Here is a 56,244-nt window from a genome sequence, read left to right on the forward strand (position 1 = left end):
AGCGCGTTCGCGCACGCGGCCGCCAGGCCGGCCGCCGCCCGCAGCATCCGGCCGCCGCCGGTGCCGCGCCCTGGGCCTGCTGCTCCTGCCGGTCACCGCGGCCTGGACCGCGGCCTGCGCCGGCCCCGCCCCGGCGCCGGCCCCGGAACCCGACCGCTCCCGGCCGCTGATCGTCGCCAGCGACGCCGACCTCACCGCCGGCGGGCAACCCGGCGTCCGCCGCGCCCTGATCGCCGAGTGGAACCGGCGCCACCCGGACCGGCCCGCCCGGCTGGTCGAGCTCCCCTCCGCCTCGGACGAGCAGCGCAGCGAACTGATCGGCGCCTTCCAGTCCGGCACCGCCGCGTACGACGTGGTCAACCTCGACATCAGCTGGATCCCCGAGTTCGCCGACAGCGGGCTGCTGCGTCCGCTCGACCCCGCCCTCGTCGACGGCGACTTCCTGCGCCAGGCCGCGGACGCCGGCCGCTGGAAGGGCCGCACCTACGCGGTGCCCTTCAACACCGATGTCGGCCTGCTCTACTACCGCACCGACGACCTCGCCAAGGCCGGCCGCCGTCCCGCCGACCTGCGCGGCTACGCCAAGATCGGCGACCTGCTCGCCGACGTCCGCCCGCTCGGCCACCCCGCCTACACCACCCAGTTGCGCGCGTACGAGGGCCTGACGGTCAACACCCTGGAGACCTTCTGGACCGCCGGCGTCGAACTCGTCGACGGCGACGGCCGCTACACCGGCACCGAGGACGGGCTGCGCGAGGGGCTGGACGAGCTCGGCCGGCTGGGCGCGGCCAACAACCTCAACCCGGAGTCCCTGGAGGCCGACGAGTCCGTCACCCTCGCCCAGTTCACCGAGGGGCAGAGCGTGCTGATGCGCAACTGGCCGTACGCCTACAACCGGCTCGACGCCGCCCTCGCCCCCGGCGTCCGCTTCGGCGTGGCCCGGCTCCCCGGCGTCGCCGCCCTCGGGGGGCAGAGCCTGGGCGTCGCGGCCACCAGTGACCGCCCCGGTGACGCCGCGGACCTGATCCGCTTCCTGACCGGACCCGACGCCCAACATGCCCTGCTCAGAGCGGGTTTCGCCCCGGCGCGGCAATCAGCATACGGAGCCGGGGATGTCAACTGTGACGATCCTCACGACCCCCGCGCCTGGTTCTACGACCGCCCCGCGGGCCGCGGCTCGGAGCCCTCGCCCTCGCCGTCCGCCGCGACCCCCGGTTACACGACCCTGCTGTGGTGCGCGCTGCAGGCCGCCAGGGCCCGTCCGGCGACCGCGCACTACGTCACCTTCACCCGGGTCCTGCAGCGTGAGGTGCACGGAATGCTCGCGGCGCACCGCTCCGCCGACGCCTCGGCGGAGCGGCTCGACGCCCGTCTGGGACGCGCGCTCGGCGGCCGCGGTCCGGGGTGACCATCACTCCTCGTGAGCGCGGCACTCCCTTCCGCATAACGACTGATGCACACTCACATTTCCCGTAGGTCACGGCAGTCACGGCCCAATGTCCCGTTCTGTCCTGTCCATCCCCATAGATTCCCGTCATGAACTCGCTTGAGTGGCTTGGAATTGGCGGGCGCCTCTATTAACGTTCGATAACGCAGCGCGGTCGTCCCTCCGCCGACAGGGCGGCGCCGTGCGCTTGCCGAATCCCGTGCGCGGGAACCGGGGAACCACTTCCTGGGGTGAATCGGGGGCCCTCCGCGGTCCTCGTAGGAGACCTTCCTGCTCCGAACCCGTCAGCTAACCCGGTAGGCGAGAAGGAAGGAAAGGAGTGCGCCCGCGTGGCGTCGAACGAGCCTGCCCTGATACCCGGACAGCAACAGGGGTCCGTATCCGCGTACCCCGAGTGGGACACCGCCGAGTGGAACATGGCCGCCGGGTGGAATCCCCCGGCTGCCGAGCAGGCACCGCCGACGAAGAACGCGATCGACGGCTGGGACACCGGCCAGTGGAACATGGCCGCCGGCTGGCTCGACGCGGCCGCCGCCGCGCAGACCACTCCCCAGGACACCGCCGCCGCGGAGCACGAGGCCGCCGGGCACGAGGCGTACGAGGCCGCTGACACCGCCCCCGCCCCCACCAGCCCGCGCCACGAGGACATCCAGGCCTTCGACGCCTTCGGTGCCTTCGGGAGCACCACGGACGCCGAGGACGTCGCAGACGTCGAGGCCGCGCCCTACGAGGGTCCGCAGGCCGAGCCCTGGAACCCCACCGAGGAGTCCACCGGCCCCGTGCGCGGCCGGCACCGCGTCGCCAAGCAGCGCTCCCTGGGCCGCGGTTCCGCGGTCTTCGGGGTCGCGGCCGTGGCCGTGCTGGGCGTCGGAGGGGTCGCCACCGCCGAGGGCAAGAACCCGCTCCCGGTCTCCCTCCCGCACCTGCCCGACGCGTCCCAACTGCCCGGCATCGGCGCCCTCGTCGACGGCGACAGCGCCCCCGAGGCCAAGCCCGTCGCCGAGGCCCTGAGCCCGGGCGCCGGCGAGGCGCTGCGCAACCGCATCCTCGACCAGGCCCAGCAGCAGCGGAACGCCGCCGACCGGGCCGCCAAGACCGCCGCACAGCAGGAGGCCGCGGCCAAGGCCGCCAAGTCCGCCGCGCAGGAACGGGTCCGCGCCGAGGCCGCCGCCAAGAAGAAGGCCGCGGCGGAGGCGGCGAAGAAGCTGGAGGCCGAGCGCCTGGCCGAGCTCGCCAAGAGCTTCGTCAAGCCGGTCTCCTCGTACACGCTGACCGCCGGCTTCGGCGAGTCCAGCTCGCTGTGGGCCAACACCCACACCGGCCAGGACTTCGCCGCCCCGACCGGCACCCCGGTCAAGGCCATCCACAGCGGCACCATCACCGAGGCGGGCTGGGCCGGTTCGTACGGCTACCGGATCATCCTGACCCTCGACGACGGCACCGAGCTCTGGTACTGCCACCTCTCCTCGATGATCGTCACCTCCGGCAAGGTCAACACCGGTGACACCATCGGCCGCGTCGGCGCCACCGGCAACGTCACCGGCCCGCACCTGCACCTCGAGGTGCGCCCCGGCGGCGGCGACCCGATCGGCCCGATGGGCTGGCTGCGCAGCAAGGGCCTCTCCGTCTGAGGCGGAGGGACGTCCGGCCGCGACCGGCGACGACCGGCCCCACGAACTCCGGCGGTCCTGGTGACACCCCCCGTCACCCAGGGCCGCCGGTCCGTTTCCGCGGGGTGTGACGGGACGCGGCGGGGCGCCGCGCGGCGCTACGGGACGACGAAGTTGTAGAGCTCCGAGATCCTCGGCGGTCCGCTCGGCTCCGGGAAACCGGACTCCTTGGCGGCCGGCATCATGATCTCCATGAAGGCCTCGAGGGCCTGCGCGGACTGCCAGACGTTCACCAGCCGCAGACCCTCGTTGGTGATCACGGCGGCATGGGAGAGCAGCCCGGAGGGAGGATGCTCGGGCCCGAACCCCGCGCGGTGGTTCGCCTCCTCGTACTGCAGGGCCGTCACACCGGGGAACTCGACCTCCGCCAGGACCGGCATGGGAACCTCCCGCCTCCCACCGACACGCCTACGCCCCAATTTCCTCCGGCTGCACCCCGGCCGCAATCCGGAACGCGGCCGGGGGCACGGTCAGAACAGCGCGATCCCGCGGTGAACGCGAGGTGAGCGCGTGGTCAGAGCGCCTCCAGCCGGACGTCCGCGGAGTCGCAGGCCGCCGTCTCGTCGGCGTAGACCTCGCACACAGGCCGTCCGTCGGGGGTCATCGTGTGCTCGACCTCCCAGAGGCTGATCTCCTCGCCGGTCTCCAGCAGGAAGGCGTGCTCGTACAGCGTCCAGCCGGCGACCCGGCCGGTGCCGATCCGGGTGTGCCGGCCGGTGACGTACGCGATGTCATGGCCCACCGCCGAACCCAGCCGGCTGCGCAGTTCCTCCCCCGGCACGTCCGTGTTCTCGGCACGCCGCAGCACCCGCCACGCGTGCTCGGCGGAATGGTCCTCCGTGTACTGCCGGGGCCCGGGCGTCAGGTCCATCGCCAGCTGCGGCAGCCGGGCCAGCCAGTCCGCCGCCTCCGCCTCCAGCTCCTCCGGGGAGGGCTCGCCGAAGCGCGCGTCGATCGTGTGCTGGGCGACGGCCAGCGCGTCCGGGTCGGAGTACACCTCGTACAGCGGTTCGCCGCTGCCGGGGCCGGTGTTGTGCTCGATCTCCCACAGCAGCTGCGTACTGCCGTCGGCCAGCAGGAACGTGTGCCGCAGCGTCCTGCGGCTCAGCCTGCGCGGCGGGCCCTTGCGCTGGCGGAAGGACGCCAGCTCCGTGCAGCCCATCAGCGCGGTCGCCAGCCGTCCCAGCACGCGGTCGTCGACGTCGAAGGCGTTCTGCGCCCTGGCCAGCACCACCTCGACGTCCGCCGGCCCCGCCCCACCTGGTCGCGCGTTCCCCATGCGGTCCTCCTGCTCACGGCATTCCCCGCGCACCATTGCGAGCACTCAGCGTAGTGGCATCGACGCGCTGCGCGTCGGGTCTCCCGGAAAAATGGTGCACCCCCACCCGTAGGAGGCGCGTAAGACGGGAAACGCACGCCCCCTGCTGCCACCATGCGCCCATGCGCGCACTCTTCGTAGGCCTCTGCACCCTCGATGTCATCACGCTCGTCGACCACGTCCCGGCCCCGAACGAGAAACTCACCGCCCGCACCCAGACCGTCGCCGCCGGCGGCCCCGCCACGGGCGCCGCCGCCACCTTCGCCCACCTCGGCGGTGAAGCCGTCCTGCTCACGGCCTTCGGCGGCCACCCCCTCGCCGGCGCGATCGAGGCCGACCTCGCGGCGCTCGGCGTCGACGTCATCAACCTCACCGCGGATTCCCCCGAACCCCCCGCGGTCTCCACGGTCCTGGTCACCGCGGCCACCGGCGACCGGGCCGTCGCCTCCACCAACGCGGCCTCGGGGAGCTCCGTCTCCCCGCCCGGAGACCTCTCCGTCCTCGTCGGCGACGCCGACGTCGTCCTCGTCGACGCCCACCACCCCGCGCTCGCCGTCCCTGCGGTCCGCCTCGCGCGCGCCGCCGGGGTCCCCGTCCTCCTGGACGCGGGCAGCTGGCGCCCCGCCACGCCCGCCCTGCTCCCCTACGTCGACGTCGCCGTGTGCTCCGCCGACTTCCACCCCCCGGGCACCTCCACCCCGGCCGAGGTCCTCGCCTTCCTCCGCGACGCCGGAGTCCGCTGGACCGCCGTCACCCGGGGCCCGTCCCCCATCCTCCGGCCCGACGGGCAGATCCCCGTCCCCGCGATCACCCCCGTCGTCGACACCCTCGGCGCCGGTGACGTCCTCCACGGCGCCCTCGCCCACCACCTCGCCGCCCACATCACGACCCGCCTCACCCCACCCGCCTTCGACGCGGCCCTCGCCTTCGCGGCGGACGTCGCCTCGCGCTCCTGCGGTTCGTTCGGCACCCGGGAGTGGATGCAGGCGTGAGCCATCCGTGCCAGGGGCTCAGGACCGCCCGCGGCTTCGTCCCGCGAACAGCGTGAACAGCACGACGCTCACCCCGAGCACGGCCCACCCCACGGCGGTCTCCGACAGCGAGGTCTGCGTCCGCTTCGGCAGCAGCGACAGGCACCCGAGCACGACGAACATCGCCCCCAGGTAGCTGAGCCCCGCCGTCAGCACCCACCGCATCAACCGGCCCGACCGCACGTTCGGCGACTTGTTGCCCATGGGGATCCCGCCCTGTTCCTCGACGATGCCGCGACACCCGGGGCCGCTCACGCCCGGCCCCTCCGCAGTGCTTCAACGCCCGCCCACCGTCCCCGACACGGGCGTACGAAGTCACGAATTCACGGGTGTTGCACACGGGGCTGGTGTGAATGGGCTAGCGGCAGCGGGTGCCCTGCCGCGGCCTCACCGCTCGCGCGACCTTGTTACCCAGAAGACGAGCGCGCTGATCGCCGTGCCGATCGCGAACACCAGCCAGCCGACCTCGGCATCGGAGAATGAGGCCTGCGTGGCGTCCGGGAGTAGAGCCAGGGCGACTGGTACGAAGATGGCCGCGACCATGTAACTCCCGACGAGTGTCAGCACGCTGCGAAGAATCCTGCTGCGCATCGCTGGCTGCATGCCATTGCTCATTCTGGCGCTCCGGTCTTGCTATTTGATGATGTTGTGACACTGCGTCCCGCGCTTGGCTCCGGCGGCGAAGAAGTCGGCGCACGCCTTTCCGTAGTGCTTCAACGTCCGTCGCGTCGTGTCGATGCGGCCCATCGAGCTCAGATCTGCGCAGCTCTGATGCACGGGGCCCTTGCTGACGAGGTACGTGCGGCCGTCGGTGTCCGAATACCGCCAGTCGATGTGCCAGTTGCACCAGCGACCGCCGGCTGTGTCACCGCCGAGGGTGTCCTGAATGGATGCCTCCTCCCGGGTGATGGTGCGTCCCGAACCTTGGATGAAATGGCCGATGGAGGTTGTCGGCAGGCACAGTTCGACGCCCTTGGCGTCGAAGCAGAAGCCGGTGACCTTCCCGTACCCCACGGCGCTCGCCGATGCGGGCGTCGAGAAGCTGATCACCGTGGCGACTGCCGTGGACGTCGCCAGGGCGACCTGCGACACGTAGCGCGTGACTGCGTTGGCTCGACCCATGGGATCCCTCCGATGCTCTTGATGTCGTGACGCACCAGGAACGGCGGATCCGATTCGGGCGATACGTGGTGTTGCGTGCCGGTGACACAAGGTCGCTCGGGGGAGTGGTGCAGGAACCTTTAAGCCACAGTTCTGCAACCGAGCACCGGTGGATGTGCCTGGTCGGCGGCCCGCTACCTGACCGGTCGGCCGGATACTCGTTCCGGCCGACCGGCCCAAGAGGCAGGGGAATTACTCGGCTGGTGCTGCCACAATCGGTTCGTCGGCGTGACGTGAGTTCCGTGCCCGGAATCGCACCAGGCGGCGGGTCGAGTCGGTCGCCGACCGGGGCGGAATCAGGGTGAAGGCCATGACCAGCTTCGCGGGGTCAGCGTGGCCGTCAGAGATGGCCGCGCGCACGTCACCATCTGTCGTGCCCTCGACGACGGGATAGACCAGCGCGACACCCGTGTCCGGTCCGACATGCGCATCCCCGATGACGATGGGAGCAGTGTCCGCATTCCCTGCCGCATCGATCAGCCGTTGTGCGGCCGTGCGATGTTCCACGCTCGCGATGCGACCAAAAGACGGCTTTCCTGGCTGTCGGCTGCGTCGGACCAGCGACAAGGGTGTGGAGCCAAGAACCGAGGCTTCCATGCGATTGGCCTGGGTGAGCTGGGGGGCGATCAGCAGCCAGTCGTCGACCTTGGCGAGCGTCCCGTCGAGCTGTGCCAGGTACTGCAGGTGCGGCTGGAAGATTCCCGGGCGCTCCCACTCCAGCGAACTGAGCACGGAGATGAGTTCCGAGTGCGTGACGCACGCCGTCAGAGCCGAGAACGTCCGGGTGAGCCCGCTGCTGCCGTCCGGCGGATTGGTGAAATCCGCGGCTTGTCCGGAGAACGTGCTGAGCAGAGGCTGCCACCGCTCCGTGTTGCGCCGCAGCGCAGCCGCATCCACGGGATACGCCGCGGGCTCGACCGGCTTGCCGGGCGAGCGCACTTCGACCAGTTCGGCGTTGAACATCTTGTTGCGCGCGGAAGGCTTGACCCACGAGAGGTGCTGGGCGACCAAAGGCGGCACCTGGGCAGGCGTGACCTGGGGTTTCCCGTCCACGAGGACGGAGTACTGCGTGAGCTGCTGCCGGAAGAGCTCCTCGTCGCGGCAGATTGCCTCAAAGGCCTCGTACAGATCCGCGGACGAGGTCTTCGTCAGAGCCTCCTCGCGCCCGATGTAGAGACGCACAAGATCCCGGTAGCCGGGCCGGAACCCGAACCACCGCCCCATCTGCATGAGGGTGTCCGCCTGTCGTGTGGTGCGGCGGTAGTACGTGATGGTCAGCCCTTCCACGGTGAAACCGCGGGACAGCTTGGTGCCGCCGACGAGGATCTTCCAGACGTTCGGCGTCCGGTCGAAATCGAGGTCGATCTGCTCGAAGTCCCGGTCGGAGTCTCCGTTGACGACGACGACGGGATTCCCACCCTTTGCTATGAGCTGCCGGGCACGGCTGATGAAGGGCCGGAGTTCGTCGTACGACGCCGGGTTCGGCAGACCGTCGGCCCTGGCGGCCGAAACAGGGGCGAAATCGCGCGCCCACAGGTCAGCGATACGTGCGTGACCCTCACTCGAGGAGTAGCCGGCCGCGTGCCACATCGAGTTGATGCGCTGCGCGAGGGCTGCGTGCTCGGCCATCCTGACCGATTCGTGGACCAGCATCGTGTGATGCCGGAAGGGCTTCTCAGCCACTCCCTGCGCGATCCGGAAGAGCTTGAGAGCGCCAGTGAGGACGAAGGCGTCCATGGCTTCCTGCAGGCGGTCGTCGGTGCCGTCATAGATACTGCGGACGTGCGCCTTCTCCTGGGAGTTGGCCACGGTGCGCTCATCGGGCCCAAGCGGGGAGTCCAGGTCGTGGAAGTCCTGGACTCCCATGTAGCCGTCGGGCCGGGGCAGCGAAATCAGGAAGTCGCTGGGGAAGACGTCCTCCGCGTCGCCCGGGTCGACGAAGACGTTCGCGAACGGCGTGGCGGTGTAGCCGATGTACTGGCCGCGCGGGAGGAGGCTCAGCAGCTGAGAGATCAGGCCGTTGATGGCCGTGCGCTCGGTCGCACCCTGCTCCCACTGCTTCGGGTTCGACGTGTTCACGGAAGCCTGGTCGGATTCGTCGTCGATGATGAGAGCAGGCAGCTCACCAAGGATGCCGTGGATCTGTTTGAGGTCCTTCACCAGCTTCGTCAGGACGCTCTTGTTCTTCTTGACGACCATCACGCGCGCTGCCGCACGGTGCAGGTTGACGGGGTCGCAGAGCGGCAGTGTTGGCTCGCGCTTCTCGAATTCCAGGGCCCGGATCCCCTGCGCGAGGCTCTTGTAATCGTTGTCACGGGTGGTGAGGCGTTCGATGTCGAAAGCCCGGAGGGCGGACGGCCGGTCACCGTGGCGGACGAAGTCGGGCCAGTCGTCGTCGTCGCCGGCGTAATCGATGCCTACGAGCGAGTCAGGGTCTTCGGGGTCAGCTCCGCGGAGGATGTTCTCCTGGCCTATCAGCTCCATGTCGAGACGGCGCTGGGTCTGGGCGCGCAGGAGGTTGAGCGTGCCGCCTAGCACGATGACGAGACGGTAACCAGCGTCGATGGCCTTTGCCGTGACCCCGGTGAAGTTGGCCGTCTTGCCTGACTGGACGTATCCCACCACAAGACCCTTGGCCTGGCGCACGGCGGTCTGCTCAGGGTCGGAGAGCCTCTCCACGACCGCCCGGCTCGCCTCGTCGAGGCTTGCGATCGCCGTCTCGGACCAGCCCTTTTCGCGGAGTTTCCGTTCGTAGGCCTTCCAGTAGAAGGAACGCGCCGCTGCCCGCTCGGAGCCGTACCAGGGGGTGTGCTCGCGGGCGATGACGGTCACCGGTGCGACGTGCGCCACGGGTACGGCTGCGCTGAGCGCCTCGCGCAGATCGTCACCGAGGTGCAGGCGGTCGTACACAGCGCTGCGGCGTTCATCCGTACGGGCTTCGGTGCCGGGGGACCATCGCGGCTGTTCCTCGAAGTCCCAGTTGGTCAGAGCGCGGGCCCACAGTGCTGTCAGAGCCCCGCCTTCGGCTTCATCGACCGCGAGGCGTGCGCAGAAGGCAGCCTCGCTGAGGTCGGCGTCGGGGAAGTCCTCATCGGCGGCGAGTGCCGCCCATTTCTCGAAATGCCGTGGACTGGCTGTCATCCCTGCGAGTGCCGAGGTATGGACTTCAAGCAGTGCGTCGCTCAATGGGGTTCCTCAGGTGTGCGCGGCCGACGGGGCCGCTGGTGGCGTGGTCAGGAGATCGTGCGGGCGCGGCGCTCACGCTGTGCGAGTACGGAGGCCAGCAGGATGCTGTTCCAGTACTCGATACGGTCGGCGCGCTTCTTCTCCCAGCGGCCCAGCCCGAAGGAGTCCTGGAGGAGCAGGTAGATCAGCGTCTTGGTGACCGGTGCGTCGTTCGACCCGCCGCGCTTGCCGTCGTTGAAGTCATCCCTGAAAGCCTTGTTGAGGAGGATCGCGTGACCGTCGCGGTCCAGGTCGAAGAAGCGGTCGTCGGGGAGCGTGACCCACTCGATGCGGATCGGTTCTTCACCGCCCTTCACAGGCAGCTCCTCAGCCACCGCGCGCTTTACCTTCGGGTCGACGCCCTTGCCTGGGGGTATCACGGAGGGACGTTCGATGACCGCTCGTGACGCGCCTTCGCGATAGGCGTCCTCCGCGTCGGCGAGATAAGCGGAAAAGGAAGCTCCATCGTCGTCGGTGGCCTTTTCGACGCCCCGGGTGAAGGCGGGGGTGACCTCGACCCCCTCCTTCTTCACGGTCAGGCTGAACACCTCGTTCGCAGTGGCCGGCAGGTCTACCGCGATCCTGGCGAGGACGAGATGGCCCTCGGGGCTGCGAAGGTTGCTCCACCCGCCGGCCTGCACGAGCCGGTCGTTCCGGTAGAAGTAGAAGCCTTGCCGTTCGAGGAGCGAGCCGATCTGGCGGAACCCCGCCTGCTTCGACTTGGCGGGCCAGATGTGTGCCTGCAGCCCGACCTCACCCACGCCTTCGACTTCGGCTGTGAACGTCCTGGGATAGCCGGCCTTGCCGGGCACCTTGTACGCGAACGGGTCGAGGGGGTCGACACTGATGTGATCCGTCTCCTCCCCGGTTTCCACGTCCCAGACGGCTATGTCGAGGTTGAGTCCGTTGGTCAGGAAACGGTGCAGGTGGAGTCCGAGGTGCGTCTCCAGGCGGGATATGGCCTCCGACAGGAACTGGTCGCTCTGTCCGCGGGCTACGGTCTCGAAGGCACGTACCCGGTCCCAGCGCACGATAGTTCCGTGCCACTCGATGAGCCCGTCGTACACGTCGATCTGCTGCTGTGCGAACTGCGGATCAACGGTGTCGCAGCGGAAGCCGTCCTCGATGCCCTCGGCGGTGAGCTTCCGGCCAGCTGCGCGGCTGCGCTTGGTGCGGCTGATCACCGTGAGGGAGCGGGCGTGCGAGAGTGAAGCAGCCTTGAGCCCGGTGCCGTACATGCCGAGCGCCTGTCCGCCGTATTCACGGCGGCGGCCTACGGTCATGGCGTCGTCGAGCTCCTGGTCGCCCATGCCGTGGCCGTTGTCGAGGACGAGCAGCGACACGATGCGTTCACTGTCACGCAGGAAGTGCACGACGACCGACTCCGCGCCTGAATCGATGGAGTTGTCGACCAGGTCCGCGACGGCCGCTTCGAAGCCGTAGCCCTGATTGGTCAGGGCCTTCGCGTACCCCGCGTCCGGTGGAAGACGGGTGCTGCCGTTTGTAGGGACGTCGTACTGCCAGCTGGCGGACAGTGCGGGAGAAGATGACATGTGCTCGTGGTTCCTCAAACAGAGCAGGCGGCATGGCGGGCCGGGATGCCCAGCCCGATGACTTCGGTAGTCAATGATGAAGATATTGCGAAGACCGCGCACAGGGGGTCTTCTGTACCGAACCCGGCGCTCCTGTCCTGTCGACTGGGCTTTCAGGGCATGCCTGGACGCCTGAAGTGGGCCCCTGCCTTACGGCGCTGGCTGTCCGTGCGCTCCGCTGACCTTCTTGATTTCGTCGCGCAAGGCTTCCGGGGAGCGCCATGATTCACCGGGACGGCTCCTGTGGCACATGCGGTGGCAGTTGGCGCAGAGCAGGGCCAGGTCGCCGAGTGACGTCTCTCGCGTGCCGGACGCGTGGAGCGGCACGACGTGGTGGACTTCGATGTAGCCCTCACCCAGAGTCCCGTAGAAGCTCGCGAAGTGAAACGAACACACTTCGCATGCCAAGAGGTGTCCGCGGCGCAGGGTTTGCTCGATCTTGAGTCGCCGGAGCTTAGGATCCCGCTCCCGGGCCAGGTGCCGGCGGACCAGGAGTCTTCCTTCCGCTGCGGTGACGCCGTCGTCCTCGGTCTCGCCGGTCTGCGGCGGGAGGCGGTGCAGCTCACCGGAGGCGATGCCGGATTTGAGGGCGGCGGCGGCGGCAAGCATGATGTCCGGGCGCTCGGTGAATGCTGCGATCACTGCCTTGTCGAGCTGTCCGCCGCGAGTCGGTTTTCCTCTGTATGACTTGTGGTGAGTTGCCAGATCTGTCGACTTACGGCTGATGCTTCCAGTTGACCGGAACTCGGGGAGATGCCGTGCCGCAGCACCGTGAAGCGGCAGCGAACGAAGCAGGTCCGAGAGTTCGGAGGTGCGTAGGTCCCGTTCCCTCAGTTCCCGCCAGCCGTTCTCCACGACGGCGGCGCAGGTGAGCATCAGTTCATCCCAGACCCATGCCGGACTTCGCATGGGTCATATCGTATGGGTGCCCGGTGGGACTCAGGGGTGGTCAGAGCACTCTGGTGTGTGCCGCACACTTAGTGGGTCGGCATTGTCAGTGGGGTCTGTCACCCTCAGTGATGGCGGATTGCTGGGAAGGTCCGCCGCAGCCAGTCTGGAAGGAGGGTGCATGACCCGCACCATGTCCAATCTCACCTCGGTGGAGATCTGTGCCGGAGCCGGCGGACAGGCCGTCGGCCTCCACTACGCGGGGTTCCAGCATCTGGCGCTCATCGAGATCGATGACAACGCGTGCAAGACGCTTGAGCTCAACGTGAAGAGGATGGGCTGGGAGGGCTGCCAGGTCCTCCAGCAAGATGTCACGAAGTTTGACCCGCAGACCCTTGGCCTCGGGAAGGGGCAGCTCGACCTGCTGGCCGGGGGAGTGCCGTGCCCTCCCTTCTCTCTGGCCGGCAAGCAGTTGGGGCCCGATGATGAGCGCGATCTCTTCCCCACGATGCTCGATCTTGTGGACTTCCTGGAACCGAAGGCCGTAATGATCGAAAATGTCCGGGGTCTTCTGGAGCCACCGGCCAAGTTCCAGGATTACCGCGAGAACGTCATCATGAAGCGCCTCCAGGAGGCGGGGTACGAGATCTGCATGTGGGACGTCCTCGACTCCTGTGATTACGGCGTACCGCAACTGCGCCCACGGGCCATCCTCGTTGCCATGCGCCCGGGTTACGCAGAGCACTTCGTGCGCCCTGACCCGGAACAGATCGAGATGGTCACGGTGGGCAAGGCGCTGAAGGATTCCATGCGCGAGCGCTTCAAGGGCGAAGGGCGGCCGGGCTGGGAGGAGGCCTACGGCAGTTGGTACGACAGCGCCAGCAAGGGCATCGCACCAACCCTGGTCGGGGGTTCCAAGAAGCACGGGGGCGCCGACCTCGGCCCGAGCCGGGCGAAGGAGGCATGGAAGCAGCTCGGTGTGAATGGCCTGGGTGTGGCCAATGATCCGGAGAATTGTGTGGCCGAACGAGATCTCTACACCGATCGCGGCCCTATGCTCACCGTACGGCAGGCGGCGGTGATCCAGGGATTCCCTGAAGACTGGCAGTTCTTCGGCCGCAAGACTGCCGCCTATCGTCAGGTGGGCAACGCGTTTCCACCGCCTGTTGCCAAGGCTGTGGGTGAACAGATCAGGAAGGCACTCATCGAAGGAGTTCGGCGGGCGGCCCAGCCTCTAGGCGGTGCTCTGATTGATCCGGTGGATGCTGCCTCCGATTCCGGCTCACCGGAGCTTGCTGACAGTAGCAGCGATCTTGAGGGCGCACTCCTCGGGTGACTCGTGTTCCCAGAAGCGGAGCACGGTCCATCCGGCATTCGCGAGCTGCTCGTCGGTGTCTCTGTCACGAGCAACGTTCCTTGCCACCTTGTCCGACCAGTAGCCCGGGTTGGTTCGTGGGGGAACGTAATGTTCGGGGCAGCCGTGCCAGTAGCATCCGTCGATGAAGACGGCCACCTTCGCCGGGCGGAAGACCATGTCTGCCGTCCGGCGAAGCTGCGGCAGAGGCTTTGCCGCGACCCGGTACCTGAGCCCCAGCCCGTGGACGAGCCGGCGGACGAGCCACTCAGGTTTGGTGTCCCGGTTGCGGATGGCCTGCATGTTGCGGCGCCTCGCTGCCGAAGACGCCCAGGACCCGGCAGGAGGGGTCCACTCCTCGTCGTCTGGCACTGCAGATCTGCTCCCAACGCAACTTCTCGTCACGACTGCTGCCGACGGGACGGAGTCCCGGAGGGGAGGATACGGCGCTTGCGTCTGTCGCTTTCCCCCCAGTCTCCTGCCGCTCGGGGCTGGCTACTGCGTCATGCCCGCCCGGGGTTTCTGGATTGCCGCGCCCGCGGGATCACTGATGCGATTCGGACTGTCGGGTGTGTGCGGGGAGTGAGGGTGCTGGCTCTGCCGGGTCATCGCTGTCAGCGCAGACCCACTCCTTGCCATCGAGCATGGCGCGCGGGCGGTCTCCGTGGTGCTCGTGAGCCTGAGCCACCCGGACGCTGACGAACTCACCGTCCCGGGGAACTGGTATGCCCAGCTGAGTGGCGATCGCCTGGTGGTTTGCGTAGTCCCCGATGATCAGGATGCCGTCCTCGCGAAGTGCGGATCGCGAGCCGCCATTACCCCGGACTCGTTTCATATAGTCCTTCTGCTGTGCCACTGTGCGCACGACATTGCGGCTGATGCGCTGCTTCTGGGCGCGGCGGAAAAGCTCGTTGAGCCGCGACTGCCCTGACGCCGGGGTGAAAATGGCCTCACAGTCATGTTTGTCGAGGTGCAGCAAGACGTTGACGGGGAGCTGGGCGTTGTGCCACAGCCACGCAATCCTGGAGCGGTGCTCGGCCCGCAGCTGAAGTTTCAGGTCCCGGTTACCGCCGCGGGTCAGAATATCGGGATCTACTCGCAGGAGTCCGGCACTCCAGGTGCTCTTGTAGTCGTCTGCCCAGACGAGCAGGCACAGATGGCCGAGACATTCAGGCGGAAGCATCCAGCCGCCGAAGGTCTGAGAGTACTTGCAGTCCACTTCGACGCCGCTGATGGAGTAATCCATGAGATCGCCATCGACGAATTTGAATTCCCTCTGCAAATTTATTTCGACGAGAGTTCCTGCGTGGGTTTTCTCCGTCTTGAAGAGCTGCCGCCAGGCGAATCGTCCGGTATGTTCGCCGTCGAGCAGCTGGTCGATGGTGTCGCGGAGCACCCCGGCGAAACGCGCACCGTCCGGGTCCTGCGAGGCCAGGTAGTCGTAGACGGCCATGAGGGCGGCATCGTCAAGGGCTGCTCGCGGGAGCGGCGGGCGAAAGAGCATCGATGCCACCTATGGGTGCTGAAGGCTTATCAGCCACGGGTCTCGTGCGGGCGATCACTCTACTCATCTCCCCGTTGCGAAGCAGTCGAGAGAGTGGCTGGAAGCGAAACGGAAGCCATCGAGCGTCGGGCTGCCGTCCCCACCTGCTGGGCGCAGCATGGCCCCATGAGACAGAGCGAGACGCCGGTCACGGACGGGTTCGAGCAGGCGATGGAGGCGTTGCGGAGGGCGCCGTACGGGGAGGTGGACGAGGCGCTGTGGGAGGTGGAGGGGAGCGTGTTGCGGGAGGCGCGGGGGCATCTGGAGGCGTGGGAGCGGGTGGTGCGGGGGCTGGAGGCGGGGCGGGGGACCGCGCGGGGGGAACTGGTGTGCCGGGACGGGGTGGCGGGGCTGGTGCGGGGGCTGCCGGGGCCGGTGGCGGAGCTGTTCGGGGAGTCGCTGGGGGAGGTGGACGGCCGGTACATCGAGCTGACCGTGGAGGACACGGCCGCGCCGGGTGGCGGGGGCGGCTGGTGGTGGTGCCGGCGGCCGCGTGCCGGGTGGGCCTGACAGTGGGCGCGGGCACACTGGAGCCATGTGCCGAAGCATCAAGACCCTGCGCCCGCCGATGACGCCCGAGGTCGGCGAAGAGGACATCCGGGCCGCGGCCCTGCAGTACGTGCGGAAGATCTCCGGGTTCCGTGCGCCGGCGGCGCACAACCGGGAGGCGTTCGAGGAGGCGGTGGACGCCGTGGCGGCGGCCACGCGCGAGTTGCTCGCCGGGATCCAGGTGCGGGGTCAGCGGACTTCGTAGCCCTGGCGGGTGGTTCCCCGCAGCGCCGTGACGCCGGGTGGCGATTCGGTGACGGTAGGTTATGGCCTGCTCGAACCAGTCCGCCGCTGCACTGAGGTGTGCCATGTCCGTTGTCCGTAGGGCCCTCGTCGTGACCGCTCTGACCGCCGTGCTGCTGGCCGGCGCCGTCCTGTGCCAGTCAGCGGAGTGACGCCGACGCCGTCTGGTGCAGACCGGGGATCGTCAGCCGGTGCGCGGTCAGCAGCTGGTTGTACGTCACGACCTGCGTGAAGAAGAGCGGGATGGGGATCGTCAGCCCGGGCGGCAGCGGGGGCGGCATGTCCGGGGTGAAGGTGACCGGGAGCAGGCCGAGGAGGTTGCCGCTGAGGACGCGGGTGAGCAGGACGACCGGGCGGCCGGTGGCGGTCGTGGTGCTCCAGGGCCGGGCGTCCGATTCGAGTTCGCCCTGGCAGGGGGCCCACGGCGGTGGCTCGGGGGAGACGTGCCCGACGCCGGGCAGCCCGATGTCCAGCAGCGGCAGGCCGAGCCCGGGAAGGCCGTGGAAGGGCGGGGTCCAGTCGCGGGCGTGCCGGCCGGCGCAGGCGGGGGAGAGCAGTCCCGCGGTCTGGCGCAGGCTCGCGATGTCGGCACGCCAGGCGGTGAAGACCAGGACGCGTTCGGCGCCGGCGCGGGTGGGGACGGCGGTGATGCCGTGGTACGTCAGCCCGGTCAGCACCAGCAGCGGGGTGCGCACGCGGAAGGGCTGCGCGGCGGTGATCACGCGGTCGCGGTAGCCGGCAGCGCCGATCGAGAGTTCCAGGGACACCTTCGGCAGGCACCAGGGGGACTCGGGGGTGCCCAGGCGGATGCGGGCGGGGAGCAGCGAGAGCGGTTCGTCCATGCCGCCGTCGGAGGGGCGGCGGGGGGCGATCAGGTCCAGCAGCGAGTCGGGGCCGATCCTGTTGCCGGACAGCAGGCCGGTGGGCGGCGTGCCCGCGGACGGCGCGGGGACCTCGGGCCGGGTACGGCGGACGGACCCGCCCGCGCGGGGTGCGGTCGGCGCGTACGGGGTGGCGCCCGGCCGCCGCGGCCCCGGTGCCTGCGACGACGGCCGCGACGAGGGCTGCTTGCCCCGCAGCCCCAGCAGGTCGCCCACCGCGCCGAGCAGTCCGCCCGACGGCTTCCCGTCCGACGGCTGCCGGGGGGCCGCGCGCTGGGCCGGCACGGAGCCCGGGCCGCCGCCCTTGGGGGTGCCGCCGGGCGACATGTCGAGCGAGCCGCGGACCGGGAGCGGGGCCTGCGCCTCGACGCCGACGTGGAGTCCGCCCGAAGCCCGGTTCCTGGTCTTGCCCGTGGCGGCACCGGTGCCGTGCACGGTGGGGTTGCGGGCGTGGTAGAGGCCGTCCAGTACGTCGCACACGGCCTCGCCCGCGCTGCGGTAGCCCTCGGCGGACTTCGCGGTGCCGTCGCCCTTGGAGGCGCCGGCGTCGTGCGCCATTGCCATCGGCGCCATCGGCTGCAGTCCGCCGGCCAGCAGTGCCCCGCCGACCGGGAGGACGCCGATGGCCCGCAGCCGCACGGCCCGGGAGCGGACGGCCTGGCGGACCGCCGTGCTGCAGGCGGTGCCGCCGCTCGGTCCCGAGGCCGTGGGCGGCGCCGGCTCCGTACCGCCCGCGGGGGCGGCCGGCGGGGCCACCGGGGCCGGGGCGCCGTCGGGCGTGCCGCCCTGCGGTGTGCCCGTGCCGGGCCCGGTGGTGCCGCCGCGTCCGCCGCCGCCCCAGTCGGGAACGGGCCGGGGGCGTCTGCCGCGTCCGCCGTCGCCGTCCCCGTCCGGCACCCAGCTGACGGCCATGGCCCCGCCGATGACACCCAGCAGGAAACCGATCAGGAACCCGCCGAAGTTGGACAGCACCAGCGAGGCGACGGAGAAGACCAGGGTCGCGATGCCGGCGAAGGCGCGGTGGTGCGGGGCGAGCCACAGGGTGAGGCCCAGCACGACCAGGAAGACGCCCATGAGCAGGCCGGAGACACCGGCGATGCCCTCGTGGATCAGGAGTGAGAGCGGGGCCAGCGGGATGGAGAGGATCTCCACCCCGGCGAGCAGGGTCCAGACGCCGGCCCAGAAGGGACGGCTGCGGCGCCAGGCGCGGAAGCGGGACCGGAGGGCTCCGGCGCGGCTCAGCATGCGGGTCACGGTGGCCCCTCCTAGAAGCAGGAGTGGTCGCCGCGCAGCACCTGCACGTGCAGGTCCGGCAGCCGGAACGTGGCCGCGCTGACCGACCGGTTCGTCTGCCGCAGGTCGCGGACGCGGATGGTCGTGGCCTGCTGCGCGAAGGCCCCGGCCGGGCCCCGGACGCCGGGGACCTGGTCCACCGTCGAGGCGTCCTGGCCGATGTGGATGTTCTCGAAGACGGCGTCGCCCTTGATGTCGTGGGCGTCCGCGATGAGGCGGTCGGCGCTCGCCGGGTCCGCGGTCAGCCGCAGCGTGACCGGGCCGATGACCGGCACCGGCTGGACGACGGACTGGCACAGGTCGTGCAGGGTGGCCCGGCGGATGGCGGACAGCGCCTCCGGGTAGACCGCGTCACGGCCCCGGTCGAGGACGCCGAACTGCACGAAGCCGTCGCCCTCCAGGAGGGAGGAGGAGATCTGGAAGCTCTCTCCGGCGACGGTGAAGGAGTTGGCGGACACCCCGAAGGACGCGGCCAGCGCGCCCGTGGCCAGGCTCGCGACGACGGCGCCCGCGGCGGCGAAGGTCGGCACCATGACAAGGGCGAGCCGCTTCCAGCTGGTGCGGCCGGAGGCGGCGACGGCGGCCTGGGACGTGGCGGGCCGGGACCCGGTGGGCTCGGTGGTCAGCACATCCCGTCAACCGTGGGAAAGTCTGATCGGTCGCTCGGGGGCGGTACGCAATCACCCCGATGGTCGTACGCACTCGCCCATTCGGGTCAGAAGCAGGGGTCGGCGCCCTTCTTGACCGTCATGTGCAGGCCGTTGAGCCGGAACGTCGCGGCGCTCACGGACTTGGCGGACTGCCGCAGCCCGTCGATGGTGAGGCTCTCGGCCTGCTGCCCCAGGGCGCCGGCCGGGCCCTTGGCCCTGCCCTCGGTGTCCGTCTTCGAGGCGTCCACACCGATCCGGATGTCGTGGAACTCCGCGTCGCCCGACAGGTAGTCGGTGTCGACGATCAGCTGGTCGGCATGGACGGGCCGGTCGCCGCCGCCCGCGTTGATCAGCAGGGTGACCTGGCCGAGGCCGGGGACGGAGCCGACCACGGACTGGCACATGTCGTACAGCTCCGCCGAGGCGATGGCGGAGACCGCCTGGGGGAAGTCGCCCTCGGCGGTGCGGTCGACGGTCACGTACTGGGTGAAGCCGGTGCCGGTCAGACGGTCGGCGGAGATCTTGATGTTCCGGCCGGACAGGGCGGTCGTGGTCGGTGAGATCGCGAGGGAGACGGGCACCACGCCGGCGCCCGCGCCGACCGCCACGGCGGTGGCGACGGCGAGGGTCGGTATGAGGACGACGGCCATCCGCGTCCAGCTGGTGCGGCCGGACGCACGGCGGCCGGATGGGCTCGTACGTCGTATCAGCGGGCTCACACGGCCATTGCAAGCCCGGCCGGGTGCCCCGGCAACCGGAGTCAGCGGTGGCGGCCGCCCCGTGGGTCCCGGTGGGGGGAGGGGTCCTGCGGATGCCACCACCCCGTTTGCGGCGGCACCTGGGGCGAGCGCGGGCCCCACCGCTGCGGGTGCGCCTCCGGCTGCGGGGGCGTCCCCGGCTGCGGGGGCTGCTGCGGCCACGCGTGGGGCGGGGGCCAGCCCTGAGGGTGCGGCCCGGCCTGGGGCTGCGGCCAGGCTTGAGCGGCCGGCCATGGCTGCCCGTAGGGCTGGACCTGCGGATACGGCCCGTACGGCGCTCCCGGCGGGGGCGCCGCCCAGGGGTACACGGGCGGGAAGGCGGGCCGGATGGCGTGGGCCGCATGGGTGAGTGCGGGCTGTGCGACGGCCTTGCGTTCCCACAGGTGGTGGAGGAGTTCCTGCTCCCGGGCCTGGAAGTCGGCGCCGGCGGCTCCGCGGTTCGCACGGGCGCGCAGGAAGGCGAGTGAGGTCGCGAAGGACACGTACTCGCGGACGGTGCGGGCGGCCTCCTTGCCCTGCGCGGCGTGGGCGACGGAGCGGGCGAGGCCACGGCCCTTCATGGAGCCGATCGCGGCGGGCTCGGGCAGGCTCAGCCAGCCGGCCATGGCGTAGAGCGGCAGCTGGGTGCGGATCGTCTTCAGCTCGTTCGAGCGGGACCAGATCGCGAGCCAGACCAGCAGGCCGAACAGCGGGATCATCACCGTCGCGTAGACGGCGAGGAAGCCGAGCGGGCTGAACGAGGCGGAGCCGTTCCAGGTGCCGTGCAGCACCATCGCGAGCAGCCAGCCGCCCAGCGGGGCCAGCCAGCGGCGGGCCTGGCCGGGGCGGGAGGTGGCGGCGATGGCGAAGCCGATGCCGGTGAGCGAGGTGAACAGCGGGTGCGCGAAGGGCGTCATCACGATCCGGACGACGAACACCGCCGCGGTCGTGCCCAGGCCGCCGCCGGTCCCGTACGCCTGGTCCTCGGCGAAACCGGAGCCCAGGTAGAGGATGTTCTCGGTGAACGCGAAGCCGGTGGCGGTGAGTCCGGCTATGACGACGCCGTCGACGATCCCGGTGAAGTCGCGGCGGCGGAAGAGGAAGAGCAGCAGGACGGCGGCGCCCTTGGCGCTCTCCTCCACGACGGGGGCGACGAAGGTGGCGCCCCAGGTGTCGCTCTGCGAGTCGCTGGCCGTGAAGGTCGTCACGAGCAGCTCGGTCGCGTACTCGTTGGCGAGGATGGCGACCAGCGTGGCGGCGCACGCGCCCCAGGCGAAGGCGAAGACCGCGTCGCGCAGCGGGGTCGGTTCCACCCGGTCCAGCCACAGGAAGGCCCCGCCGAGGATCGGGACGGGCAGGACCGCGAGGAGGAGACCGACGAGGAAGCCCTCCGTGCCGGTCTGCCGGCGCACCAGCGCCAGGATGATCACCCCGCACAGCGCCAGCACGGAGAAGAGTGCGACCAGCCGGAACGTCCGGTTCTCCCAGAAGTGCCGGCGCGGCTTGTAGTGCCACTGCCCGGGCGCGGGCAGCGCGAACTGCGGTTGCTGGTGTTCCGGATACTCGGGTACGGCGGGCCGGGCCGCCGGGCTCGGGAGCGGCGAGTCGGGCGAATGCGAGTACGAGGACACCCGACGACCTTACGGGGCGGTGACCGCGCGGCGCGATGGTGTTGTCGATTACCGCACCGCCGGCACGTTCACCGGCGTTCGAAGACCAGGTCGTGGACGACGTGGCCCTTCGCGATCCCCTGGCGCTCGAACTTGGTCATCGGGCGGAACGCCGGGCGCGGCTCGGCGTAGCCGCCGGGGGTGGCGTAGGCGTTCACCAGGCCGGGCTCCGCCGTCAGCACCTCCAGCATCTGCTCGGCGTACGGCTCCCAGTCGGTCGCGCAGTGCACGGTGGCGCCGGGCCGTAGCCGCGACACGGCGAGCGCGACGAACTCCGGCTGGATCATGCGGCGCTTGTGGTGCCGGGCCTTGGGCCACGGGTCGGGGAAGTAGACCCGCAGGCCGGCCAGCGAGCCCGGGGCGAGCATGTCGCGCAGCAGGACGACGGCGTCGCCGTTGGCGACCCGGACGTTGCGCAGGCCCTCGCGCTCGGCGAGGTGGATCAGATTGCCCTGGCCGGGGGTGTGCACGTCCGCGGCGAGGATGCCGGTGCCGGGGTCGGCGGCGGCCATCGCGGCGGTGGCGTCGCCCATGCCGAAGCCGATCTCCAGGACCACCGGGCGGTCCGGGGCGAGGTCCGCGTCGGCGAAGAGCTTGTCCAGGTCCAGGGGTGTGCCGTCGATGTCGACGCCCCAGTCCGCCCAGTGCCGCTCCAGCGCCGCCCGCTGGCCGTGGGTGACGCGGCCGCGCCGCGGGTGGAAGGTGCGGATGCGCTGCTCGGTGTGCGCGTTCGGATGCGGGTGGGAGGCGGGGCCGCCCGGGAAGTGGGGGGTGCGGGGCTTCGACATGATGCGTCGATTTTACGTACGCTCCAGCACCGCCAGTGCCCTGCGGGCGATCTCCCGGCCGATCGGCAGCGAGGCCGTCGCGGCGGGCGAGGGGGCGTTGAGCACGTGGACGAAGGGCCCGTCGCCCGTGATCAGGAAGTCGTCGACGAGCGTCCCGTCGCGCAGCACGGCCTGCGCCCGCACCCCGGCCGCCGCGGGCACCAGGTCGTCGGCGGTCACCTCGGGCAGCAGCCGCCGCACGGACTCCACGAAGGCCCGCTTCGACAGCGACCGGCGGATCTCACCTGCCTCGTAACGCCAGTGGCGGCGGGCGATCCGCCAGGTGCCGGGGAACGCGGCCGTCTCGACGAGGTCGCGCGGGCGCACGGTGCGCCGCCGGTAGCCCTCGCGGGCGAGCGCGGGGACGGCGTTCGGGCCGACGTGGACATTGCCGTCGACGCCGCGGGTCAGGTGCACGCCGAGGAAGGGGAACGCGGGGTCCGGGACGGGGTAGACCAGGCCGCGGACGAGGCCGGCCCGGGCGGGCCGCAGCCCGTAGTACTCACCGCGGAACGGCACGATGCGTACGCCCGCGGCGCCGTCCGGGGAGCTCGTGTCCGCGGCGCCGGCCATGCGGGCGACGCGGTCGCAGTGCAGGCCCGCGCAGTTCACGAGCGCCCGGGCCCGGACCGGCGGGCCGTCGTGGGGCTCGACGATCACGGTCCGCCCGTCGCGGTGGAGCGCCCGGACCTCCGTGCCGTACGCGACGCGGGCCTCGCCGCGGCCGCCTTCGGTGGTGAGGCGGGCCATGGCCGCGGCGACCGCGGTGAAGTCGCAGACCCCGGTTGTGCCCACGTGGATCGCCGCCAGCCCGCGTACGTGCGGCTCACGCTCGGCGATCTGGGCCGGGCCCAGCTCCCGTACCGGGATGTCGTTCTGCCGGCCCCGCTGGACGAGGGCGTGCAGCCGGGGCAGCTCCTCCCGGTCCGTGGCGACGATCAGCTTGCCCGTCACGTCGTGCGGGATGTCGTTGCCGGCGCAGAACTTCACCATCTCGGCGGCGCCCTGTGTCGCGTACCGCGCCTTGAGGGAGCCGGGGCGGTAGTAGATGCCGCTGTGGATCACGCCGCTGTTGTGGCCGGTCTGGTGGTGCGCGGGGCCGTCCTCCTTGTCCAGGACCAGGACGGACGTGCCGGGTGAGGTGCGGGTGATCGCGTACGCGGTCGCCAGGCCGACGATGCCGGCGCCGATGACGACGATGTCCGCGGTGTCCATGCGCGCGGTCACCTCCCGCGTAAGGCTTGGCCCGTCCGCGCGCGCGGCAAACCTGTGAAAGCGCTGTTGGTTCGGCTGTCCCGCCGTCTCGCTCCCTTCGGTCGCAAGGCGGCGGGCTGCGGATGGGAGGGTGCCGGTCCGGGGCGGGTCGGCGGTGTGCGGGTGGCGGGTGGCTGGGGTTCGGGCTCCGGAGCGGGTCGCCTCTCCCTTGGCGGGGGTCTCGTTGCCGTCCGCGGGTGCAGACGGCCGCTTCCACGCCTTCGCTGTGTGGTGGGCGCGCCCGCCGTTACCTGCGTCTGCGGCTGCTTCGGGGTGCTGTCGAGCGCTCCACGGGACATCGGGCTCTGTTTCGCCCGAAATGCACAGCGAAAGCGGGCCCGATCTTTGGGCTGGGGAGGATCGGGCTCTGTTCCGCCGAGTATGTCGGCGGAACAGGGCCCGATGTAGGGGAAGTACCCGCAGGCGCGGGTTACGGCGGGCGCGCCCACCACGGACGGTGGGCGTGGTCACCGGCCATCTGCACGCGCGGACGGCGACGAGACCGGAACCGTACGGGCAACCGGCCCCGCTCCGGCGCCTGGACCCCCGCCGAAGATCAACCCGCACACCGCCGCGAAGGCTCGCCCCCACCCTCCCCATCCGCAGCCCGCCGCTTTGCGCCCGCAGGGCGCGAGACGGCGGGAGAGCCGGACACCGGCAGGGCGCTGTCCGCCCCGGAGTGCTACGCGGGGGCCGCGAGCAGGGGCCGCGCCCGCTCCCGCAGCTCCGCGACGCGCGGCTCGTTCCCGTACGGCTCCAGCCGGTGCAGAAGGTCCCGCACGTACTCCGTCGTCCGGGCCGACGAGATCCGCCCGGCGACCTCGACCGCCTTGACCCCGGCCGCGCAAGCCGCGTCCAGGTTGCCGGACTCGAGCTCCGCGACCGCCGAGACGACCAGCCGCAGCCCGTGCGAGCGCACGAACTCCTCCGTGGGCCGGGCGAGCGCCGTCTCCGTGAAGCGGCGCACCTGCCCGGGCACGCGCAGGTCGCGGTAGCACTCGGCGGCGTCGGCGGCGAGCCGGTCGTAGGAGTAGAAGCCGAGCCAGGGCGGGTCGGCGTCGCCGTCGCGGGCGCGGTCGAGCCAGGACTCGGCGGCGGCCAGGGCCGTGGCGCAGGCGGCGCTCTCGCCGGCCTTGGCGTGGGCCCGGGCCTCGACGAGGTGGAAGAAGGACATCGTGCGGGCCGTGGCGAGGCCGCGGTTGCGTTCGAGGGCGGCCTGGGCCAGGTCCACGCCCTCGTCCGCGAAGCCGCGGTACGTGGCCTGGAGGGACATCGACGCCAGGACGTAGCCGCCGAGGGGGACGTCGGCCGCGGCACGCGCGAGGCGCAGGGCCTGGATGTAGTACCGCTGGGCGGCCTCCTGCTGACCGGTGTCGAAGGCCATCCACCCGGCGAGCCGGGTGAGTTCGGCGGTGGCGCCGAAGAGGGAGCGGCCGACCTCGTCGCTGTACGAGCCGAGCAGCAGCGGGGCCGCCTCGACCCGCAGGCACTCGGGGACCATGCCGGAACGCCAGTCGCCGCCGCCGTACTTGGAGTCCCAGCGCCGGGCGTCCTCCGCGGCCTCGCGGAGCTTGGCGACGTCGGAGTGGCCGACGTGGTGCGTGCCCGGGGCGGGGTCCTCGCGGGCGACGCGTGCGTCGGCCGGGGTTATCAGCCAGCGGGAGGCGGGCGTGACGTACGCGCTGACCGCGAAGGAGCCCGCGAGGCTCTGCCAGATGCCGCCGCCGCCCGGGCCGCGGCGCCCGGGGTCCAGCTTCCACAGGTCGGTGGCGGACTTGACGGCCTCCCCCACGTCGCGGGGGAAGGCGAGGCCCACCTCGGGCGCGGGGTCGGCGTCGGCGAGGCCGATCTCGTGCAGCGGCACGGGTCGGCCGAGCTTGCTGCCGATCGCCGCCGCGATGAGGTGCGGGGCGGCGCCCTGCGGCACCATGCCCTTGGTGACCCAGCGGGCGACGGAGGTCTTGTCGTACCGCAGGGTCAGACCGCGCTGGGCGCCGAGGTCGTTGACCCTGCGGGCGAGTCCCGCGTTGCTGATGCCGGCCAGGGCGAGAAGGGTGCCCAGTTTCTCGTTGGGCCCTCGGGGTTCTTTGGTCATGACCACTACCACCTCTCGCCGTAAGCGCGAGGGCCGCGTACGCCTGCCACGCCTGTCACACCCTCTCGACGCACAACAACGGCTGGCCCGGCGCCTCTTGTGGAGGCGTGCCGGGGCCGCCGCTGCCCGCCAACGGGCATGCGCCGAGCCCCGAGCTGCCGGGACCATCGCTTCTCGGGTGAACCCAGCGTAGTTCGCCGTATCCCGCCCGTTAAGAGCTGTTGTCCCGGATGGCGAGATTCCTGCCCTGAATGCGGCCTGGCGACTCCTGCTGGTGGCGCGTGCTACCGGCGTATGCGGCCGTGCGCCCATCCGCGCGCTCTGTGCCGTTTCGGGCGGTAGGGGTTCCATGGTGACGTGGGTTGGCCCGCGGCTCTCATGTGCGGCTATGGGGGGTAGTGGCGGGTCAGGGGGCTCCGCCACCACAATCCCCGCGGGTGGCGGACCGGTCCGGGAGGTGCGCCACGCCTCCCGGACCGTGACCCCCGCACGTCGCACAAGGGACGAATGCGGGCTCCCCGGACATTGACCGGAAAATGACGTTTGAAATCCGGCATCCCGTTCCAAGTGACTTTGATCAGGGGGGAGTTGGGCCGAACCGGCCCGCGCCGGACCGCGCGTGACGCGCGGTCCGGCGCTCAACCATGTCCTCATGCGCCTCTTTGTGCGCCGCTCCGTGGCAGCATGTTCTCCGGACGGGGCGGCAGTTCGGCCTGCCGCGGGGCCGGTTGGCCACGGTGGCCCACGTTGTCCACAACCTGTGGAGGCGGCGATGCGGTGGTTGGTGGGGTGGAGCAGCGCTGCCGTGGGACAGGTTCCCGGCGAGCGCGCCGACCGCACCCTGCAGCCCGTCGGCGCCCAACTCCTGTGGGGCGACCCCGATCCGCTGTGGATGGTGGGCGACTGGCGCTCCGACGAGGTGCGGATCGTCCACGCCGAGAACGGCTCCGTGGCCCGGCTGGCCGTGCTGGGCCGCTGCGCCGCCTCCGACGCCGACCTGCGCGTGGGGCTGTTCGCGGCGCGCGGCGGCGCGCTGCGCCATCTGACGGCCTGGGCCGGGAGCTACACCTGCGTCCTGCAGATCGGCCGCCGCATCACGGTGCTGGGCGATCTCGCGGGCGCACGGCCGGTGTTCCACACCCAGTGGGCGCGGGGCACGGCGTACGGCACGGCAGCGCTGCCGCTGGCCGACCTCACCGAGGCCGCGCTCGACGTGACCTACCTGGCGGCGCTGCTGGCCTGCCCGGACTCGCCCGAGGCGCTCGGCGAGGGCACCCCGTACGCCGGGGTGCGCCGGGTGCCGCCCGGGCACGCGCTCATCATGCGCGACGGGGTGCCCGAGGTGAGCGGCTACGAGCCCACCGCCTCGCTCGCCGTCGCCGGCACCCCGGCCGCCTCCGCCGACCCGGACCGCGCCATCGCCGGCATACGCGACGCGCTGGTGGACGCCGTCCGGACCCGGCTCGCCCAGCCCCGCTTCGTACCGGACCCGGGCGAGGACCCGGCGCCGGGCATCGGGGCCGACCTGTCCGGGGGCAGCGCCTCCTCCACGCTCGCCCTGCTCGCCGCCGGCCTGCCGGGGATGCCCGGCACACCGCTCGGGCACGGCTCCGCCGCGGGACAGCGCCTGCTCGCGGTGACCTTCAACGACCTCGCCACGGGCAGCGTCCAGGCGCGCGAGGCGGAGCTGGAGCGCGCCCGCAGCATGGCCGCCGATCCCCGGCTGCACCACGTCGTCGTGCCTGGCGGTCCGGAGTCCCTGCCGTACGCCGACCTCGACAGCGGGCCGCTCACCGACGAGCCGGGCCCCTCGCTGATCACCGCGGAGCGGCACCGGCGTCGCCTGGCGGCGGGCGGCGCCGACCACTTCGTGGGGCACGGTGCCCGGCAGGTGCTGGACGCCCACCCGGCCCGGCTGGCGGACCTGCTGATGGACCGGCGGCGGCGCGGCCTGCTGCGTCCCGTCACCGCCCTGGCGCGGGCGGACGGGCCCTCCGGGCGCTCGGTGTTCGTGCCCTTCACCGTGTACCGGGCGGCGCGGCGGCTGGCCCGCACCGGCTACCGGCAGGGTGTGGAGGACGCCGCGGCACGGCTGCTGACCCGGCGTTTCGAGGAGCACGGGGGCGCGCTGGCCGCGTCGCTGGCCGCCCTCGCGTGGTGCCGGCCGGGCCCCGCGGCGCGCTGGCTGACCGGTGAGGCGCTCGCCGAAGTATCGGTTCGCCTGCAAGATGCGGCGGCCCGGCCCGGCACGACGGTGGAGCGCCCCGGCGAGCGCCGTGCGCGCGCCGCGCTCGCCCGGCACGCCGCCGACCACCGGGTCTTCGAGCAGGCCGCGGAGGTGCGCAGCCAGCGGCTCCACGCGCCCTTCCTGGACAACCAGGTGGTGCGGGCCTGCCGGGCGCTGCCCGAGACGCTGCGCGTCCAGCCGGGGGCCCGCGCCACGATCCTGCGCTCCGTCCTGGCGGGCGCGGGCATCCGCGAACTGCCGCCCGGCTGGGGCGCCAACTCCCACGTCTCCACGGCCGTCGCCGTCCGCGCGGGCCTGCGGTCGGCCGTCGACGACCTGCTCGACCTCTTCGAGGCCCCGCTGCTCGCCGACGCCGGACTCGTCGAGGCCCGGGTCGTACGGGCCGCCCTGCGCGCGGCGGCGGACGGCGAACCGGTGCCCGTCGACGGCCTCACCGACCTGGTCGCCACGGAGGTCTGGCTGCGCCGCCTGCTGGCGCGGCGCGGCTCCTGCTGGACGGGCACGGAGGTGCCGGAACAGCGCGCGGTCTCGAGCGGCGTGCAGCGGCTGTCGCTGTAGACCGGCAGCGGTCACCCGCGCAACTGCCCCGTGCATAAGCCAATTTGGGCGGGCGTGCGCCCCATGTGTGCGCTGCCCGGGGGGATATGGACGCCGTTGCTCCACATATGTCGGCGGCCGGAAATGGACCCCGGCGCAGCCCTCCACGCGGGTCTCCGGGACACTCTGAACATGCGCATCCGTACCACGGCGGCGGCCCTCGCCGCCGCTGCCGCCGCCGCGGCCCTCCTGGGACTGGCCGCGAACGCCTCCGGCGCGCCCGCCGACCGGTCCGGGGTCCGCCTCTACGACGAGGCGCTGGGCCGGACGCGCGAGGACGGCGCCACGGTGTGCACCTTCTACTTCAGGGCCGAGGGCTTCGGCCCCGGCCAGCCGGTCAACTGGACGGTCTCGTACGCCAATGGCGAGGACGCGGTCGTCGGCACGCTGGTCACCGGCGACGGGGGCACCGGGAGCAGCGACCGCGTCGTCCTCGCTGACGGGGCCTACCGGTTCCGCTGGGCCGGTTCCGACGCGAAGCCGCAGCGGTTCAGCGTGGCCTGCCCGGACGGGACGGCGACGCCGTCTCCGGGGGGCGCGTCCGCGGCCCCGTCAGCGGGTGCGGGTGCGGGGGCCGTGCCCGGCGTGACGGCCGCGGCGTCCACCGGCCCGGGGACGGGCCTGCCGGCCGCGGGGCTCACGTCCGTGTCGACCTCCACCGGCCCCTCCGACGTCACCGCGGGGGTGGCTTCCGCCCTGGCCGCGCTGGGCATCGCGTCGATCGCGGCCCTCGTCATGCTCCGCCGCAAGCCGGTTTCCCGGCGGCACCGCCGCGTCTCCGGCTGACGCCGCGTACCGGGGTCGCTTCTGCGGGCCGGTTGTCGTGTGCGGGTCGTTTGCGCCTGCGGCGGGCTGTTTCCCCGCCGCCCTCCCGTGGCCCCGGTCGGTCAGTGCGGGTCTGCGCTCCGTTGGCGTGGGGTCGGTGGCGCGCCGGCGCACGTCCTCAGCGCTCGCGGATTTGCCGGGTCATTCCGTCCCGGGTCCGCCGCTCGTCGCTTCCGGGCGCACCCCTGCACACCCCCTCCTGTCGTATGGGCGACTGACGCCGGTGGGGGGTGAGGAGGCGGTCCGGGGTGACCCCGGACCGGCTCATCGCCCACCCTCCGGCCGTCTCCCGCCCGCCTGCCCTCCCCCGTCCTTGGGCCGGGTCGGCCAGTGGGGGTGATGAGGGCGCTCGCGGCAACCCCGGTTTGCCTCATCACCCCCCACCGGGCGTTGGTCGCTCGCGATAGGGAGGGGGTGGGGTCGTAGGGGTGGGCGTTCTGGACGCTGACGTGTATTTGTTGTGCGGCAGAGCGGTGCCGAACCCGGATTGCCCGCCATGCACATAAATATGCGGTACAGAATGCCCGCCCCGGAGGCCCCGCCCCCGGCCCACCCAACGGACCGGGCGAGACCCGCACCAACCGTCCCGGGGCAATCGGGCGGGCGGGCGGGAAAAGAACCCCAACCGCAACCACAAACGACCCGCACACGGACAAACGGCCCGCCCCGCAGGGCCCCGTGTCGGTGGCGTGCCCGACAATGGTGGAGCCGGAGGACGCAAGGGCAGACGGGCACCACAGGAACGGCGGGCGCGATGGCGGTATGGGACGACGTGGTCGGCCAGGACCGGGTGACGGAGCAGCTGGCCGCCGCCGCGCGGGACGCGGACGCCTTCGTCACGGCGGCGGCCGCCGGCACCGCGCTGCCGACCGCCTCGAAGATGACGCACGCCTGGCTGTTCACGGGCCCGCCCGGCGCGGGCCGTGACACCGCCGCCCGTGCCTTCGCCGCCGCGCTGCAGTGCGTGAGCCCGGACCGGGCCCTGGGCGGCGCGCCGGGCTGCGGCTTCTGCGACGGCTGCCACACGACCCTGGTCGGTACGCACGCCGACGTCGAGGTGGTCCGCACCGATCTGCTCTCCATCGGCGTCAAGGACACCCGCGACCTGGTCCGCCGCTCCTCGCTCTCGCCGGCCTCCGGCCGCTGGCAGGTGATCGTGATGGAGGACGCCGACCGCCTCACCGAGGGCGCCGGAAACGTGCTGCTGAAGGCCGTGGAGGAGCCCGCGCCCAGGACGGTGTGGCTGCTGTGCGCGCCGTCCATCGAGGACGTGCTGCCGACGATCCGCTCGCGCTGCCGGCACCTGGTGCTGCGCACCCCGCCGGTGGAGGCCGTCGCCGACGTGCTGGTACGGCGCGACGGCATCGACCCGGTGGTCGCCGAGGCCGCCGCGCGCGCCACCCAGGGTCACATCGACCGTGCCCGCAGGCTCGCCACCGACGAGGCGGCGCGCTCCCGCCGCGCGGCCGTGCTGAGGCTGCCGCTGCACGTGGACGACGTCGGGGGCTGCCTCAAGGCCGCGCAGGAGCTGGTGGACGCGGCGACGGAGGACGCCAAGCAGGTCTCGGAGGAGATGGACGCCAAGGAGACCGAGGAACTGCGGGCGGCGCTCGGCGCGGCCGCGGGGGCGGGCAGCCGCATGCCGCGCGGCACGGCGGGCGTGATGAAGGAGCTCGCCGACCGGCAGAAGCGCCGGTCCACCCGTACCCAGCGCGACACCCTCGACCTGGCCCTCACCGACCTGGCGGGCTTCTACCGGGACGTGCTGGCCGTGCAGGTCGGCACCTCGGTCGCGATCGCGAACGTGGAGGCACGGGACGCCGTCGAGCGGATCGCGGGGGGCTCGCGGCCGGAGAACACCCTGCGCCGCATCGAGGCGGTGCTCGCCTGCCGTGGGGCCCTGGACAGGAACGTCGCGCCGCTGCTGGCGGTCGAGGCGATGACGCTGGCCCTGCGCGCGGGCTGACCGCCGGCGCGCGGGACGGGTCGCGCGGAGCACCCCCGAGCCCTTGATCATCCGGCGGATGGGTGATCGTTTGCGGTGCCCGCGCGTCGCCGCTCACCGGTGTGCCCGGCCTTGCCGCAGGCTGCTGTGCGGTGCCCCCGGCCGCTGTCCCCGCGGGGGTGATCCCAGCGCACGGGACGCGCTTCCCCCTGCCTCCGGCGCGGGTGCCACACCCGTGCCCGAAGCACCGTCGGGGACGTCCCGAGGTGGTGCCGCACGTGCCCGAGGTGGCCGAGGTCGTCGTTCTGTACGCGCTGCTGACTGTGGCCGGGGCCGTGGCGGTGGCGCTCGCCCGCTCGGCACTGCGGCACTGGTGGGAGCAGCGTGCGGGCCGCGCGTACGAACTGCCCGTGGAGCGCGCCGGGACGGTGCTGCGCGGGGCCGGGTCCGCGCTGGCCGCCGCGGTGGCGATCACGCTGGCGGTCTGCTTGCCGTCCGGTTCCGGGGACCCGTCCCTCTCGCCGCCCCGCCAGGTCGTCGCCGCCGGGCCGCCGCCGTCCCGTCCGTCGGCACCGCCACGGCCGCGGCCGGTGCCGTCCGACCCGGCGGAGGCCGGGCTGGTGCCGCCGCGCACCCTCGGTCACCCGGCCGGAGGCACGCTCCAGGAATTGTCCGACGGCACGCGGGTCTGGCTGCCCCCGCAGTACGACTACCCGGACTCCGCGGGGCTCTACTTCCCCCTGGTCGTGGCCCACATCGACCCCGCCGACCCGGATCTGTTCGCCGGTTTCGCCGCCCAGTCGCTGCGGGGCGTCGCCGACCCCTTCGTGGTCGTGCTGCCCGCCCGCTGCGACGCCGGTCCGGGTGCCCGTCCGGCGTCCGTCCCGGCCGCGGTCGCCCGGCTCTACCGCGTGCTGCCCGGCCGCCCCGCGCGGGCGCTGCTGGGCGCTGACGGGGACGCGGCCTGCGTCGTGCGGCAGCAGCTGACCGATCCCCGGGGCTTCGCGACGGCGATCGGCGTCTCGGGCGGCTACGAGGGGATCGACCGGGCCGGTCCGCCGCCGTACTCCTACGCCGCCGGCGGCTACGCCGGGCGGGACATGCCGCGCCCCGCGCTGCTGCTCGCCGTACCCTCCGGAGAGGAGGACGCGCGGCGCTCGGCGCTCGCCCTGCGCGGGCGGGTGCGCGGCGTGTCCGCCGAGGTCCGGGTGCTGGACGGCATCGCCCCGCGGCGGCGGCTCTTCGCGCTCGTCGCCGGGTACGCGACCGAGAAGCTCGACGGCCCGGACCGTCCCTGACGGCGCGGGCCGGAATCACCCGTACGAGGACTGTGGACGACGGTTCGCCACCGGTCCTGCGGATACGCTCCAGATCACCACCACGAGGGAACCGAGGCTCCGATGCACACCCCGCGCCTGCTCCGTACCTCCGGCACCGTCCTCGCCGTCGCCGGGCTGATGCTGTCCGCGTGCACGACCGGTGGCAGCACCCACAGTGCCGCCGCCTCGTCCCCTGCGGGCTCGCTCGGCGGGCCGCCGCCCTCGGGTGCCGCCGCGGACGACCAGGGCAACCTCCGGCCGTACTACGAGCAGCGCCTGTCCTGGCGGGACTGCAAGGACATGCCCGGCATGCAGTGCGCCACCATGCGGGTCCCCCTGGACTACGCGCACCCGTCGGCCGCGACCGACCTCAAGCTCGCCGTCACCCGGAAGCGGGCCGAGGACGGCGGCAAGCGGCTCGGCACCCTCCTGGTCAACCCGGGCGGCCCCGGCGGCTCCGCGATCGACTACCTGCAGTACGCGGCCTTCGGCTATCCGACGGCTGTCACCTCCCGCTACGACATGGCCGCCATCGACCCGCGCGGAGTGGCCCGCAGCGAGCCCGTCGAGTGCCTCAGCGACAGCCAGATGGACGCCTTCGCGGCGACCGACGTGACGCCGGACGACGGCGCCGAGGTCAACGCCCTCGTCGCCGCCGACAAGAAGTTCGCCGACGGCTGCGAGCAGCGCTCCGCCAAGCTGCTCAAGCACGTCAGCACGGTGGAATCGGCCCGTGACATGGACGTCTTCCGCGCTCTGGTCGGCGACCGCAAGCTCAACTACGTCGGCAAGTCCTACGGCACCTTCCTGGGCGCCACCTACGCCGAGCTCTTCCCCGACAAGGCCGGCCGGCTCGTCCTCGACGGCGCAGTCGACCCGTCGATCTCGGCCCTCGACGCGAGCCGCGGCCAGGCCTCCGGCTTCGAGACCGCCTTCGACGCCTTCGCCGCGGACTGCATCACCCACCGCGACTGCGCGCTCGGCACCAAGAGCACCGCCGACGCCGGGCACCGCCTCGACACCCTCTTCAAGCAGCTGGACGGCAAGCCGCTGAACACCGGCGGCTCCCGCAAGCTGACCGAGGCGCTCGGCACCACCGGCGTGATCGCCGCGATGTACGACGAGTCGATGTGGCCGACCCTGCGCACCGCGCTCACCAAGGCGAACAAGGGCGACGGGAGCGGCCTGCTCGCGCTCTCCGACACGTACTACGAGCGCGACGACCGCGGCCACTACGACAACCTGATGTACGCCAACGCCGCCGTGAACTGCCTCGACCTGCCGCCGGCCCTGTCCGGTCCGCAGGCCGCCGAGCAGTCCGTGTCCGCGTTCACCGCCGAGTCTCCGCACTTCGGCAAGAACCTCGCGTGGTCCAGCCTGATCTGCGCCTACTGGGCCGTCCCGCCGGTCGGCAAGCCCCACCGCATCGAGGCCACCGGCGCCGACCCCATCCTCGTCGTCGGCACCACCCGCGACCCCGCCACCCCGTACGTCTGGGCCAAGTCCCTCGCCGGCCAGCTCGACTCGGGCGTCCTCCTCACGTACAACGGCGACGGCCACACGGCGTACGCCCGCGGCAGCAACTGCATCGACTCCGCCGTCAACCGCTACCTCCTCGAGGGCACGCCCCCGGCGGACGGCAAGACCTGCTGAGCCCCCAGGGGCCCCGGCCCGACGCTGGTCGCACCCTGGTCAGGGGCCCCTCAAGAACTGTGTAGACTTGTGCCCGCTGCCGATGCCAAGCTGTCTCCGCAGCTTGCCGCCTTAGCTCAGTTGGCCAGAGCGACGCACTCGTAATGCGTAGGTCAAGGGTTCGATTCCCTTAGGCGGCTCCATGACGAAGGGCCCAGATCACTCCGGTGATCTGGGCCCTTCGGCTTGTGGCGCCCGGTTTCCGGACGCCGAGCGTCATGCGGCCGTGCGGCGGGGTGCCGAGCCTGCGTTCCGCCGCCCCCCGGAGCCCGATGACCGTCCGCCGCGGTGCCGTCGCGGCGGACGGTGACCTCACCGGTCCGGGCTCACTTCACGTCGACGAAGTCGGCCGAGCCGATCGTGGCCGTGGTGAGGCTCGTGCCCGCGAAGTTGTAGCGGTACGCGCCGTCCGCCGTCGCCTTCACGGTGGCCGTGGCCCAGCCATTGCGGTCGGTCTTGATCTTCTTCAGCGTGACGAACGGGCCGCTCGTGCCCTTGCGGTACTGGAGCAGAACCTGGTGCCCGATGAGGGGCACGTTCTTGCGCGTCTGCCAGCCGGCGACGGTCATCTGGGCCTTGACCGTGAGGTTCTTGCCCTTCTTGACCGGCTGCGGGGTGGCGATGGTCTGGGACATGTAGGTGTTGCGCTTGATGCGCGCGAAGTAGGCGCCGTCCCCGCGGGTCACGTTGCCGTCGCCGTCGGTGGCCACGGGGGTGATGACCCAGAGGCCGGCGAGGGCGTTGCTGCGGAGGTTGACGTTCGGGTCGGCGGTCATGAGGGCCTCGCAGTAGGAGGCGGTCTCATTGAGCGGTACGCAGTGGGCGGGTGCGGCCATGAGTCCGTCGGCGTGCGCCCGGTCGGTTCCGTGCCACAGCTCGTACGACACGCTCCGGACTCCGGACGGGTCGGTGACCGTCGCGCCGATCGTGAAGACCCTCTTCCGCGCGGCCTCGATGCCCACGGTGTAGTCGCGGTTGTGGTTGACGTCGATGTTCCAGAACCTCGTGCCCGAGTCGTCCTGGGCGGCCCCGGCAGCCGGTGCGGCGAGGGCTGCCACGGCCAGGACGGCGCTGAAGGCGGCGGCGGAGGCGATGGCGGCAGTGGCGCGTCTGCGCATGGTGTGGTTTCCCCACGCTCGGTGAATTCGGTGGTTGCTTCACCCGCGTCAGACAAGGGGCTCATCCGGGGAGTTGCGCATCCCGGCCGGACTCGCCCGGCTCTTCATCCCGCCGTTGCCCTGGGTTGGCGGAATCGCGGGTTGCCGGCCAACTCTCCTGTTGGCGGGCCGAATTCGAGCAGACCGCGGAGGTGCTTCAGTCCTGCTCGGGGGGCCGGTTCGCGTCGCGGCGGTAGGTGTAGAGGACGAACCCCTGGTGGAAGGTGCCGACCTTGTCGTACAGCGTGCGGGCCGGGGCGTCCTCCAGGGTGTTCCAGTAGAGGCCCGGCGAGTCGTGCTGCTCGGCGTCCCGCGCGACCCACTCGATCAGCGCCGTTGCGACGCCGCGCCGCCGGGCTCCCGCGTCCACGAACAGGTCCGCCAGGTAGCACTTCCCGGCGTACCAGACGCTGGCGTGGAACAGGTAGTGCGCGATGCCGACCATCTCGCGGTCCAGCCGGGCCGCGACGCCGCGTATCCGCTCGTCGTCGAGCAGGCGACGCCAGGTCCGTTCGTAGCTGTCGTCGCCGCGTTCGACGCCGAAGTGCGCGTCCTTGCCGCGGGCCAGCACTTCCCAGCGGTCGCGGTCCGATGCGGTCAGGAAGCCGATCTCCACCATGGCGCCCATCCTGCCCGGCGGCCGCCCCGGTGACTCCGCCCGTGCTCGCGGGAGTGCCGGGCGGCCTCCGTGACGTACGTCCCTTTGACCGGACCCGAGGGTCCGGTTACGGTTTCCGGTAAGTGGACCTGTGGGTCCGGTTAGTCTCGTGCGCAGGAGAACTCGATGATCGACAACCCGACGGCCCTGGTCACCGGTGCCAACAAGGGGCTGGGTCGTGAGACCGCCCGTCAGCTCGCGGCCGCGGGGGTGACCGTGCTGCTCGGCAGCCGCGACCTCCGGCGGGGCGAGGCCGCCGCCGCCGAACTCGCCGCCGCAGGTCACCGGGTCGTCCCGGTACCGCTCGACGTCACCGACGCGGACGGCGTCCGGCGGGTCGCCGAGCGGATACGGGAGGAGTTCGGGCGCCTCGACATCCTGGTCAACAACGCCGGCGCGATCGTCGAGTCCCCCGCCCTGAGCACCACGGCGGCGGACGTCCGGGCCACCTTCGAGACCAATGTCTTCGGCGTGGTCACGGTCACGCACGCGATGCTGCCGCTGCTGGCCGCCTCGGCCGCGGCCCGCATCGTCAACGTCTCCAGCACCACCGCGTCGCTGGCGGTGACCAGCGAGCCGGGCACCCTCTACGCCGACGCCGACCACATCCTCCCCTACGCGTCCTCGAAGGCCGCGCTGAACATGCTCACCGTCCAGTACGCCCAGGCGTTCCGCCGGGAGCCCGGGTACGCGCACGTGAAGATCAACTCGGCCTCGCCCGGGCTGACCGCCACCGACCTCACCCACCACGCCGGCTCCCGGACGGTCGAGGAGGGGGCGCGGATCATCGTGAAGCTGGCCATGCTCCCCGACGACGGCCCCAGCGGCGGCTACTTCAGCGAGGACGGCCCCGCCCCCTGGTAGGGGCGCCGGGCCGCCCGTACGGCCGCCGTGCGCAGTAGGTTCGTCCCATGGGCAACCCGATCGTGAACCTGGACCAGTCCGACGCGTGGAACGGGTACGAGGGACGCCACTGGGCCGCGTACCCCGAGCGGTACGACGCGCTCAACGACGCGGTGAACGACTTTCTGCTCGACGACCTTCCGGTCGCCGCGGGCAGCAGGGTGCTGGACGTGGGCTGCGGGACCGGCCGCGTGGCGTGCCTCGCCGGCCGTCGTGGCGCCACGGTGCTCGGTGTGGACCTGTCGGAGCCGATGCTGCGGGAGGCGGTCGCCGCCGCGGAGCGGGAGGGCCTCGGCGGGGTCGCCTTCGAGCGCGGCGACGCGCAGGTGCACCCGTTCCCCCAGGAGGGATTCGACGCGGTGGTGAGCCGCTTCGGGGTGATGTTCTTCGCCGACCCCGTCGCCGCGTTCGCCAACCTCCGCCGCGCGCTGCGTCCCGGCGGCCGGCTGGCGTTCGTGTGCTCGCGCGGCCACGAGGGCATGGACCAGACGAGGATCTACCGGGCGATCGGGACGGTGGTGTCCGTGCCCGACTTCGCCGGGAACACCGGGCCGGCCTCCTTCGGCGACCCCGGGTACACCGGGGGGATCCTGACCGGGGCGGGCTTCGCCGGGGTGACCTCGACCGCGGTGGACGTTCCGCAGGTCTGGGGGAGGGACGCCGAGGACGCGGCCGACTTCATGATGGGCTGGGGGCCCGTGCAGCACTGGCTGCGCGAGGACGGGGCGGACGAGGCCGCCCGCTCCCGTGCCCGGGACGCCGCGCTGGGGGCGTTCCGCGGCTTCACGACCGCGGACGGGAGCGTGGTGCTGACCGCCCGCCTCTGGCTCGTGACCGCCGAGCGCCCCTGAACGCTCCCCGGACCACCTCGTCATGCGCAGGCCGCGGGTGATCCCCTCGCGGGCCCCGGAGCCCGGCCTGTAATCGTCGGCGCCCGGCCGGACATTCCCCAGTGACAGCCTGTTCTGGGAGGGAAGGGTGCGCATGACGGCACGTGAGGGTCCGCGAGGGCACGAGTTGGTGGAAGAGTGGTTCGAGGCCCACGCCGACAGGGTGATGGGCTACCTGCTGCACCGGACGGATCGCGAGACCGCGCAGGACGTGCTCTCGGAGACCTTCCTGCTGGCGTGGCGCAAGCAGCGGTCCGTACCGGACGACGCGTTGCCCTGGCTGCTGGCGGCGGCGCGCCGGCTGCTCGCCAACCGGGTGCGGTCGGACCAGCGGCGGCAGGCGCTCGCGGAGCGGATGGCCGCGGTGATGGAGCGTGCTCCGCAGGAGGTCTTCGAGGACCGCATAGGCGACCGTGAGCGCGTGTTCCGGGTGCTGATGTCGCTGTCCGAGGCCGATCGCGAAGTGCTGCTGCTCACCGGCTGGTACGACCTGAGCGCGCAGCAGGCGGCCAAGGCCCTGGGCTGCTCCAGGGCGGCCTACACGCTGCGGCTCCACCGGGCCCGCAAGAGGTTCCGCGCCGCCCTGGAGCGACGACCCGCATCCTTCACCCCGCTCGATTCGGAGGTACACGCATGACGAACGACCCTGTCCTGGACGCCGTCCGGGAGTTGCGCCCGCAGGGGGCCGAGGGCTGGGCGCGGTCGGACAGCGGGCGGGAGACGCTGCGGTCCGTGCTGGGTCAGGCGGCGCCGCGTGGCACGGGGCGGCGGTCGCTGCGGGTCGTGGTGGCCGGCGGCGCGGCCGTCGTCGCGCTGGCCGGGGGCGGAGTCGTGGCCGTCGCAGGGGGGATGCCGTGGGGTGAGGACGCCGGGTCGCAGGTGATGTGCGCCCGGACGCTGTCGCGCGGCGCGGACCTCTCCGGTCTGCCGTCCGACGCGGTCAAGGAGTTCGACCCCAAGGACCCCGGCAAGGCCTGCGCCCGGCGCTGGAAGGAGATGTGGGGCCCATCCGAGCCCGTCCCCACGTCCTTCGCGGCCTGCTACTACCCGGGTGCCGCCGGCAAGGTCGTCTGGCCCGCCGACGGCCTCGGCCAGGACCGGGCCTGCGCCCGCATCGGGGCCCGGCCGATTCCCGCGGGGTAGCCCGCACACGGCGGGCCGGGGGCCCGTGACGCCCGAGGGGGCTCCGCGGCGACGGCCGCGGAGCCCCCTCGGGCCTTGGGGCGGCCGGGCTCAGCCCGCCAGGGCCGTCTTGACGGTGGGCTCGATGAAGGGCACCAGGGACTTCGCGTAGCCGGCCGTGATGTGGCTCGAGTCGAAGTAGACGATCTGGTCGGAGATCACCGTCGGGCAGACGCCGCTCGCGCAGAACGCGGGCAGCACGTCGATGATCACCGCGCCGTGGCGTACGGCCACCTTCTGTTCCATGGCCCGGAAGTCGGGGAACTCGATGGCGGCCTGCTGCTGCGGGTTGCAGGCGGAGATGTCGTGGGTGTGCGTGGCGAGGCAGTCCGGGACGTTCTTGCCGGGCTGCGGGGTGTCGGTCATGTAGATGAGCGCGGCGCCGGAGTCCTCCAGGGCCTGGAAGGCCTCCTCGGCGCCGTCCTCGGTCGCCTCCTGGCGGCTGCGGTTGGTGACCACGACGACGTCGGGGCGGAGCTTCTCGATCTCCTCGAACGCCGACTGCCGCCAGCTGTCGCACTCGGCGTACTCGCGGTTCAGCTCCGGGTTCTTGATGGCGTAGACCTCGGGCGAACAGCCGCCCTTCGCCATGGTCACGACCCTGACGTGGAGCGACTTGCCGATCTCGTGGAAGGCGTCGCCCCACTGCCAGGCGTGCGAGTCGCCCATGACGACGATCGTGGACTTCCCCTGGCGGTCGCCGACGACGCAGTTGTCGCGCATGACGAACTTCTTGACGTCGGTGTTGTCGATGCAGCCGAAGTGCGTGCGGTCCTCGGGGGAGTTCGGGAGGGCGCCCGCCGTCACCCCGGAGAGCTGCTTCTGCAGTACGGCGCTGCGCACCGAGGCCGCTCCGCTGTACCCGGCGGCGGAACCGTTCGAGGCGACGGCGGACGCGGAGATGTTCAGGGGGACGACGAGGGCGACGGCCATGGCCGCCGCGGCTCCCGCGGTGGCGGTGCCGCCGGCGAAGATCCCCTTCCAGGGCTTCGCCACCAGCTGCTTGTTGTTCCTGAACCGCAGTTCGACGTTGTAGTACATGACGGCCGCCAGGATCAGCGACAGCGACGCCACCCGGTAGCGGTCCGAGTAGGCCAGCTCGTGCCCGGTGATGTCCGGCCACAGGATGAGGAGCGGCCAGTGCCACAGGTACCAGCCGAAGCTGACGTTGCCGATGAAGTTGGTCACCGGGTTGATCAGGATGACCTCCGCGCCGTAGCGGGGGGCGGCGCAGCCGCCGGCGATCACCATGACGGCGCCGAGCACGGGACCGCCCACCGCGTACCCCGGCAGCGGCGTCTCCTTGGTGATCAGGAGCGCGGTGCCGATCGCGGTGGCGAGCCCCGCCCAGGAGAGGACGGCGGCCAGCGCCAGGTTCATGCGGGAGAGGAAGGGGGCGGCGAGGGCGAGCAGGATGCCGGAGGCGAGCTCCCAGATGCGGGCCTGGGTGCCGAAGTAGGCCAGCGGCTGGTTCGACGCGGTCTGCGTGACGGACAGGTACAGGGAGCCGCCCGCCACGGCCAGCAGGAACAGCGCCACCAGCGCGCGGTTGCGGAAGAGGGAGCGGCTGAGCCAGGCCGTGGCCATGAGCGCCAGCGGGGCGGCCACGTAGAACTGCTCCTCGATGCCGAGCGACCAGAAGTGCTGGTACGGCGACTGGGTCCCGTCGTTGGCGAAGTAGTCGGTGCCGGTCTCGACGAGCCGCCAGTTCATGAAGCTCAGCGCCGAGCTGAGGCCGTCCGTCATGTGGTCGCGGAACCTGAGCGGGCTGGCGTAGACCCACGACAGGACCGCGGTGGCGATGATGACCAGGGCCATGCCCGGGGCGAGCCGGCGCATGCGGCGCGCCCAGAACTTGCTCAGCGACACCCTGCCGGTCTTCTCGATCTCGGCGAGGAGCTGGCTGCCGATGAGGAACCCGCTCAGCACGAAGCTGACGTCGACGCCGCCGTGGATGTCGAGCACGCCGACGTGCATGCTGACCACCATCATGATGGCGACGGCACGCAGGCCCTGGATGTCCGGCCGGTACTTCCGGAGGCGGTCCGCCTTCGGGGCCGTTGCGCGGTGGTGGGTCATGGTTCTCCCGTGGCCGGGCGTCGAGCCGGCCGGTAGACGCGGGTTCAGTGGATCGTCGGGCAGGCGGCGGCCGTGCCGCTGAGGCGCACTCCGCGGGCGGGGATGTCGATGCCGCAGGCCAGCCGCAGCTGGGCGGGCAGTTCGTTCTCCGCGCCGACGCGGGCGTGGCAGCCGACCACGACCTCGCGCAGGACGCACCCGCTGCCGATGGCCGAGTCGTGGTCCACCACGGACTCGTGGATCACGGCGCCCTCGGCCAGGGTCACGCCCGCGCCGATGATGGAGCGGTCGACGACCACGCGCGGACCGATGACGGCGCGGGGACCCACCGTCGAGCCCCCCGTGACGCGGGCGGTCGGATGGACCTCGGCCGTGGGGTGGATCAGCGCCTCGGCGGGCGGTCCCACCAGGGGCGAGGCCGCCTCGCCGGTGACGAGGTCGGCGGAGCCGTGGACGAAGGCCAGCGGTGTGCCGAGGTCGCGCCAGTAGTCGTCGGTGGTGTGGCCGAAGACGCGGCCGCCGCGGGCGACGAGCTGCGGGAAGGTCTCCTGTTCCACGGAGACCTCGCGGCCGGCCGGGATGGCGTCCAGGACGGACCGGCGGAAGACGTAGCAGCCGGCGTTGATCTGGTCGGTGACGCACTCCTGCGGGGTCTTGGGCTTCTCGAGGAAGGACAGCACCCTTCCGGACCCGTCGGTGGGGACGAGGCCGAAGGCGCGCGGGTCGGGGACCCGCGTGAGGTGCAGTGTCACGTCCGCCTCCCGGTCCTCGTGCCGCGCGAGGATCGCGCGCAGGTCGACGCCGGAGAGGATGTCGCCGTTGAGGACGAGGACCGGGGCGTCCGCGCCGCCGCGCAGCAGGCGTCCGGCGTTGCGGATCGCACCGCCCGTGCCGAGCGGCACCTCCTCGACGGCGTAGGAGATCCGAAGGTCCCGGGTGAAGTCCCGGAACTCCTCCTCGAACAGGGCCGCGAGGTACGAGGTGGCGAACACCACGTGCTCCACTCCCGCGTCCATCAGCTTGGCCACCTGGTGCCGGATGAAGGAGGTGCCCGCGACCTCGAGGAGCGGTTTGGGGGTGTGGTTCGTCAGCGGGCGCAAGCGGGTTCCCTTGCCGCCCACCAGGATGATGGCTTCTTGCACGATCGCCTCGCTCGCTCAGTTCGCCGGGTCGGTGCCGGGGCCCGCGTACCCGGAGGTGAAGCAGGACTTGATGGCCTTCTCGGTGAGGGGGCGGCCGGCGAAGTCGAGCCGGGAGGCGACCTTGTCGTCCGGCGCGGTCCTGGGGTCGTCGTCGAAGTAGATCGACCACCAGTAGACGCCCCTCATGTGGCGTTCCCGGACGACCTTGCAGACCGCGGTGTACCAGTTGGCCTGCACCTCGGGGTTGACCGCGCGCTTGGTGTAGAAGTCGCCGGGGGCCCGGTAGCCGCCGTCCATGGCGCCGATGCCGGCCTCGGCGACGGTGATCTTCGGCAGGGGTCCGGTGGCCTTCTTGTCCAGCCAGTCGTCCCAGCCGGCGACGAGCGTGTCGACCGACGCGTCGTCCGGGACCTTGACGGGGAAGTAGGCGTCGATGCCCAGGTTGTTGACGGGCATGTGGACCGGGCCGTTGACGTAGGCGTCCCAGTTGGAGTCGTAGGCGACCTCGCCGGAGAAACGTTTCTCCGCGTCATCCACCAGCGCGTCCCAGTGGGAGTCGCCCTCCATGGAGTTCAGCTCGGTGGCGATGACGAACGTCGCCGCGTGCGTCTCGTCCGCCGCCTCCAGGTAGGGCGTGAGGAACTTCTCGTAGGAGGCGAACCAGGCGTCGCGGTCGGCGGGGGCGATGTTGCCGCGCCAGCCGCCGGCCTTCACGTCGAGGGACTTCTCGTCCATGATCGGCCGGACGGTCGTGCGCAGACCGGCCTCGTGGAAGATCCGCAGGACGCGGGCGATCCGCTCGGGGGTGGGCGTCTTGCCGCCCCTGCTGATGCTCGTCGACGAGCGGCCGCCGGTGTAGAAGGGGAAGCTCACGCTCACGGAGTTGGCGTGCAGGCCGACGAGGTAGTCGGCCTGGACCCGGGCCTGCTTGTCGATGTACTCGAGGGCGTGGTCGGGGTGGTCCTCCCAGTAGAGCTGGATGCCCCACTGGGGCATGCCCTTCTTCCACTCCTTGTCCACCTTGGCGGTCTCCGCCGTGGGGGAGGGCGGTGCGCTCGGTGCGGTGGTGCCGTCACCGCCGGTGGGGGCCTTCGACGGCCCGGTGTCCTCGTCCCCGAGCACCAGGGTCGGCAGGAGGGAGCCGGACTCCCAGCGCAGCGGCTGGTCACCGGCGACGAAGGGCACGGCGACCACGAAGGCGATGACGGTGACGGGCAGCACGGCGAGCAGGGGCAGACGGGTGTGCTTCATGGGAGGCCGGTCTCTTCCGGGTCAGGCGGGCTTGGCGATGACGACGAACTTGTTCTCCTCGCGGCGGATGAACTTCAGGAGCCCCCTGAAGCCGCCGAGCCCTTCGATGAAGGAGAACAGGGGCAGCAGGAGGATGACCGCGAAGGGCTCCCACCACCTGCGCCTGCCGTTCGCCGAGGCGATCGCGTTGAGCCGCAAGCCCTCCCAGTACGCCCAGATCACGTAGGCGAAGCTGATCGACCACAGCAGGACGACCGACTGGGTCACCGGCGAGGTGTTCATGTCACCGATGAACCAGGCCACGAAGACGATCGTGCCGACGTGCTGCAGCGGACCCAGGATCCAGCTGCCCACGCAGATGGTCAGGAACCAGCGGTAGCGGAGCGGCACCTTGCGGTTGAAGCAGAGGGCGACCAGGCCCCAGGACCAGCGTTCGCGCTGCTTGACGAAGTCCTTCACGTTGGCCGGCGACGCCCCGTAGCAGCGTCCGTTGAACCAGTCGCTGCGGCCCGGGTAGAGGCGGCAGAAGGTCAGGGCCAGCCGGGCGTCCTCGACGATCTCCTTGGGGCCGAAGTCCCAGCCGATCTCGGCCTCGACGGACGCGCGGATGACCAGCAGTTCGCCGTGCACGCCGGCGGCCGGGGTGCCGAGGCCGGTGAAGGCGCGGAACCGGGCGATGTCGTCGGCGGGGCGGATGGCGTCGGCGAACCAGGTGAGCATGCTCACCGCGTTCTCGCGCGGGTAGGTCAGGATGCCCTGCGCCATGTGCTTGACCTCGTCCGGGGTCGCGCGCCGCTGGCGGTTGATGAACTGGGCGAGGGAGACCGCGGTGTCCGGGCCGACGCCCGTGTCGTCGTCCATGTGCAGGACCCAGACGTGGTCGAGGGCCTCGCCCTCGGCGATGCGCAGCTCGTGGGCGTAGTTGTTGGCGCGGGCCTTGAAACGGGTGCCGTTCGCGGTCTCGTAGGCCTTCGGCACCGTGACCACGCGGATCAGCGGGCTGACCGCCGCCAGCCGGTCGATCCGCTCGGCGGCCTCGCAGCCCTCCTCCGTGAGGACGTCGACGCGCATGTACGGGAACCACTCCGGGAGGTGTTCCACGTAGGACAGGACGGAGCGCTCCAGGGCCGGGTAGGTGTCGTGCCGTCCGATGGTCGGCACGAGCACGATGAGGAAGTCCTGCTCGACGGGGGCCGGCGGGGTCATCAGATGGGCCTTGCGGGCCCGGCGGCGGATGAGCAGGAAGCCCTGGATCGAGACGAGGACGCCCGGGACGGGCAGTGCCCAGCAGATGGTTATCAGCCACGCCAGTGGCGAGTCGCTGGGTGTGTACGACCAGAGGCTGAAGGCGAGCAGCGCCACCAGAGGGAGGAGGAACGGCATGATGCCGGGCCTCCATGCGGCGGTACGTTTTGCCAGCTTGGCGTTGTGCCGGGAATGCGGCACACCCCCGTCGACCTGTGTCGTAGCCATCACGACTGTGGAACTCCCCTGCGTGTGGTGGTGCGTTGAGGCAGCGAGAAACCCCGGTCGTGGCACGCCAGGGCACCACGAACGTGTTCGTCTTCCGGGCTTCGTCCCCCTCAACGCCTTCTGTGGCGCGGGCCGGTGGCCGCTCAGTAGCCCCCCCGGGCGCCTAAACCACTGGCCGAAAACAGAAGCACGATACTCGTATGCATGTGCGATGCAAGGGTATTGTTCGGTGAACTTGTGTTTAAAAGTAAAGGTGACCGCTTTCCCGGGTGACTTCGGGTAACTGCGGTTGACCTGCTCCTTTTGCCTTTCGGTCATCATTTCGTGTCCTGTGTGAGGTGCCTCGCGCTTCGGGTGATGCGGACATTCGTCCCTCCACTGACACATGGCCTCCTCCCGTCCGTACTCGTTGACACGGCAACGGCCGGACGCGGCGCCACGGCGGGCGCGTCCGGGACATCGGACGAGGGAAGGCGCGCATGAACGTCAGTGCTCACATCGAGGCCGTCTACGCGGACGTCTGCCGGCGCAATGCCGGCGAGACGGAGTTCCACCAGGCGGTGGGGGAGGTGCTGCGCTCGCTGGCGCCGGCGCTGGAGCGGCACCCGGAGTACCTGGACACCCGGATCGCGGAGCGGATGTGCGAGCCGGAACGGCAGGTGATCTTCCGGGTGCCGTGGGTGGACGACGAGGGGCGCGTGCAGGTCAACAGGGGCTTCCGGGTGGAGTTCAGCAGCGCGCTCGGCCCTTACAAGGGAGGCCTGCGCTTCCACCCGAGCGTGGACCTCGGCATCGTGAAGTTCCTCGGCTTCGAGCAGATCTTCAAGAACGCGCTGACCGGACTGGCGATCGGCGGCGGCAAGGGCGGCTCCGACTTCGACCCCAAGGGGCGCTCCGACGGCGAGGTCATGCGCTTCTGCCAGTCGTTCATGACCGAACTCCACCGGCACCTGGGCGAGCACACCGATGTGCCGGCCGGGGACATCGGCGTGGGCGGCCGGGAGATCGGCTACCTCTTCGGGCAGTACAAGCGGATCGCCAACCGCTTCGAGGCGGGGGTCCTGACCGGGAAGGGCGTCGCCTGGGGCGGCTCCCACGCGCGGACCGAGGCGACGGGGTACGGCGCGGTGTACTTCGCCGCCGAGATGCTGGCCACCCGCGAGCAGGGCTTCGAGGGGCGCCGGGCGGTGGTCTCCGGCTCGGGCAACGTCGCCGTCTACGCGATCGAGAAGGTGCGCGCGCTCGGCGGCTCGGTGGTGGCCTGCTCGGACTCCGGCGGCTACGTCGTCGACGAGGCCGGCATCGACCTGGAGCTGCTGAAGGAGATCAAGGAGGTGCGCAGGGCTCGGCTCTCGGCGTACGCGGAGGCCAAGCCCTCGGCGCGGTACTCCGAGCGCGGCTCGGTCTTCGACGTGCCGTGCGACGTCGTGCTGCCCTGCGCCACGCAGAACGAACTGGACGGGCAGGACGCCGGGACGCTGGTGAAGAACGGCGTGCTGGCGGTCGCCGAGGGCGCGAACATGCCGTGCACCCCGGAGGCGATCGAGGTGTTCCGGGAGGCGGACGTGCTCTTCGGCCCGGGAAAGGCCGCCAACGCGGGCGGGGTGGCGACCTCGGCGCTGGAGATGCAGCAGAACGCGGCCCGGGAGCTGTGGACCTTCGAGCGGACCGAGGCCCGGCTCGCACAGGTGATGCGCGACGTCCACACCCACTGCCGGGCCACCGCCGCGGCGTACGGCGGCACGCCGGACGACTACGTCCTCGGCGCGAACGTCACGGGCTTCCTGCGCGTGGCGGAGGCGATGACGGCCCAGGGCGTCGTCTAGGCCCCGCCCTGGGCGCCGGTGCCCTCCCGCGCGTCGCGGGAGGGCACCGGCGTTCCGGGGCGGCGGTCAGGAGGCGCCGCCGCCCATCACGCGGGCGAAGGACACCGGATCGGCGTCGTAGCCGTGGACGCCGGGCGTGAAGCGCCACTCGCCGGCGCCGCCGCGGCGGAACTCGCCGACGGTGGCGGCCGTCGCGCCGGCGACCTCGCCCAGGTCGGAGGCGGCGAGGTCGGTGTGGCCCTCGACCACGCGCACACCGGTCCCCGCGACGTCGCCGAAGGTCATCCGGCCGTCGCGCTGCTGCACGACCACGCCGACGACGACCCGCTGGTAGGCGGCGCCGAGCCGGTCGAGCTCGAGGGTCATGATCTCGTCGAAGCCCAGCCCCTTGCCGGTCTTGCTGTCGCGGTTGAGCGTGATGGTGCCGTCCGGTGAGCGGCTGTCGAAGTGGACGAGGTACGCCGGGGCGCCGTGCGGGTCGGCGGCGCTGTAGGTCGCCGCGACTATGTCCAGGTCGCTGGCGGGTGCGCCGAGCGGGCTGGGGTCCCATTTGAGCCGGACCTCGACCTTTGCGAGGCCCTTGGTGACGCTGCTCACAGGCTGGCCCCCCTTGCTTCCGGCTGCTCGGGTGCGGCTGTCACGGAGAACGCCCTTTCTTCTGCGGTCAGTTGGGGGGACGGTCACGCGCCGCGCGCCCGTCCGAGGCGGCAACGAACGAGGACGATCCCGGATTCCTGGCAACCGGTCCGGTGTTCCAGCCGGTTCGAACGGATGTGAGGCTGCTCGGAGCACGGACAGGAACGCGATGGCAAGGACACCACGGTGAGGGATGCGGAGACGGACTTCGAGGAGTTCGTCGCCGCGCGCGGACCGCGGTTGCTGCGGGTGGCCTGGCTGCTGACCGGCGACACGCACCTGGCGGAGGACCTGCTGCAGACGGTCCTGGCCAAGGTGTGGCCGAAGTGGCGGGGCATATCCGGCGAGAACCCGGAGGCCTACGTGCGCAGGGCACTGGTGAACACGGCCTCGTCGTGGTGGCAGCGCCGCTGGCGGGGGGAGGTGCCGCACGGCGAGGTGCCGGACACGGTGGTGACGGCGGCGGCGGACCCGTTCGCCTCCGTCGACCTGGAGCACTCGCTCGCGGTGCTGATACGCCGGCTGCCCGCGCGGCAGCGGGCGGTGGTCGTGCTGCGCTACTTCGAGGACCTGAGCGTCGAGGAGACCGCCGAAGTGCTCGGCTGCCGGCCCGGCACGGTCAAGAGCCAGGCGGCCAAGGCGCTGACCATGCTGCGGGGTCAGCTCGCGGCGGTGCCGAGCCTCGCGAGGGGCGGTGACCGCCGTGAACGCCGAGCCTGAGCCGGAGGGGCCCGAGCCGGAGGGGCCCGAGCCCGAGGACGAGTGGGAGCTCAGCGTGCTGCTGGAGCGCGTCGTGCCGCAGAACCCCGCGCCCCACGACCGGATGGCGCAGATCAGGCGGCGGGTGCGGCGGCGCAGGAGGCGCCGGGTGGCCGCCGGGGCGCTGGCCGCGCTCGGCGGAGTCACCGCGGCGGCGGTGGCGGCCGCGGCGCTGCTGCAGCCCGCGGGTCCCGTCACGCCCCGGGGGCAGGACGTCCTCCCCGCCGCGCCCCCCACCCGCGGGGCACCGGCCCCGGGGTCCCCCTCCCCTGTGCCGTCGCCGACGGAGCCCGCGTACGTGCTTGTCAGCGTGGACGCACTGTCCGGGCTGGTGCTGAAGCTGCCGGGTCCCTACTGGAGGTCCCTCGTGACGGCGGACCCGGACGGCCTGGTGGTCGGCTTCGCCGGCTCGCAGCCGCTCCACGAGCGGAGCGGGTGCGCGAAGCAGGAGGTGATCACCTACACGGTCTGCCCGCCCGTCGACGAGCTGGCCGAGGGCGGGACGCTGATCTCCTTCCGTCAGGTGGAGAAGCCTGCGGGCAAGGGCATCAAACCGGGGCGGTTCGTGGTGAAGGGCGTGACGGCCGCGGGTGAGGGCTGCCGCGCGCTCGGCGGCCGGCAGGAGCTTTCGGCCTGGGCCGAGGACCCGGACGCCACGTCCTCCGTCGGGCTGGTGGTCAGTGCGTGTTTTCGGCGTCCGGCGAAGGGGGCGGTGGAGGGGGTCGTCGAGGGGTTGCGGAACGCGGCCTATCGCTGACGGGCTTTTGGCGGGGTCGGTGGTTGTGTGCGGGTCGTTTGTGGTTGCGGTTTGGGTCTTTTCCCCGCCGCCCGCCCGATTGCCCCGGGACGGTTGGTGCGGGTCTCGCCCGGTCCGTTGGGTGGGCCGGGGGCGGGGCCTCCGGGGTGGGCATTCTGTACCGCATATTTATGTGCATGGCGGGCAATCCGGGTTCGGTACCGCTCTGCCGCACAACAAATACACGTCAGCGTCCAGAACGCCCACCCTCCCCCAGCCTTCGGCCGGGGGTGCCCCCAACTCCCCCACCCCCTCCGTATCGCGAGCGACCAACGCCCGGTGGGGGGTGATGAAGCAGTCCAGGGTTGCCGCGAGCGCCCTCCTCACCCCCACCGGCCGACCCGGCCCAAGGGCGGGAGACGGCCGGAGGGTGGGCGATGAAGCGGTCCGGGGTTGCCGCGAGTGCCTTAGTCACCCCCCACCGGCGTCAGTCGCCCCAACGACGGGAGGGGGTGTGCAGGGGTGCGCCCGGAAGCGACGAGCGGCGGACCCGGGACGGAACGATCCGGCAAATCCGCGAGCGCTGAGGACGTGCGCCGGCGCGCCACCGACCCACAGACGCACACAGCGAGGCGGTCACTGACCGCACCGGGGCCACGGGAGGGCGGCGGGAAAAAGAACCCCACCCGCAACCACAAACGCACCCGCGTGCGAGGACGGGCCGCGAGGGGTTCCCCGGGGCGCTTCATCGGGTACAGTGCGAAGTGCATGGCTGTGCGCCGCTCTTGGGCGCCCGTGCCCCCGCGTGACCGCCCCGCGGTCCGCGTTCCCCGTCGCCCGCGCCCCGCGCCGGCGATCTCTCCCGAGGCTCCGCCTCTTCTGCCGCGTGTCCTGGCGGCGGGCGGCCGATTCCGCCGCCGTCGCCGTGCGCGCCCTTCCTCCGAGGACCACGTATGTCCACAACCCCCACCACAACCGCCACCACCGTCACGCCCCCCACCGCCCGGGAACGACTCGTCGCCGTGGCGGGCGTCCTCGACGTCGAGGGCGGGCGCGGCTTCCTGCGCACCGCCGGCTACGCGCAGGGTCCGCACGACGTGCCGGTCCCGCCGGAGGTGATCCGGCGGCACGGGCTGCGCAAGGGCGACGCAGTCGAAGGCGTCGCCACGACCGGCCGGTCGCGTGCCCTCGTACGGGCCGAGCAGGTCGGCGGGCTGCCCGCCGACCGGGCGCGCGGGCGGCGGCACTTCGCGGACCTGACGCCGCTCCACCCGTCCGAGCGGCTGCGCCTGGAGTGCCCGAAGGGCGGTCTGACGACCCGGGTCGTGGATCTGCTGGCGCCCGTCGGCAAGGGCCAGCGGGGGCTGATCGTGGCGCCGCCGAAGGCCGGCAAGACGATGCTGCTGCGCCGGCTGGCCGACGCCGTCGCGGACAACCACCCTGAGTGCCATCTGATGGTGGTGCTCCTGGACGAACGCCCGGAGGAGGTCACCGACATGCGGCGGTCGGTGCGGGGCGAGGTCGTCGCCTCGGCCTTCGACCGCACCCCCGGGGAACACATCGCCGTCGCCCAACTGGCCGTCGAGCGGGCCAAGCGGCTGGTGGAGACCGGCCGGGACGTGGTCGTGCTGCTGGACTCCCTCACCAGGCTGTGCCGGGCGCACAACAACGCGGCGTCCTCGGGCGGCCGGACGCTGTCCGGTGGCGTGGACGCGGCGGCGCTGCTGGGGCCGAAGCGGCTGTTCGGGTCGGCGCGGCTCGCGGAGGAGGGCGGTTCGCTGACCATGCTGGCCACCGCGCTGGTCGACACGGGGTCGCGGGCCGACGACTACTTCTTCGAGGAGCTGAAGAGCACCGGCAACATGGAGCTGCGTCTGGACCGGGGGCTCGCCGACCGCCGCGTCTTCCCGGCGGTGGACGTGGCCCCGTCGGGGACCCGGCGCGAGGAACTGCTGCTCAGCCCCGCCGAGCTGACCGCGGCACGCGGGCTGCGCCGGGCGCTGCGCGGGGCGGGGAGCTTCGAGACGCTGCTGGAGCGGCTGCGGGCGACCCCGGACAACGCGGCCTTCCTGCGGCAGATCCGCGGCACGGTGCCGGCCGCCTGACCCCGCGGCACCCGCATCATGGAGCGGTGACCACACCGCAGCGCGTGGGGCCCCGGGGTGCCGGCCGGCGGGACCGGCCGCCCGGGTTCGTCTGGTACGCGGCGTACGGCTCCAACACCCATCTCGTGCGCCTCAACAGCTACCTCGCCGGCGGGGTGCCGCCCGGTGGCGGCCGGGAGTACCCGGGCTGCCGGGACGCGCGGCCGCCGCTGCGGTCGGTGCCGCTGGACCTGCCGGGGCGGATGTACTTCGCCACGCGGTCGCCGGTCTGGTCGGGCGGCCGGGCCTTCTACGACGGCGACGTGCCGGGCGGCGGGGTGCGCGCGCGGGCCCATCTGCTGACGGTCGGTCAGTTCTCGGACATCGCCGCCCAGGAGATGTACCGCTCGCCGGGTGCCGACCTCGACCTCGGAGAGGTGCTGCGGCACGGCAGGGCCCGGCTGGGCGACGGGCGGTACGAGACGCTGCTGTACCCCGGTGACGTGGACGGGCACCCGGTGCTCACCCTCACCGCGCCCTGGGGCTGCGGCGGGGCCGAACACGTCAGGCCGTCCGGGGTCTACCTGCGGCACATCGCCGAGGGCCTCGCCGAGACCGGTGCCTGGGACCCGCCCGGCATCGCGGCCTACCTCGCGGAGTGCGCGGACGGGACCTGGGACGCCCGGGAGATCACGGCGCTGCTCGGACGGTGACGCGGGGCCGATGGATTACGGCCGCGCCGCCGGTCCTAGGGATGTACGGGGACCCGTACATCCGCAGCCCGCCCCTGGAGGTCGCCCATGGCCCGGCCCGCGCCGCCCCCGCCCGCGTCCCGACCGGGCGATGGGCCCGCCGTGCTCGTCCTGACCGGGAGGCTCGACCGGGCCGGCATCCCGCCGCTGGTCGAGCGGTTGCGCGTGCTGCTGGCCGAGCGGGGCGGCGGCACGGTGCTGTGCGACGTCGGCGGGCTCGACGGCGCCCCCGACGTCGTACTGCTCGACGTCCTCGCGCGGCTGCAGTTGACCGCCCGGCGGCACGGCGGCCGGATCCGGCTGCGCGGCGCCGGCGGCGCGCTGCGGGAACTGCTCGCGCTCACCGGGCTGGACGCGTCAGCGGGACTCGGGCTCGAGGCGTGCGGGGAGGCCGAACAGCGGGAAGAGCCGCTCGGTGTCGAGGAAGGAGTTGAGCCCGGTGATCCGGCCGTCTGATATCTCGATGACCTGCAGCGCCCACGGCTCGTGGCCCCCGTCGGCGGCGGGCCGGTACTGCCCGAACCCCGGGGTGCCGTTGGCCGTGACCGGGACCAGCCGCGAACCGCGGCAGCCGGAGCCGAGCCCGAGCATCCAGGCCTTGATGTCCGCGGGCCCGCGCAGCCACAGGCCGAAGGGCGGCATGGACAGCGTGGCGTCCTCGTGGAGCAGCGAGGTGAGGGCGTCGAGGTCGTAGGACTCGAAGGCGGCGACGTAGCGGCCGAGCAGGGCGCGCTGTTCCTCGTCGAGCGGCCGGGCCGGGTCGGTCGTGGTGGGGCCGGCCGCGGCGAGGGTGGCGCGGGCCCGCTGCAGCGCGCTGTTGACCGAGGCGACGGTGGTGTCGAGCAGTTCGGCGACCTCGGCGGCCTTCCAGGCCAGCACCTCCCGCAGGATGAGCACGGCCCGCTGGCGCGGCGCGAGGTGCTGCAGTGCGGCGACGAAGGCCAGGCGCACGCTCTCGCGCTGGTCGGCGAGGTCGGCGGGGTCGCCCGCCGCGGGCAGCACGCGGCCGTCGGGGGCGGGGGAGATCCAGGTGGTCTCCGGCAGGGTGCCGGGCAGCGGGCCGTCGGCGCTGCCGGGCGAGGCCAGGTCCATCGGGCGGGCGCGGCGGCCGGTGCCGCCCAGGATGTCCAGGCACGCGTTGGTGGCGATGCGGTAGAGCCAGGAGCGGAGGCTGGAGCGCCCCTCGAAGCGGTCGTACGCGCGCCAGGCCCGCACCATCGTGTCCTGGACGGCGTCCTCCGCCTCGAAGGCCGAGCCCAGCATCCGGTAGCAGTAGCCGGTCAGCTCCGCGCGGTACCGCTCCAGCTCCTGCGCCACGTCCGGGGGTGCAGTGAGATCGCCCATGATTCTCCTCCGCCTTCCGATGAGTTCCGGAGCGTCCACGGGTCTACTTCAGCACAGCCCACTGACAGAACTCCCGGAACGGAACGAGGCGCACCATGCCGACCCAGATCTTCGTCAACCTTCCCGTGCAGGACCTGCCCAGGTCGAAGGCGTTCTTCGGCGGCCTCGGCTTCTCCTTCGACGACCGGTTCACCGACGACAACGCCGCGTGCCTGGTGATCGGCGAGGGCATCTTCGCGATGCTGCTCGTCGAGCCCTTCTTCCGGCAGTTCACCAAGAAGGAGGTCGCCGACGCCACGAAGACCACCGAGTCCATCCACTGCCTGGGCGTCGAGTCGCGGGAGCGCGTGGACGAACTGGTCGACACGGCCCTGGCCACCGGCGGGTCGCCCTCGAACGAGCCCATGGACCAGGGGCCGATGTACGGCCGCAGCTTCCAGGACCCGGACGGCCACCTCTGGGAGGTCGTGTACATGGACATGTCGGCGATGGAGGGCTGACCGCCGGGCCCCGCCGAAGGGGTCCTTGCCGGGTACCGGGGCGGTCAGCCCCCGGGGATGTCGGGAATCTCCTGCTCCGCCCAGATCAGCTTGCCGTCGGTGGTGTAGCGGGTGCCCCACCGGCGGGTGAGCTGTGCGACGAGGAAGAGCCCGCGGCCGCCCTCGTCGGTGGTCCGGGCGTGCCGCAGCCGCGGCACGGTGTTGCTGCCGTCGTAGACCTCGCAGATGAGGACCGACTGCCGGATCAGCCGCAGCCGGATCGGCCCGGAGGCGTGCCGGATGGCGTTGGTGACCAGTTCGCTGACGACCAGTTCGGTGGTCGTCCGCAGCTCCTCCAACCCCCACTCGGCGAGTTGGCGGGTGGCCAGCGCCCGGGCCTCGCTGACGACCGCGGGGTCGACCGGCAGGTCCCAGGCGACGAACCGGTCCGTGGTGAGCGCGTGCGTACGCGCGACGAGCAGGGCCACGTCGTCGGCGGGCGGGCCGTGCGGCAGATGCTCCAGCACCGCCGAGCACAGGTCCTGCAGCGGCAGTTCCGGGTGGGCCAGGGCGTGCGCCAGCCGGTCCAGGCCGATGTCCACGTCCTCGCCGAAGGTCTCGATCAGGCCGTCGGTGTAGAGGGCGACGACGCTGCCCTCGGCCAGTTCGAGTTCGGCGGACTCGAAGGGCATGGCGCCCAGGCCGAGTGGTGGTCCCGCGGGGAGCTCGGCGAAGGTGACCCGGCCGCGGGGGTCGACGACCGCCGGCGGCGGATGCCCGGCGCGGGCCATCGTCAGCCGGCGGGTCACCGGGTCGTAGATCGCGTAGAGGCAGGTGGCGCCGGTGACGGTGGTGGCCACGGAACCGTCGGCGCTCTCCTCCTCGGTGAGCCGGATGATGAGGTCGTCCAGGTGCGCCAGCAGTTCGTCGGGCGGCAGGTCCATGTCGGCGAGGGTGTGGACGGCGGTTCGCAGCCGCCCCATCGTCGCGGCCGCCGTCAGCCCGTGCCCGACGACGTCCCCGACCACCAGCGCGATCCGCGCCCCGGACAGCGGGATGACGTCGAACCAGTCGCCGCCCACGCCGTCCTGGATGTCGGTGGGCAGGTAGCGGGAGGCGACCTCCAGCGCCGAGCCTCCGGACAGCGTCTGCGGCAGCAGGCTGCGCTGCAGGGTGAGCGCCGCCTCGTGCTCGCGGGTCCAGCGCCGGGCGTTGTCCACGCACACCGCGGCGCGGGCCACGAGTTCCTCGGCGAGCAGCAGGTCGTCCTGCTCGAAGGGGTTGGGCCGGCGGTGCCGGATGAAGGTCACCACGCCGAGGACGGTGCCCCGGGCCCGCAGCGGCACCCACATCACCGACCGCATGCCGAACTCGCGGATCTTGGCCGCCCGCGCAGGGTCGTCGGTGAGCCACGACGCCCTGTCGATGGTGATGTCGCCCTCCACCTCGGACCGGCCGGAGGTCATGCAGCGCACGTGCGGCGAGGTGTCGCCGGCGTTGATCCGCTCGCCGAGCGCGACGACCGACTCCGGGGTGCCGGGATGCACCGAGCGCATCCCGGCGCGGCGCAGCGGCACCCTGCAGAGCCCGCCGCCGGACGGCGGCTCACCGCCGCGCAGCACCGGTTCCAGCAGGTCGACGGTGACGAAGTCGGCGAGCCGCGGGACCGACACGTCGGCCAGTTCCTGTGCGGTGCGGGTGACGTCCAGGGTGCTGCCGATGCACGCCCCGGCCTCGTTGAGCAGCGCCAGCCTGGCCCGCGCGCGCCACCGGTCGGTGACGTCCATGGCCATGTAGCAGACGCCCATCACCCGGCCCTCGGCGTCGTCCATGCGGTAGAAGGAGATGGAGAAGGACCGCTCGCAGTAGGGGGAGGCGAGCGTCCAGCCCTGGAACTCGCGGTCGATCGCCGGCTCCCCGGTCAGCAGCACCTCGCGCATGACGGCCTCCAGGGCCGCGGTGTCCATCCCGGGCAGGGCCTCGGCCAGTCGCATCCCGATGCGGTGCTCGCGCGGCACGCCGCCGAAGTGTTCCAGGGTGTCGTTGAGCCACACGTACCGCAGGTCGGGGCTGAGCACGGCCATGCCGATCGGGGACCGGCTGAGGAAGCCCTCCAGGATGGCGCTGCTCACCGCCCAGGACGGGGTCCTGGCCAGGTCGATCGCCGACACCAGCCAGCGCTCCTGCCCGTCGGGCGCCATCAGGACGGACACCCGCAGGCCCACCTCGATCCGCCGTCCGTCGCGGTGCCGGGCGGCCACCAGACCGCCCCAGATGTCGTGGTCGCGCCACTGCGCGGCCAGCTCCGCGGCCTTGGCGGCCTGCTCGGGCGCGGCGAGGAGCAGCGTCGCGGGGCGGTGCAGCGCCTCGGCGGCCGGATAGCCCAGCAGGTGCTCCGCGGCGGCCGTCCAGCCCACGATCGTCCCCACGCCGTCGATCAGCGCCGACGCGGCGTAGGCCAGGTCGAACGGCGCCTTCGCCGGCGCCGCCGCGCTTCCCTCCGGCGTGACCATGTGGGGTGTCCCATGTCCGCGGATACGTGTCTTCAATGCTAGGACGTCCGGTGGGCGGGGGCTTCTCGCGCCGGAACGCGCGGCGGCGGCCCGGCCCCGTGGTCCGGCCCCGTGGTCCGGCCCCGTGGTCCGGCCCCGTGGTCCGGCTCCGCGGCCCGGCTCCGCGGCCGGGGCGCCCGGCCCGGGCCGCTCAGGGCAGCGGTTCCGGGGGGCGGGGCGCGGGCGCGGGGCGCAGCGCGTGCAGGCCGCCGTCCACGGGGAGCGCGGTGCCGGTGACCGCGGCGGCCGAGGGCCCGGCGAGGTAGGCGACGGCGTCGGCGACCTGC

The 56,244-nt window shown here is 72.1% G+C and carries 49 protein-coding genes, 1 tRNA gene and 1 riboswitch (1 of these 51 only partly in view); of the genes, 23 read left to right on the top strand and 27 right to left on the bottom strand.

The features are described 5' to 3' along the window. Positions 1 to 70 precede the first annotated feature (70 nt). Together ACFW3D_RS31220 and ACFW3D_RS31225 are read left to right on the top strand one after the other, a co-directional pair. Positions 71 to 1,408 (top strand): extracellular solute-binding protein, encoded by a 1,338-nt coding sequence (locus ACFW3D_RS31220; RefSeq protein WP_500509918.1) that lies wholly within the window; start codon positions 71 to 73, stop codon positions 1,406 to 1,408. Between the two features lie 217 nt (positions 1,409 to 1,625). After that, positions 1,626 to 1,765, top strand: a riboswitch (cyclic di-AMP (ydaO/yuaA leader). A gap of 329 nt (positions 1,766 to 2,094) precedes the next feature. Continuing rightward, positions 2,095 to 3,078: a M23 family metallopeptidase gene (locus ACFW3D_RS31225; protein ID WP_500509921.1), complete on the top strand. Its 984-nt coding sequence runs from the start codon at positions 2,095 to 2,097 to the stop codon at positions 3,076 to 3,078. A 137-nt stretch (positions 3,079 to 3,215) separates the two neighbouring features. On the opposite strand, the gene ACFW3D_RS31230 is transcribed toward ACFW3D_RS31225, so the two are convergent. Then, a complete protein-coding gene (locus tag ACFW3D_RS31230; protein WP_500509813.1) occupies positions 3,216 to 3,497 on the bottom strand; it encodes a hypothetical protein in 282 nt (93 codons plus the stop codon). Between the two features lie 134 nt (positions 3,498 to 3,631). After that, complete coding sequence (locus tag ACFW3D_RS31235; protein ID WP_500509815.1) at positions 3,632 to 4,396, bottom strand: DUF6227 family protein; 765 nt, start codon at positions 4,394 to 4,396, stop codon at positions 3,632 to 3,634. 161 nt (positions 4,397 to 4,557) lie between these two features. On the opposite strand from ACFW3D_RS31235, the gene ACFW3D_RS31240 reads away from it, so the two are divergent. Continuing rightward, complete coding sequence (locus ACFW3D_RS31240; RefSeq protein WP_500509818.1) at positions 4,558 to 5,427, top strand: PfkB family carbohydrate kinase; 870 nt, start codon at positions 4,558 to 4,560, stop codon at positions 5,425 to 5,427. Between the two features lie 18 nt (positions 5,428 to 5,445). Here ACFW3D_RS31240 and ACFW3D_RS31245 read toward each other — a convergent pair whose 3' ends face one another. The 6 genes from ACFW3D_RS31245 to ACFW3D_RS31270 form a co-directional block, all read right to left on the bottom strand. Beyond that, positions 5,446 to 5,721, bottom strand: a complete 276-nt coding sequence (locus ACFW3D_RS31245; protein WP_500509820.1) for a hypothetical protein — start codon at positions 5,719 to 5,721, stop codon at positions 5,446 to 5,448. A gap of 132 nt (positions 5,722 to 5,853) precedes the next feature. Further along, positions 5,854 to 6,081, bottom strand: coding sequence for a hypothetical protein (locus ACFW3D_RS31250; RefSeq protein ID WP_500509823.1), 228 nt, complete (start codon positions 6,079 to 6,081; stop codon positions 5,854 to 5,856). Positions 6,082 to 6,099: 18 nt separating this feature from the next. Further along, positions 6,100 to 6,588: a hypothetical protein gene (locus ACFW3D_RS31255; RefSeq protein ID WP_500509825.1), complete on the bottom strand. Its 489-nt coding sequence runs from the start codon at positions 6,586 to 6,588 to the stop codon at positions 6,100 to 6,102. A gap of 231 nt (positions 6,589 to 6,819) precedes the next feature. Beyond that, positions 6,820 to 9,813, bottom strand: coding sequence for a Z1 domain-containing protein (locus tag ACFW3D_RS31260; RefSeq protein WP_500509827.1), 2,994 nt, complete (start codon positions 9,811 to 9,813; stop codon positions 6,820 to 6,822). Positions 9,814 to 9,860: 47 nt separating this feature from the next. Continuing rightward, a complete protein-coding gene (locus ACFW3D_RS31265; RefSeq protein WP_500509923.1) occupies positions 9,861 to 11,405 on the bottom strand; it encodes an ATP-binding protein in 1,545 nt (514 codons plus the stop codon). A gap of 189 nt (positions 11,406 to 11,594) precedes the next feature. Then, the gene (locus ACFW3D_RS31270; protein WP_500509829.1) at positions 11,595 to 12,353 is read right to left on the bottom strand and encodes an HNH endonuclease; all 759 of its coding nucleotides are present in this window, start codon (positions 12,351 to 12,353) and stop codon (positions 11,595 to 11,597) included. Positions 12,354 to 12,513: 160 nt separating this feature from the next. Between ACFW3D_RS31270 and ACFW3D_RS31275 the strand changes: the two genes are divergently transcribed. Continuing rightward, complete coding sequence (locus tag ACFW3D_RS31275) at positions 12,514 to 13,668, top strand: DNA cytosine methyltransferase (protein ID WP_500509831.1); 1,155 nt, start codon at positions 12,514 to 12,516, stop codon at positions 13,666 to 13,668. Here the strand turns inward: ACFW3D_RS31275 and ACFW3D_RS31280 are convergent. Further along, positions 13,615 to 14,058, bottom strand: a complete 444-nt coding sequence (locus ACFW3D_RS31280; protein WP_500509833.1) for a very short patch repair endonuclease — start codon at positions 14,056 to 14,058, stop codon at positions 13,615 to 13,617. The genes ACFW3D_RS31275 and ACFW3D_RS31280 overlap by 54 nt on opposite strands. Positions 14,059 to 14,230: 172 nt before the next feature. Then, positions 14,231 to 15,139, bottom strand: coding sequence for a NaeI family type II restriction endonuclease (locus ACFW3D_RS31285; RefSeq protein ID WP_500509836.1), 909 nt, complete (start codon positions 15,137 to 15,139; stop codon positions 14,231 to 14,233). Positions 15,140 to 15,355: 216 nt separating this feature from the next. Here ACFW3D_RS31285 and ACFW3D_RS31290 point away from each other — a divergent pair, with 216 nt between their 5' ends. Both ACFW3D_RS31290 and ACFW3D_RS31295 read left to right on the top strand, forming a co-directional pair. Next, positions 15,356 to 15,739 carry a hypothetical protein gene (locus tag ACFW3D_RS31290; RefSeq protein WP_500509838.1) on the top strand — a complete coding sequence of 128 codons (384 nt, stop codon included), beginning with the start codon at positions 15,356 to 15,358 and terminating at the stop codon, positions 15,737 to 15,739. Between the two features lie 25 nt (positions 15,740 to 15,764). Next, complete coding sequence (locus ACFW3D_RS31295) at positions 15,765 to 15,983, top strand: DUF2277 domain-containing protein (protein ID WP_499599676.1); 219 nt, start codon at positions 15,765 to 15,767, stop codon at positions 15,981 to 15,983. Positions 15,984 to 16,161: 178 nt separating this feature from the next. Here ACFW3D_RS31295 and ACFW3D_RS31300 read toward each other — a convergent pair whose 3' ends face one another. The 7 genes from ACFW3D_RS31300 to ACFW3D_RS31330 all read right to left on the bottom strand — a co-directional run bounded on the left by ACFW3D_RS31300 (position 16,162) and on the right by ACFW3D_RS31330 (position 25,428). Next, complete coding sequence (locus tag ACFW3D_RS31300) at positions 16,162 to 18,147, bottom strand: DUF6114 domain-containing protein (protein ID WP_500509926.1); 1,986 nt, start codon at positions 18,145 to 18,147, stop codon at positions 16,162 to 16,164. Positions 18,148 to 18,167: 20 nt separating this feature from the next. Then, positions 18,168 to 18,824, bottom strand: coding sequence for a DUF6230 family protein (locus ACFW3D_RS31305; protein WP_500509840.1), 657 nt, complete (start codon positions 18,822 to 18,824; stop codon positions 18,168 to 18,170). A gap of 86 nt (positions 18,825 to 18,910) precedes the next feature. Next, positions 18,911 to 19,564, bottom strand: a complete 654-nt coding sequence (locus tag ACFW3D_RS31310; protein ID WP_500509843.1) for a DUF6230 family protein — start codon at positions 19,562 to 19,564, stop codon at positions 18,911 to 18,913. 41 nt (positions 19,565 to 19,605) lie between these two features. Continuing rightward, positions 19,606 to 21,213 (bottom strand): PrsW family intramembrane metalloprotease, encoded by a 1,608-nt coding sequence (locus ACFW3D_RS31315; protein WP_500509845.1) that lies wholly within the window; start codon positions 21,211 to 21,213, stop codon positions 19,606 to 19,608. A 68-nt stretch (positions 21,214 to 21,281) separates the two neighbouring features. Then, complete coding sequence (gene trmB, locus ACFW3D_RS31320) at positions 21,282 to 22,040, bottom strand: tRNA (guanosine(46)-N7)-methyltransferase TrmB (RefSeq protein WP_500509848.1); 759 nt, start codon at positions 22,038 to 22,040, stop codon at positions 21,282 to 21,284. 12 nt (positions 22,041 to 22,052) lie between these two features. Further along, positions 22,053 to 23,294 carry an L-2-hydroxyglutarate dehydrogenase gene (lhgD, locus tag ACFW3D_RS31325; protein WP_500509850.1) on the bottom strand — a complete coding sequence of 414 codons (1,242 nt, stop codon included), beginning with the start codon at positions 23,292 to 23,294 and terminating at the stop codon, positions 22,053 to 22,055. Positions 23,295 to 24,015: 721 nt separating this feature from the next. Continuing rightward, on the bottom strand, positions 24,016 to 25,428 hold the full coding sequence (locus tag ACFW3D_RS31330; RefSeq protein WP_018558441.1) for an NsdA family TPR-like regulatory protein: 1,413 nt from the start codon (positions 25,426 to 25,428) through the stop codon (positions 24,016 to 24,018). Between the two features lie 772 nt (positions 25,429 to 26,200). On the opposite strand from ACFW3D_RS31330, the gene ACFW3D_RS31335 reads away from it, so the two are divergent. From ACFW3D_RS31335 to ACFW3D_RS31360, 6 genes are all read left to right on the top strand, one after another. Continuing rightward, positions 26,201 to 28,234, top strand: a complete 2,034-nt coding sequence (locus ACFW3D_RS31335) for an asparagine synthase-related protein (protein WP_500509852.1) — start codon at positions 26,201 to 26,203, stop codon at positions 28,232 to 28,234. Between the two features lie 171 nt (positions 28,235 to 28,405). Beyond that, entirely contained in the window at positions 28,406 to 29,059 is a 654-nt protein-coding gene (locus ACFW3D_RS31340; RefSeq protein ID WP_500509854.1) for a hypothetical protein, read from the top strand. 793 nt (positions 29,060 to 29,852) lie between these two features. Further along, a complete protein-coding gene (locus ACFW3D_RS31345; protein ID WP_500509856.1) occupies positions 29,853 to 31,064 on the top strand; it encodes a DNA polymerase III subunit delta' in 1,212 nt (403 codons plus the stop codon). A 257-nt stretch (positions 31,065 to 31,321) separates the two neighbouring features. After that, positions 31,322 to 32,341: an alpha/beta hydrolase gene (locus ACFW3D_RS31350; protein ID WP_500509858.1), complete on the top strand. Its 1,020-nt coding sequence runs from the start codon at positions 31,322 to 31,324 to the stop codon at positions 32,339 to 32,341. 102 nt (positions 32,342 to 32,443) lie between these two features. Continuing rightward, positions 32,444 to 34,015: an alpha/beta hydrolase gene (locus ACFW3D_RS31355; protein WP_500509861.1), complete on the top strand. Its 1,572-nt coding sequence runs from the start codon at positions 32,444 to 32,446 to the stop codon at positions 34,013 to 34,015. Between the two features lie 105 nt (positions 34,016 to 34,120). Beyond that, a tRNA-Thr gene (locus ACFW3D_RS31360) sits at positions 34,121 to 34,197 on the top strand. A gap of 183 nt (positions 34,198 to 34,380) precedes the next feature. On the opposite strand, the gene ACFW3D_RS31365 is transcribed toward ACFW3D_RS31360, so the two are convergent. Beyond that, positions 34,381 to 35,172: a hypothetical protein gene (locus ACFW3D_RS31365; protein ID WP_500509864.1), complete on the bottom strand. Its 792-nt coding sequence runs from the start codon at positions 35,170 to 35,172 to the stop codon at positions 34,381 to 34,383. 196 nt (positions 35,173 to 35,368) lie between these two features. Further along, the gene (locus ACFW3D_RS31370) at positions 35,369 to 35,830 is read right to left on the bottom strand and encodes a GNAT family N-acetyltransferase (protein WP_500509867.1); all 462 of its coding nucleotides are present in this window, start codon (positions 35,828 to 35,830) and stop codon (positions 35,369 to 35,371) included. A gap of 165 nt (positions 35,831 to 35,995) precedes the next feature. Between ACFW3D_RS31370 and ACFW3D_RS31375 the strand changes: the two genes are divergently transcribed. The 4 genes from ACFW3D_RS31375 to ACFW3D_RS31390 all read left to right on the top strand — a co-directional run bounded on the left by ACFW3D_RS31375 (position 35,996) and on the right by ACFW3D_RS31390 (position 38,805). Next, positions 35,996 to 36,733 (top strand): SDR family NAD(P)-dependent oxidoreductase, encoded by a 738-nt coding sequence (locus ACFW3D_RS31375; RefSeq protein ID WP_500509870.1) that lies wholly within the window; start codon positions 35,996 to 35,998, stop codon positions 36,731 to 36,733. Positions 36,734 to 36,780: 47 nt separating this feature from the next. Then, entirely contained in the window at positions 36,781 to 37,623 is an 843-nt protein-coding gene (locus tag ACFW3D_RS31380; protein WP_500509873.1) for a class I SAM-dependent methyltransferase, read from the top strand. Between the two features lie 133 nt (positions 37,624 to 37,756). Then, a complete protein-coding gene (locus ACFW3D_RS31385) occupies positions 37,757 to 38,299 on the top strand; it encodes an RNA polymerase sigma factor (protein ID WP_500509876.1) in 543 nt (180 codons plus the stop codon). Next, complete coding sequence (locus ACFW3D_RS31390; protein WP_500509878.1) at positions 38,296 to 38,805, top strand: hypothetical protein; 510 nt, start codon at positions 38,296 to 38,298, stop codon at positions 38,803 to 38,805. The genes ACFW3D_RS31385 and ACFW3D_RS31390 overlap by 4 nt, the downstream gene beginning before the upstream one ends. Before the next feature lie 90 nt (positions 38,806 to 38,895). On the opposite strand, the gene ACFW3D_RS31395 is transcribed toward ACFW3D_RS31390, so the two are convergent. Genes ACFW3D_RS31395 through ACFW3D_RS31410 form a run of 4 tightly spaced genes read right to left on the bottom strand, consistent with a single transcriptional unit; the run spans position 38,896 to position 44,699 of the window. After that, positions 38,896 to 40,923: an acyltransferase family protein gene (locus ACFW3D_RS31395; protein ID WP_500509880.1), complete on the bottom strand. Its 2,028-nt coding sequence runs from the start codon at positions 40,921 to 40,923 to the stop codon at positions 38,896 to 38,898. A gap of 44 nt (positions 40,924 to 40,967) precedes the next feature. Beyond that, positions 40,968 to 42,065: a mannose-1-phosphate guanylyltransferase gene (gene manB, locus ACFW3D_RS31400; RefSeq protein WP_500509883.1), complete on the bottom strand. Its 1,098-nt coding sequence runs from the start codon at positions 42,063 to 42,065 to the stop codon at positions 40,968 to 40,970. A gap of 15 nt (positions 42,066 to 42,080) precedes the next feature. After that, positions 42,081 to 43,316, bottom strand: a complete 1,236-nt coding sequence (locus ACFW3D_RS31405) for a glycoside hydrolase family 113 (RefSeq protein ID WP_500509885.1) — start codon at positions 43,314 to 43,316, stop codon at positions 42,081 to 42,083. A 21-nt stretch (positions 43,317 to 43,337) separates the two neighbouring features. Beyond that, positions 43,338 to 44,699 (bottom strand): glycosyltransferase family 2 protein, encoded by a 1,362-nt coding sequence (locus ACFW3D_RS31410; protein ID WP_500509887.1) that lies wholly within the window; start codon positions 44,697 to 44,699, stop codon positions 43,338 to 43,340. 569 nt (positions 44,700 to 45,268) lie between these two features. Between ACFW3D_RS31410 and gdhA the strand changes: the two genes are divergently transcribed. Beyond that, positions 45,269 to 46,615 carry an NADP-specific glutamate dehydrogenase gene (gene gdhA, locus ACFW3D_RS31415; protein ID WP_500509890.1) on the top strand — a complete coding sequence of 449 codons (1,347 nt, stop codon included), beginning with the start codon at positions 45,269 to 45,271 and terminating at the stop codon, positions 46,613 to 46,615. A gap of 66 nt (positions 46,616 to 46,681) precedes the next feature. Here gdhA and ACFW3D_RS31420 read toward each other — a convergent pair whose 3' ends face one another. Beyond that, positions 46,682 to 47,212, bottom strand: a complete 531-nt coding sequence (locus tag ACFW3D_RS31420; RefSeq protein WP_500509892.1) for a TerD family protein — start codon at positions 47,210 to 47,212, stop codon at positions 46,682 to 46,684. A gap of 225 nt (positions 47,213 to 47,437) precedes the next feature. On the opposite strand from ACFW3D_RS31420, the gene ACFW3D_RS31425 reads away from it, so the two are divergent. From ACFW3D_RS31425 to ACFW3D_RS31445, 5 genes are all read left to right on the top strand, one after another. Next, positions 47,438 to 47,971, top strand: a complete 534-nt coding sequence (locus tag ACFW3D_RS31425; RefSeq protein WP_500509894.1) for a SigE family RNA polymerase sigma factor — start codon at positions 47,438 to 47,440, stop codon at positions 47,969 to 47,971. Next, positions 47,955 to 48,767 (top strand): hypothetical protein, encoded by an 813-nt coding sequence (locus ACFW3D_RS31430; protein WP_500509896.1) that lies wholly within the window; start codon positions 47,955 to 47,957, stop codon positions 48,765 to 48,767. Before ACFW3D_RS31425 ends, ACFW3D_RS31430 begins: the two co-directional genes overlap by 17 nt. Positions 48,768 to 49,699: 932 nt before the next feature. Then, on the top strand, positions 49,700 to 50,851 hold the full coding sequence (gene rho / locus ACFW3D_RS31435; RefSeq protein ID WP_500509898.1) for a transcription termination factor Rho: 1,152 nt from the start codon (positions 49,700 to 49,702) through the stop codon (positions 50,849 to 50,851). 26 nt (positions 50,852 to 50,877) lie between these two features. Next, complete coding sequence (locus tag ACFW3D_RS31440) at positions 50,878 to 51,543, top strand: histone deacetylase (RefSeq protein ID WP_500509900.1); 666 nt, start codon at positions 50,878 to 50,880, stop codon at positions 51,541 to 51,543. Positions 51,544 to 51,684: 141 nt separating this feature from the next. Beyond that, entirely contained in the window at positions 51,685 to 52,038 is a 354-nt protein-coding gene (locus ACFW3D_RS31445; RefSeq protein WP_500509902.1) for an STAS domain-containing protein, read from the top strand. Here the strand turns inward: ACFW3D_RS31445 and ACFW3D_RS31450 are convergent. Further along, positions 51,940 to 52,926: a sigma-70 family RNA polymerase sigma factor gene (locus ACFW3D_RS31450; protein WP_500509904.1), complete on the bottom strand. Its 987-nt coding sequence runs from the start codon at positions 52,924 to 52,926 to the stop codon at positions 51,940 to 51,942. The genes ACFW3D_RS31445 and ACFW3D_RS31450 overlap by 99 nt on opposite strands. Positions 52,927 to 53,021: 95 nt before the next feature. Here ACFW3D_RS31450 and ACFW3D_RS31455 point away from each other — a divergent pair, with 95 nt between their 5' ends. Beyond that, entirely contained in the window at positions 53,022 to 53,426 is a 405-nt protein-coding gene (locus ACFW3D_RS31455; protein WP_500509906.1) for a VOC family protein, read from the top strand. A gap of 44 nt (positions 53,427 to 53,470) precedes the next feature. On the opposite strand, the gene ACFW3D_RS31460 is transcribed toward ACFW3D_RS31455, so the two are convergent. Continuing rightward, entirely contained in the window at positions 53,471 to 55,918 is a 2,448-nt protein-coding gene (locus ACFW3D_RS31460; RefSeq protein ID WP_500509909.1) for a SpoIIE family protein phosphatase, read from the bottom strand. A gap of 190 nt (positions 55,919 to 56,108) precedes the next feature. Then, positions 56,109 to 56,244, bottom strand: partial view of an SDR family NAD(P)-dependent oxidoreductase gene (locus ACFW3D_RS31465; RefSeq protein WP_500509912.1) — the end only. Its footprint extends 644 nt past the window's final position; the window shows 136 of its 780 coding nt (coding positions 645-780); its start codon lies off the right edge, out of view; its stop codon occupies positions 56,109 to 56,111.

It is taken from the genome of Streptomyces sp. NPDC058864 (assembly GCF_042742985.1).
Lineage (GTDB): Bacteria > Actinomycetota > Actinomycetes > Streptomycetales > Streptomycetaceae > Actinacidiphila.

What these genes read in the sequence shown, in the direction of transcription:
- ACFW3D_RS31290 (WP_500509838.1), top strand. Translation starts at nt 15,356, where the DNA reads ATGAGACAGAGCGAGACGCCGGTCACGGACGGGTTCGAGCAGGCGATG.
- ACFW3D_RS31385 (WP_500509876.1), top strand. Translation starts at nt 37,757, where the DNA reads ATGACGGCACGTGAGGGTCCGCGAGGGCACGAGTTGGTGGAAGAGTGG.
- lhgD (WP_500509850.1), bottom strand. Translation starts at nt 23,294, where the DNA reads ATGGACACCGCGGACATCGTCGTCATCGGCGCCGGCATCGTCGGCCTG.
- ACFW3D_RS31330 (WP_018558441.1), bottom strand. Translation starts at nt 25,428, where the DNA reads ATGACCAAAGAACCCCGAGGGCCCAACGAGAAACTGGGCACCCTTCTC.
- ACFW3D_RS31285 (WP_500509836.1), bottom strand. Translation starts at nt 15,139, where the DNA reads ATGGCCGTCTACGACTACCTGGCCTCGCAGGACCCGGACGGTGCGCGT.
- ACFW3D_RS31340 (WP_500509854.1), top strand. Translation starts at nt 28,406, where the DNA reads ATGCGCATCCGTACCACGGCGGCGGCCCTCGCCGCCGCTGCCGCCGCC.
- ACFW3D_RS31390 (WP_500509878.1), top strand. Translation starts at nt 38,296, where the DNA reads ATGACGAACGACCCTGTCCTGGACGCCGTCCGGGAGTTGCGCCCGCAG.
- ACFW3D_RS31365 (WP_500509864.1), bottom strand. Translation starts at nt 35,172, where the DNA reads ATGCGCAGACGCGCCACTGCCGCCATCGCCTCCGCCGCCGCCTTCAGC.
- gdhA (WP_500509890.1), top strand. Translation starts at nt 45,269, where the DNA reads ATGAACGTCAGTGCTCACATCGAGGCCGTCTACGCGGACGTCTGCCGG.
- ACFW3D_RS31270 (WP_500509829.1), bottom strand. Translation starts at nt 12,353, where the DNA reads ATGCGAAGTCCGGCATGGGTCTGGGATGAACTGATGCTCACCTGCGCC.
- ACFW3D_RS31370 (WP_500509867.1), bottom strand. Translation starts at nt 35,830, where the DNA reads ATGGTGGAGATCGGCTTCCTGACCGCATCGGACCGCGACCGCTGGGAA.
- ACFW3D_RS31275 (WP_500509831.1), top strand. Translation starts at nt 12,514, where the DNA reads ATGACCCGCACCATGTCCAATCTCACCTCGGTGGAGATCTGTGCCGGA.
- ACFW3D_RS31345 (WP_500509856.1), top strand. Translation starts at nt 29,853, where the DNA reads ATGGCGGTATGGGACGACGTGGTCGGCCAGGACCGGGTGACGGAGCAG.
- ACFW3D_RS31380 (WP_500509873.1), top strand. Translation starts at nt 36,781, where the DNA reads ATGGGCAACCCGATCGTGAACCTGGACCAGTCCGACGCGTGGAACGGG.
- ACFW3D_RS31450 (WP_500509904.1), bottom strand. Translation starts at nt 52,926, where the DNA reads ATGGGCGATCTCACTGCACCCCCGGACGTGGCGCAGGAGCTGGAGCGG.
- trmB (WP_500509848.1), bottom strand. Translation starts at nt 22,040, where the DNA reads ATGTCGAAGCCCCGCACCCCCCACTTCCCGGGCGGCCCCGCCTCCCAC.
- ACFW3D_RS31265 (WP_500509923.1), bottom strand. Translation starts at nt 11,405, where the DNA reads ATGTCATCTTCTCCCGCACTGTCCGCCAGCTGGCAGTACGACGTCCCT.
- ACFW3D_RS31250 (WP_500509823.1), bottom strand. Translation starts at nt 6,081, where the DNA reads ATGAGCAATGGCATGCAGCCAGCGATGCGCAGCAGGATTCTTCGCAGC.
- ACFW3D_RS31255 (WP_500509825.1), bottom strand. Translation starts at nt 6,588, where the DNA reads ATGGGTCGAGCCAACGCAGTCACGCGCTACGTGTCGCAGGTCGCCCTG.
- rho (WP_500509898.1), top strand. Translation starts at nt 49,700, where the DNA reads ATGTCCACAACCCCCACCACAACCGCCACCACCGTCACGCCCCCCACC.
- ACFW3D_RS31460 (WP_500509909.1), bottom strand. Translation starts at nt 55,918, where the DNA reads ATGGTCACGCCGGAGGGAAGCGCGGCGGCGCCGGCGAAGGCGCCGTTC.
- ACFW3D_RS31455 (WP_500509906.1), top strand. Translation starts at nt 53,022, where the DNA reads ATGCCGACCCAGATCTTCGTCAACCTTCCCGTGCAGGACCTGCCCAGG.
- ACFW3D_RS31235 (WP_500509815.1), bottom strand. Translation starts at nt 4,396, where the DNA reads ATGGGGAACGCGCGACCAGGTGGGGCGGGGCCGGCGGACGTCGAGGTG.
- ACFW3D_RS31375 (WP_500509870.1), top strand. Translation starts at nt 35,996, where the DNA reads ATGATCGACAACCCGACGGCCCTGGTCACCGGTGCCAACAAGGGGCTG.
- ACFW3D_RS31395 (WP_500509880.1), bottom strand. Translation starts at nt 40,923, where the DNA reads ATGACCCACCACCGCGCAACGGCCCCGAAGGCGGACCGCCTCCGGAAG.
- ACFW3D_RS31300 (WP_500509926.1), bottom strand. Translation starts at nt 18,147, where the DNA reads ATGCTGAGCCGCGCCGGAGCCCTCCGGTCCCGCTTCCGCGCCTGGCGC.
- ACFW3D_RS31405 (WP_500509885.1), bottom strand. Translation starts at nt 43,316, where the DNA reads ATGAAGCACACCCGTCTGCCCCTGCTCGCCGTGCTGCCCGTCACCGTC.
- ACFW3D_RS31240 (WP_500509818.1), top strand. Translation starts at nt 4,558, where the DNA reads ATGCGCGCACTCTTCGTAGGCCTCTGCACCCTCGATGTCATCACGCTC.
- ACFW3D_RS31335 (WP_500509852.1), top strand. Translation starts at nt 26,201, where the DNA reads ATGCGGTGGTTGGTGGGGTGGAGCAGCGCTGCCGTGGGACAGGTTCCC.
- ACFW3D_RS31410 (WP_500509887.1), bottom strand. Translation starts at nt 44,699, where the DNA reads ATGCCGTTCCTCCTCCCTCTGGTGGCGCTGCTCGCCTTCAGCCTCTGG.
- ACFW3D_RS31295 (WP_499599676.1), top strand. Translation starts at nt 15,765, where the DNA reads ATGTGCCGAAGCATCAAGACCCTGCGCCCGCCGATGACGCCCGAGGTC.
- ACFW3D_RS31230 (WP_500509813.1), bottom strand. Translation starts at nt 3,497, where the DNA reads ATGCCGGTCCTGGCGGAGGTCGAGTTCCCCGGTGTGACGGCCCTGCAG.
- ACFW3D_RS31355 (WP_500509861.1), top strand. Translation starts at nt 32,444, where the DNA reads ATGCACACCCCGCGCCTGCTCCGTACCTCCGGCACCGTCCTCGCCGTC.